This window comes from Arhodomonas sp. AD133, from assembly GCF_051195215.1.
GTDB lineage: Bacteria > Pseudomonadota > Gammaproteobacteria > Nitrococcales > Nitrococcaceae > Arhodomonas.
Genome location: NZ_JBNAZM010000029.1, coordinates 1 through 56,992, shown reverse-complemented (window position 1 = coordinate 56,992; position 56,992 = coordinate 1). Strand labels below are relative to the sequence as shown.

Sequence of the window (56,992 nt, the reverse complement as noted above, 5' to 3'; positions counted from 1 at the left end):
GGCACGGCCGGTCCCCTGCTCGCCTTCGCCGGCCATACCGACGTGGTCCCCAGCGGTCCGGAGACCGAATGGCGCACACCACCGTTCGAGCCCTCGGTACACGAGGGGCTGCTGTACGGGCGCGGCGCGGCCGACATGAAAGGCAGCGTCGCGGCATTCGTCACAGCGCTCGAGCGATTCCTCGCCTACCACCCCGAGCATACGGGCAGCGTCGCACTGCTGATCACCAGTGACGAGGAAGGCCCGGCGGTCAACGGCACGCGTCGGGTCATGGAGGCGCTCGCGGAACGGGGCGAGACCATCGAACACTGCCTGGTCGGCGAGCCCAGCTCCGAAGCACTGGTGGCGGACACCATCAAGATCGGCCGCCGCGGCAGTTTCCACGGGCACCTCACGGTGCGCGGCATTCAGGGTCACGTGGCTTACCCGCACCGCGCCCGTAACCCGGTGCACGAATTCGGCCCGGCGCTGGCCGAGCTGGCGGCCACCGAATGGGACCGGGGCAACGGCAGCTTCCCGGCAACCACATTCCAGATCTCCAACCTGCAGGCGGGCACGGGCGCGAGCAACGTCATCCCCGGCAACCTGCACGTGGACTTCAACTTCCGGTTCTCCACCGAAGTCACCGAGGACGACCTGCGTGCGCGCACGGAAGCCATCCTCTCCCGCCATGGCCTCGACTACGAGATCGAATGGGAGCTCTCCGCTCGTCCGTTTCTCACCGACCGCGGTCCGCTGCTGGAAGCGACCCGGCACGCGATCGAAGCGGTGACCGGACGCGCCACGACCCCCTCGACCGCCGGCGGCACATCCGACGGACGCTTCATCGCCCCCACCGGTGCCCAGGTCGTCGAGCTCGGTCCACTGAACCGCAGCATCCACCAGATCGACGAACACGTCGCCGTCAGCGACCTGGAGACGTTGTCGGCGATCTACGAGGGCATCCTGCAGCGCCTCCTGACGGAGGCGAGTTAAAGGTTTGAGGCGAGTTAAAAGTTTCAAGTATCAAGTGAAAAGTAGCGCGCGGCATCAGCCGTGCCGCTACCGGCCACGTATTGGCACTCGTCGCGTCGCATTAGTCGTCGCGAAATGCGGTGACAACCCGAGACGCAGCAAGCAATGGCATCGCGGTGGAAACGCGAAACTTTCAACTTGATACTTGAAACTTTCAACGCTCTCTAAAGTGCCTCGACGCGCTCGGCGATCCGACCCGTCGCCACCAGCTCTCGGAACTCGTCGGCAAGGCGTTCGCTTTCCGCCGCGACCTGGAGCCAATAGCGCTCGCGTTCGTCATCGGACATGGCGAGGAAGTCCTCCCGGTCCGGCACCTTGCCGTGGGGCAAGCGCGCCAGGTGGGTCTCGCTCGGTGCGAGCACGACGGTCCACGAGGCGCGCGCGAGGCGGTTGCGCCGCCACCGCAGTGGCTTGTCGAACCAGCCGGGCACCAGGTGCGGATAGAAATGCGGCTGCAGCGTTAGTCCGGCCCCGGGATCATAGCCACCATCGAAGTGATAGTCCGTGAGCCCGCCGTCGTAATAGACCCCCGGCCCCGCGCCGGGAACGTCGATCACAGGCTCCATCACCCCCGGGATCGAGCCGGTGGCCAGGAGCGCCGCGGAGAAGTTGTCGGCATCGAGCGCTACCCGTCGGGTAGGCAGCCCGTCCACGAAATGCACGGTCTCGCCGCTCCCGCCGCTGTGGAAAAGGATCCGCTCGACGAACAGTCCGAGACTGCGGCGATGAACCAGATTACCCAGGGCCGCAGCCCCGAGACGCATCATGTGTCGCCGCGGCGAGCCATCAACGCTGCCGCGCAGGCGCACAGTCACCAAGTTGAGGCGGAAACGCGGATGTGCAAGCGCCTGCGCCGCACCATCGCGTGCGAACACGGCCTCCAGTGTCTGCCAGGCCATGCCGGTGACATAGGCGGGCGATGGGCGCGCGGGATAACGCTGGGTGCGGTAGGCATGTTCGAACCGGGCGAACGCCGCGCGGGCATCGGGCAACGCGGCACACGCGAGCCGCCACGATCCCGACGAGGAGCCCAGCAGGTTCACGGCCCGTGAGCCCTGCGCCAGGAATTCTCCGAAAACGACGCGGTCCAGCTCGTAGACGCCGAGCCATTTCGGCCCCCCTGAGGCAGCGGTCACAGCCGCCACGTCGGCGTTGTCCAGCCCCCGCTCACGCAGGTGCCGCCGCGCGGCGTCGCCAGCGAGTACACGCAGGGCGGGGTCACTCATCGGCTGCGCCCGGGCGCCGGTGATGAGGCTTGAGGCGAATGTAGATCGTACGCTCGACCGCCGCCACCACTTCGCCCTCGTTGTCCCGGATCGCGACGGTAAAATCCTCGAGCAGCTTCTCCCCACTCTCCGCGGCCGCGCGGATACGCGCCAGGCGTTCCGGATCCAGCTCGAACCGAGCCGTCACCGTCCCCCGCCCCGGTCGGCGGTATTCGATGCGCGCACTGTGATCCCAGACCCAGTAGCGTTTGCCCAGCGCGTGCAGCAACATGAGCATGTAGAACGGGTCGGTCATCGCGAAAAGGCTGCCGCCGAACTGCGTTCCCACGTAGTTGCTGGTCCAGCGACGATGGTGCAACGCCACCACCGCACGCTGCCAATCGGGGGAGATCTCCTTTACCCGCACGCCGGCACCGAGAAACGGCGGCCAGATATTCATGAGGCGCGCCAACCATTTCGCAGAGACCCGCATACCCGTCACCGGTAGTCCGAAAACGCAAGAGCCTACCCGCTCCCGTCCGGCATCGGAAGCGGCCGGAACCATACGATTGCGCGACGGGACAGTGTCAGCGTGGTCTGTGTCCTGTACCGGACACTAGACGAATCGCTCCCACAACAGCTTCGTCAACATGCCGACACATACCAGCACTACCAATGGGCGAATCAGGGCGACACCCCCGCGTATTGCCATATTCGCCCCCAGTGTGGCGCCTGCGAGCTGGCCGACGATCATTACCGCACCAACGGTCCAGAGCATGTGGCCGCCGGCGGTGAACAGTGCCAGCGAGGCGATGTTACTGGTGACATTGAGCACCTTCGTGAGCGCGACGGCACGGCGCGCACTGGCCCCAAGCAACGCCACCGCCGAGGCCGTGAAGAATGAGCCGGTACCGGGCCCGAAGAAGCCGTCATAGAACCCGATCGCGGGGGCCGCGGTGAGCCCGTAGCCCCAGCGACCCAACCGCGGCTCGGCCTCGAGGTCGCCGAGGCGTGGGGAGAGCAGGAAATACAGCACCATCGCCGCCAGCAGGAACGGCAGAAGCGTCTCCACCACCGCCGTATCCACGACCTGCACCAGCGCTGTGCCCGCCGCGGCGCCGATGAACGATGCGGCAATCAACCCCCGCGCCCAGTGCAGATCCACCCAGCCACGGCGCACATAGTGCACCGTAGCGGTGAACGCTCCGGCGGTTCCCTGGAGCTTGTTGGTCGCCAGCGCCGGCAACGGCGGAACGCCGGCGAGCAGCAATGCCGGCAGGGCGATCAACCCGCCTCCACCGGCAATGGAATCCAGCCAGCCGGCGGCGAATCCCACCGCGGCAAGGAACACGTAGACCTCCGGAGCAACGGTCCAGTCCACCGTCGCGACTCCTCATGCGTATCGTGGAAAGGGCCCGGACAGTGCCGGCGTCACGCCTTCGGCGAGTCTTCCTCAAAACGGCCGGCGGTGCGGTTTTTCCGCACGCTCTCCGCCGGAAAGACACGCCCGTTCATGGCAACGTAGACCCCCGGCGCCAGCAGCTGGACCGCGGCCAACGCAAAGCCCAGATTGAACGGCGCGTCGGTCTCCTGCATGCGTGCCGGCAGCATGGCCCCGACGAGCACGATGGTGTGGGTCTCCAGGTCGGCCAGCGCACGCGCCGTCTCCGGCATCGTATCGGTGCCGTGCGTGATGACCACCTGGGATGCCCCCGAAGCCTCGATTCGCTCACGCAAAGCGGCACGGTCGACGTCGGTGAGCTCGAGGCTGTCTTTCGCGAGCACCGCTTCGACGCGGTAGTCCAGATCCACCCTGGCCTGCTCGAGAATACGCGGCGCCTGCGCCTGCCCCACGGTGAACTCACTGAGTGCGTCGAAGTAGACCTTGTCGAACGTACCGCCGGTGGTCAGCACGAGCACCGGCGATGCATGTAGCGAATCGCTCATGCCTGACGGGCCCCCGCGGTGGCGATACTCACCCCGAGCGCCACAAGCACACCACCCATGACACGCTCGAACCAATGACCGAGACGGGCGAAGCCGCGGCGCACACGCTCGTGACCGAAAACCGCCGCAACCAGCGAAAACCACGCTGCGGTAGCCACCGCCATGTAAACGCCATAGCCGATCTGGAGCGCCATGGGGGTTTGCGCGCTGATCACCACCGAGAACAGCGAGAGGAAGAACAGCGTCGCTTTGGGATTGAGTCCGTTGGTCAGGAAACCGGTCACGAAAGCCCGCCGGGCGGAAGGCATTTCCACCGGCGCATCGCCGGGCCCGGTCGCGACCGTTTCGTTGGGACGCGCGCGCATGGCCTTTATCCCGAGCCAGACGAGATACGCAGCCCCGGCGAACTTCATGATCGTGAACGCGAGAATCGACTGGGAGACGATCAGGCCAATGCCGAGCAGCGAGTACGCCACGTGCACCAGAATCCCCGCGCCCACGCCAAGGCTGGTAAGCGCGCCCACGCGGCGGCCGTGGCCGACGCTCTCGCGTACGACCACGGCGAAGTCGGGCCCGGGACTCGCCACGGCGAGCAAGTGCACCGTGGCGACGGCGGTGAATTCGAGGAGGTATTCCGTAGCCATCGAAACAATTCCACGTAAAAGTATCAGGCTACACCAGCCTCGCCGGGCCCGCCAACGACCCTTCAGGCCGCCGCGAGGCGGGCGATCGCCCGATCCAGCCGGGTAATGCCCTCCTCCAGATCCGCTTCGGGAATGATCAGCGACGGTGCCAGACGCACCACGTCCGGTCCGGCCACCAGGCTGAGCAGCCCCTCGTCCAGTCCCGCCCGCAAGATATCCCGGGCCTTCCCCCGCCAGCTCTCGGCGAGCACACCCCCGAGGAGCAGGCCGCGCCCGCGCACCATCTCGAAGCAACCGTACCGCTCGCCGAGCTCGGCGAGTGCGGCCTGAAGGCGTTCCGAGCGCTGCCTGACGCCGGCGAGCACCGCCGGGTCGCTGACGATATCCAGCACCTCCGCGGCAACCGCACAGGCGAGCGGATTGCCCCCATAGGTGCTGCCATGGGTGCCCGGCTGAAAGGTCTCGGCGATGGACGCGCGGGTGAGCATCGCGGAAACCGGAATACCCCCGCCCAGCGCTTTCGCCGTGGTAAGCACGTCCGGCGCCACACCGAGGCCCATGTAGGCGTACAGATCGCCGGTACGCCCGACACCGGTCTGCACCTCATCGAAGACCAGCAGTGCCCCGCGCTCGTCGCACAGGCGGCGCGCAGCAGCGACGAATTCCGGATCCGCCGGCACGATACCGCCCTCGCCCTGAATGGGCTCGAGCACGACCGCACAGGTACGTTCGGAAACCGCCGCCTCCAGAGCCTCTATATCGTTGAACGGCAGATGACGCACATCGCCGGGCACCGGCCCGAAGCCCTCGCGATATTTGGCCTGACCGCCGGCGGTGACGGTGAACAGGGTGCGGCCATGGAATGCCTGCTCGAACGCGATGATCTCGGTGCGCTCGGTTTCGCCGCGATTGAAAGCATGGCGGCGAACCAGCTTGAGGGCCGCCTCGTTGGCTTCGGCACCGGAATTGGCGAAGAACACGCGCTCGGCGAAGGTGAGCTCGGTAAGCCGGCGCGCCAGCTTCAGCGCCGGCTCGGTGGCGAGAACGTTGGCCACGTGCCAGATCTTGTTGGCCTGCTCGGTCAGGGCGTTGACGAGACGCGGATGCGCATGGCCAAGGCAGGTCACCGCGATGCCGCCGGCCAGATCGATGTACTCGCGTCCCTGCTGGTCCCACACACGCGAGCCTTCGCCGCGTACCGGGATCACCCCCGGCGGGTTGTAGTTGGGGACCATCACCTGATCGTATAGCTCGCGGGTCAATTCGGAGGTTGCCATGTCACTCCTCGGGTCGGTGGGTAGAGACTCTCGCACGGTGCAACGCACCGCATGCGCTTGCGAACGGCCGGCGAACGCCACACCAGTTGTCCAGAGCACGAACGCTGCCGCGCCCGGGCGTCGCCGTCAACTCGACTGAAACATCCCGGTCTCGCCGATAGGCCAGCGTTCCCCCCGGTCCGCCACGTCGCTGGGCACGGCACGAATCGTGTCGCCGTCGTTGACTGCCAGCGCGTGCAAGACCGACGGCGCCACCACGGCATCACCGCCACGGTGCTCCACGTGGGCGAGCGCGCTTCGGAAATCGCGCCAACCCGGCGCCGCGACGACGCACAGCGGCGCCTCCGGCCCCGGCTCGCCGGCAACCGCCCGGAAGCAGCGGCTGGCACGCACGGCGCTGATCTCGGCGACCCTCGCCTCCAGGGTGGGTCCGGCGTCGAAAATATCCACGTACCCCTCGTAGTGGAAGCCCTCGGCCTGCAGCAGGCGCAGCGCCGCGCGGGTATCCTCGTGGACCTCGCCGATGACGGCCTGGGCCTCCGGCGCCAGCAGAGGCACATATATGGGGTTGTGCGGCATGAGCTCGGCGATGAACGTTTTGCCCCGGGTACCGCTGAGGTAGTCGGCCCGATAGAAGGGCATATCGAAGAACTGCCGGCCCAATGCGTCCCAGAACGGTGACGTACCCTGGGCGTCGCTGACGCCGCGCATCTCGGCGATGACTTTCTCGGGGAACCGGTCCATATGCTCGGCGAGAAACAGGAAACGGCACTTCGACAACAACCGCCCCATGCCACCACGCCGGTAATCCGCATGCAGGAACAGAGAGCCCACCTCTGCGCAGCCGGTGTAGTCGTTGGTCAGATACAGGGTGGGCACGACGCGGTGGACACCGAGCTCGCGCGAGGCGTGCACGACGGTGCCCACGCGGTAGCTGTAGAACGGCTCGTCGAGCCCGACCCCGGCTTTCACGCCGGTGGTGCCCACCACCGCGCCGGTTTCGGTGTCCTCGAGCACGAAGAAGAAGAACTCCTCACCGCCGCCGTTCGACCACTCCCCCGGGCCGGCGGCGAAGCTACGCCCGGACAGGGAGACCTTGCGCGCCAGCGAGTCGTGGTCACGAGGCAGCGAGGTCATGCCGATTCCAACCCCGTCGACCAACTCGACGACAGCGTCCAGATCGTCTTCCCGCACGGGTCTCACCACCAGCATCGTCAGCCCTCCTCAGTCCCTGTCTCACGGACATTCGGCCAATCGATATCGCCCCTCGCCAGCCCGAGCAGCAATGTCGCCACCAGCGCCGCCCTCCGCCCCAGCGAGGGAATCTCCATGTACTCGTCCGCGCTGTGAATCCCGCCGCCGACCACCCCCAGGGTGTCGACGTTGGGCAGACCGGCGGCGGCCAGATTGTTGCCGTCGCAGCAGCCCCCCGTGGCCTGCCAGCTCACCTCCTCGCCGACGGCTTCGCCACAACGGCGCACCGCCTCGAACAATGTCTCGAGAGCCGGGGTCATCGGCTTGGGCGGGCGGGAGAAACCGCCGTGAAGGGTGACGACATAGCCCGGCGGGGCATCCACCTCGCGCCGCGCCGCCTCGATCTCGCGCGCGACCCAATCACCGTCGGCGGTGCTGGTCACACGGACGTTGAGACGAACCACGGCGCGGTCGGGCACCACGTTGGTCGGTCCGCCACCACGCACGAAAGCCGGGTTGACGGTGACACCGTCGCGAACGCCATTGAGCGCGTCGATGCGTGCGATGAAACGCGCCGCCGCGACCACGGCGTTGCGCCCCAGGTGATGCTCCCGGCCGGCATGCGCGGCGCGCCCGTGAAACACCGCGGTCCAGTTACCGCTACCCCGGCGTGCCCCGGCGAGGGTGCCATCCGGCAACGACGGCTCGAACACCAGCCCCAGATCATGCCGCCGCGCGGCCTCGTCGAGCGCAGGCGCCGATCCCGGCGAGCCGATTTCCTCGTCCGGATTGAGGAGCACCTCCCAGCCGATGCGGCCGGCGAGCTCGCTCTCTTCCAGGGCACGCAGGGCATCACGCATGACGACCAGCCCGCCCTTGAGGTCCGCGACACCGGGACCACGCAGACGCTCGCCCTCGCGCCACACCTGCTGAAACGGATGGTCGGCGGGAAAGACGGTATCCGTGTGACCCACGAGCAATACGGAGGGCGCGCCGGGCACGTGCCGCCGCAGCCTTACCAGTGGCCCGAGGGGCTCGGCGACGGCCTCACCGTCATCGTCCACGCGCTCCCACTGCGGCAGTGTCTCGCGGGTACACTCGGCGCCGAGACCAGTGAACAGCGCGGCGGCCGCGTCGCTCATGGCTGTCACGCCGGCGATGTTGCGACTGCCGGAGTTGATACCGGCCAGTGTCTCGAGATCCGAGAGGCTCTGGTGCGCTCGCTCATCGATCGCTTCCCTTGCGGCCGCGTAGACAGGTTCCTTCACGTTATCTTCTCCGCGTTCGAGCACGTTTCGCCCAGCATAGGCGGCAACGGACATGATTTCCGGCTGAATCAACGCGTGCGGTAGAATTATTCTCTACAGACAACGGATTGTTCCCGATCATCTATGGCAGACTCCAAACGCCAGCCCACGCGGCTGGACCGAACCGATCGCCGTATCCTGCGTATCCTCCAGGAGGAGGGCCGTGTCGCGAATGTGGAACTGGCCCGACGGGTACACCTCACACCGACGCCGTGCCTGGAGCGCGTCCGGCGCCTCGAACGCGATGGCTACATCGAGGGCTACAATGCCCGGCTCAACGCCGCGAAGCTCGGAATCGGGCTCACGGTGTTCATTCAGCTAAGGCTGGACCAGACGAGTCTGGACATATTCGAGCGCTTCCACGACGCGGTCATGGCGATGGACGAAATCGTGGAGTGCCACATGGTGCCCGGCGAGTTCGATTACCTGCTCAAGATCCGGGTATCGGACGTGGGCGGCTACCGCTGGTTCATGGCCGAACGGCTCCCGCTGCTACCGGGTGTGATTCAGACCTACAGCCATGTAGTCATGGAAGAGGTCAAGGTCTCACCCGGCTTCCCGGTGCCGGGCACCTACTGATCCGATCACGGGTAATCGACACAAAAAACCCCGGCCAGGGGGCTAATCCGGCCGGGGTCCTCAGGGAGGCGACGTTCGTCGAACGTCAGTTTTCTCCGAGTACCGCAGCGTGCTTGACTTCCGCGCCGCGGCCCTCTTCTTCCCGGAGATGGTTGTCGAGCAGGAATTCCCATCCGTGCGGGGCAATGTGCGGATAGGCAGTGGCCCGCTCGTCACGAGCGCGACTATCGGCGAGGTAGTAACCGCGACGTGGGGCAGGTTCGTGAGGGTCGTCTTGCATCACTTTGTTGCTCCTCCAGAAATTTGAGCATTCAGAAACCTTTGTTGTAGTCAAGCGTAACAACTCGGGAAGACGTTGTGCGCCTAAGTTCTTGTCTCTTCTGGACTATGACTTGTGCCATACAGTCACAAAAAGCGCTTGCGAGCGCGCCATCACGGCAACGCTGCGATCCACGGCACATAGGAATGTCACGGAATAACGCTTGAAGGCGGGGGTTCGTTAGTGGCTGGCGCCCTTACATACCGCGTGGGCCGACGCGATCGGCGGCGCATTGATGCGCCGCCGCTCTCGTGTCCCGTATCGGCATGTCCGATGCAGGACACCCGGGCATCAGGAGGCGAGCCCTAGCACGTGGGTCATGTCGTAGAGCCCGGCAGGCCGCTGCGCCACCCATGCCGCCGCCCGCACCGCACCGCTGGCAAAGGTCATCCGGCTGGAGGCACGGTGGGTGATCTCGATACGCTCACCGAGGCCGGCGAACATCACGGTATGCTCGCCCACGATATCGCCGCCCCGGATGGTCTCGAAGCCGATAGTGCGGCGATCGCGCTCACCGGTATGCCCTTCGCGGCCATAGACCGCGCACTCGTCGAGATCCCGCTCCAGTGCCCCTGCGAGCACCTTGCCCATCTGCATCGCGGTGCCCGAGGGCGCATCCACCTTGTGCCGGTGATGCGCCTCGATGACCTCAACGTCGAAATCGTCACCAAGGGCCCGCGCCGCCAGCTCGATGAGGCGAAGGGAGAGATTGACACCAGCGCTGTAGTTGGGCGCGAACACCACCGGGATCTGCCTGGCGGCATCCTCGATGCGCTGACGCTGCTCCGGGCTATGCCCGGTGGTACCGATGACGATGGCCCGCCCGGCCTCACGGCAGACTTTCAGGTTCTCCTCGGTGGCGTCCGGCAGGGTGAAGTCGATGAGCACATCGAAATCCGCCGCTGCGGCCGCGAGGTCCGCGGTCAACGCGACCCCCATGCGCCCACCACCGACGAGCTCGCCGACGTCGGAGCCGATCAGGCTGCTGCCGGGGCGATCGACCGCCGCGGCAAGCTCGGTGGCCTCGTTGTTCAACGTCGCCTGGACGAGATTGCCTCCCATGCGGCCGGCGGCCCCGACGATTCCGATACGGGTCATGGTCGCTGTCCTCTCGTGGGGTGTCAGAAGCGCATGTTCTCGAAGAAAGACTTCACCGAATCCACCCAGGAGCTACCCCGCGGATTGTGCTTTTCGCCACCGCGCTCCAGGGTATCGGCGAGCTCCTCGAGCAACTCCTTCTGCCGGCTGGTGAGGTTCACCGGCGTCTCCACCGTCACCCGGCAGAGCAGATCCCCGGGGGGACCGCCACGCACCGGTTTCACACCCTTGCCGCGGACCCGGAAGATCTTGCCCGATTGCGTGCCCGCCGGAACCCGCAGATTCACGCGCCCGTCCAGCGTCGGCACTTCGAGCTCGCCGCCCAGCGCGGCCGTGGGCATGGCCACCGGGATCTCGCAGCGCAGATCCGAGCCGTCGCGCTTGAAGATCGGGTGCGGCTTGACCGCCACCTGCACGTAGAGGTCGCCGGGCGGGCCGCCGTGCTCACCGGGCTCGCCCTCGCCATTGAGGCGGATACGGTCACCGGTGTCGACACCGGCGGGAATCTTCACCGACAGGGTCTTGGACTGCTGGACCTTGCCGTTGCCGCCGCAATCACCGCAGGGATTGGTGACGATGGTGCCGGCGCCACGACAGCGCGGACACGTCTGCTGAATCGAGAAGAAGCCCTGCTGCACGCGCACGTCCCCGTGCCCGTGACAGGTGGGGCAGGTTTCCGGGCTGCTGCCCTTGGCCGCACCACTGCCGCTGCACGTCTCGCAGTCGACCAGGGTGGGCACTTCGATATCGGTCTCGGTGCCGAAGACCGCGTCCTCCAGGGACAACTCCAGAGTGTAGCGCAGATCGGCGCCACGATAGACCCGACCGCCACCGGGGCCGCCACCGCCGAAGATGTCCCCGAATACGTCGGAGAAAATGTCCGAGAAGCTTGCGCCGCCGCCCCCGAACCCGGCGCCTGCCCCCATGCCCGCGTTCGGATCGACGCCGGCGTGGCCGAACTGATCGTATGCGGCGCGCTTCTGGGAGTCGCCGAGGATCTCGTAGGCCTCCTTGACCTCCTTGAAGCGTTGCTCCGCGTCCTCGTCACCCGGATTGCGGTCCGGATGATACTTCATCGCCATACGGCGATAGCTTTTCTTGATATCGCTGTCCGAGGCGTTTCGGGATACGCCGAGAACTTCGTAGTAGTCGCGTTTCGCCATGGTTCCGCTCGGGCGCTGTAGTGCCTGTGTCACATCGGGGCGAAGGCGTCTGCCGGCTCAACCGCAACCACCCCGTCCGTGCAACGAAAAGGCGCAGGATGCCATACATCCTGCGCCCGCCGATCCGGTTCAAACGGGGGCAGACCGGCCCCCGAAGCCGTCATTTGCGGTCGTTGTCCTTGACCTCCTCGAACTCGGCGTCGACCACGTCGTCCTGCTCGGAGCCGCTCTTCGCGCCGCTGGCGGACTCGTCGCCGGCGGCCTCGCCCTGCTGCTCGCTTTGCTGATAGAGCTTCTCGGCGAGCTTACCGGACTTCTCGGACAACGTCTGGGTCTTGGCCTCGATCGCCTCCTTGTCGTTGTCCTTCATGACCTCTTCGAGCTCGGAGATGGCGCTCTCGACGTCCTGCTTCTCCTCGTCGGAGACGTTATCGCCGAGGTCCTTGATGGACTTGCGGGCGGCGTGAATGAGGTTGTCCGCCTGGTTACGCGCCTCCACCAGCTCCCGCGCCTTCTTGTCTTCCTCGGCGTGGGCCTCGGCGTCCTGGACCATGCGCTCGATCTCGTCCTCGTTAAGGCCGCTGGAGGCCTTGATGACGATGGACTGCTCCTTGCCGGTGCCCTTGTCCTTCGCCGAGACGTGCAGGATACCGTTGGCGTCGATGTCGAAGGTCACCTCGATCTGCGGCACGCCGCGGGGCGCCGGCGGGATGTCCTGCAGATCGAACTTGCCGAGGGACTTGTTGTCCTTCGCCATCTCGCGCTCACCCTGGAGCACGTGCACGGTCACCGCGTTCTGGTTGTCCTCGGCGGTGGAGAACACCTGATTCGCCTTGGTCGGGATCGTGGTGTTCTTCTCGATGAGCTTGGTCATCACGCCACCGAGGGTCTCGATGCCGAGCGACAGCGGCGTGACGTCGAGCAGCAGCACGTCCTTGACGTCGCCGCCGAGCACGCCGCCCTGGATCGCGGCACCGATGGCCACGGCTTCGTCGGGGTTGACGTCCTTGCGCGCATCCTTGCCAAAGAAGTTCTTAACCGCCTCCTGCACCTTCGGCATGCGCGTCTGGCCGCCCACCAGGATCACGTCGTCCACCTCGGAGGCAGACAGCCCGGCATCCTTCAGCGCGAGCTTGCACGGCTCGATGGTCCGCTCGACGATGTCCTCCACCAGCGACTCGAGCTTGGCGCGGGTGAGCTTGAGATTAAGGTGCTTCGGCCCGCTCTGGTCCGCCGTGATGTACGGCAGGTTGATCTCGGTCTGCTGGCTCGCCGACAGCTCGATCTTGGCCTTCTCGGCCGCCTCCTTGAGGCGCTGCATCGCCAGGCGGTCGCCGCCGAGGTCGATGCCCTGATCCTTTTTGAACTCGGCGATGAGGTAGTCGATGATCGCGCGGTCGAAATCCTCGCCGCCGAGGAAGGTATCACCGGTGGTGGAGAGCACCTCGAACTGATGCTCGCCCTCCACTTCCGCGATCTCGATGATGGAAATGTCGAACGTGCCGCCGCCGAGGTCGTAGACCGCGATCTTGCGATCGCCGCCCTTCTTGTCCATGCCGTAAGCGAGCGAAGCCGCGGTGGGCTCGTTGATGATGCGCTTGACCTCGAGCCCGGCGATCTTGCCCGCGTCCTTGGTGGCCTGGCGCTGGGAGTCGTTGAAGTACGCCGGCACGGTGATCACCGCCTCGGTGACCTCTTCGCCCAGGTAGTCCTCGGCGGTCTTCTTCATCTTCTGCAGAGTGCGCGCGGAAATCTCCGGCGGCGCCATCTTCTTGCCGCGCACATCGACCCAGGCGTCGCCGTTGTCCGCCTTGACGATGCTGTAGGGCATCTCGCGAACGTCGCGCTGCACGACGTCTTCCTCGAAGCGCCGGCCGATCAGGCGCTTGACCGCGAAAACGGTATTCTCCGGGTTGGTCACCGCCTGACGCTTCGCGGCGGCACCGGTGAGAACCTCGCCGTCCTCGGAGAACGCCACCACGGACGGGGTGGTACGCTCGCCCTCGGCGTTCTCGATAACCCGGGCCTTACCGCCCTCCATCACGGCAACGCACGAGTTGGTCGTGCCCAAGTCGATGCCGATGATCTTACCCATAACTGATGAACTCCCTTCTGATCCCGTGTCTCCCGCCCGGCGGGAGCGATGCATTACTAGTCTGTGACCTGAGGTAGGGGCGCGCAGCCGTGTTTCAAGCCTGCTCGTCCACCTGACCGCCCTGAGAATCGCCCTCCGCGGCGCGCGCGACGATGACCATCGCCGGCCGCAACAGACGCTCACCGAGCACGTAGCCCTTCTGCACGACGTGAATCACCGTGTTGGGCTCGTGCTCGGCGGACTCCTGCGCCGCCATCGCCTCGTGGCGATCCGGATCGAACTTCTCACCCTGCGGATTGATCTCCTGGATGTCGAACTTCTCCATCGCCTGCACGAGCATGCGCAGCGTGAGCTCGGAACCCTCGCGGAGCTTGGCGACGTCCGCGCCCTCTTCGTGCGCCGCGGACACGCCCATTTCGAGGCTGTCCCGCACGCCGAGCAGCTCCGAAGCGAGCTTCTCCAGGCCGTAGCGCCGCGCCTGCTCCACGTCACGCTCGCTGCGCCGACGCACGTTCTCGAGCTCGGCGCGGGCGCGCAGGAACTGGTTCCAGTTCTCTTCCGCCTTCGCCTGCGCCTCGTCGAGCTTGGCCTGCAGCGCCTCGTACTCCTCGGCGGGCACGGCTTCGCGTTCGCCCACGGGCGTCTGCTGCTCCTCGCCTTCGCCATCGGCTGGCGTCTGCGACTCGTTGCGTTGTTCGTCAGTCATCGAAGTCTCCGTAAAAGCGAACACACTTCGCTGGACAAATGCCCGTTGCCACCGCGGCTGTGCGGTGCCTCGTCAGCCGGCGAGATTGGGGTCACTGGCCCGGATTCAAGGCATGCCCGAGCAGCCTTGCCGTCACATCGACGATCGGTATCACGCGATCGTAATCCATCCGTGTGGGACCGATCACTCCGAGAACCCCCAACACCTCGCCGTCAGCGCGATAGCTGGAGGTCACGAGGCTCACGCCGTCGAAGATCTCGTAACCCGACTCCTCGCCGATGAATATCTGCACGCCGTCGGCCGACAGGCAGCGGTCGAGCAGATGGAGGATGTCGCGCTTGCGGCTGAACGCGTCGAACAGCTCCTTGAGCTTGTCCACGTTCGAGAGCTCGGAGAACGTCATGAGATTGGTTTCACCGGCCATGACGTAATCCTCGTCCGCCTCGCTATGCTCGGCGAACACGCGTTTGGCCACATCGATCGCCGTCTGCATGAGGCTGTTCATGTGCTCCCGGTCCGCCTGCATCTGTGCGAGCAGCAGGTGGCGCACCGACGCCATGTCACGACCGGCGAACTCCGAGTTGAGGTAGTTGGACAACTGCTGGAGCTCGCTGGCGCTGAAGTCCCGGTCCGTCTCGATCACGCGGTTCTGCACTTCGTGATCGTTGAGCACGAGGATCGCGAGGATCCGCCGCTCGGACAACCGCAGGAACTCGAGCTGGCGCAGCGCGCCGTAATTGCGCCGCGGCAGCGTCACCACCCCGGTCAGCCGTGTCAGCCCGGACAGCAGGCTGGAAGCGGAATCGACCAGCGAGCCGGCATCGCCGTCACCTTCGAGACGGATGCGCAAGCGGTCGATGTCGTGATCCCCCAGGGGCTGGACAGTGAGCAGCGAATCCACGAAGAAGCGGTAGCCGAGATCGGTGGGCACCCGCCCCGCCGAGGTATGCGGCGAGCACACGAGACCGGCGTCCTCGAGATCGGACATGACGTTGCGTACGGTCGCGGGGCTGAGATCGAGCCCCGACTCGCGCGTGAGTACACGCGACCCGACGGGCTGCCCGTCGCGTATGTACCGCTGCACCAGCGTCTTGAGCAGACGCTGTGCGCGCTCGTTGAGAACCGTATCACCGGTCTTGATGTCGGCCATGGATGCGTGCCGAGGTGTGCTCCTCGTCTCTGTGGGCCAGGTGTTGGCACTCTCCGCCCGAGAGTGCCAATCGAACGCTACCAACGGCCGCACGGCCTGTCAACGCGCGCCCTGCGGGGCCTCACGCCGATTGGCCCGAGCCCGCGAAAATGCTACGTTCGCGCCAACGTACGCGACGGGACGCTCATGCACGTACTGCAGACCATCGGCATCACCGGCAAGCCCGACGACCCCGGCGTGGCCGAAACAATCGTTCGCATCAAGGACCACCTGCGCGCCGCGGGCCGAGAGGTCCTCGTCGATGCCGAAACCGTGCCCGAGCAGGCGAGCGGGCACTGCGAGCGTGTGCCCGCCCGGGAGCTGGCCGGGCGCGTCGATCTGCTGATCGCCGTCGGCGGCGACGGCACGCTGCTGACCGCCGCGCGCACGCTCGCCGACGTCGAGGTCCCGATTCTCGGGGTCAACCGCGGACGACTGGGTTTTCTCGTCGACGTCTCCCCCGGCGACCTCCACGAGATCGACACGGTCCTCTCCGGCCACTACATCAGCGATAACCGGATGCTGCTCGCCGCGGAGCTGCGTGACGAGAGCGACCACGTGATCGAAAGCGGCATTGCGCTCAACGACGTGGTGCTGCACAAGTGGCACACCGCGCGGATGATCGAGTTCGAGGCATCGATCGACGGCCAGCTGTGCAATCACTACCGCTCCGACGGACTGATCGTCTCCACGCCCACCGGATCGACGGCCTACGCCATGAGTGGCGGCGGCCCCATCGTCCACCCGGACGTGGATGCGATCACGCTCGTGCCCATCTGCCCGCATACGCTGTCCAACCGCCCACTGGTGATCAACGCGGGCTCCACCGTGGAAATCCGCATGCCGGGCGAGGAAATGGCGCAGATCCGGGTGAGCTGTGACAGCCAGCAGAACCTGGAACCCGTGCCCGGTGCGCGCATCGTCATCCGTCGCCACGCGCGCCCGATCCACCTGGTCCACCCCCCGCAATACCGCTATTTCGACATTCTGCGAGCGAAGCTGCGCTGGGGTGACGGGCACCCGGTGTGACTGGCGGAGCGCCCCAACTCATGTACCCTTGACGCCATCGGCCCGATGCGGCCGCAGCGGGACAGGCGACAGGGGCAAGCATGCTACGCCACATCCACATTCGTGACTTCGCCATCGTCGATCACGTCGAGATCGATTTCGACGCTGGCATGACTGCACTGACCGGCGAGACCGGCGCCGGCAAGTCCATCCTTCTGGATGCGCTGGGCCTGTGCCTGGGCGACCGCGCCGAGGCCGGGCTCATTCCCGAGCACGCCGACCGTGCCGAGATCAACGTGGCCTTCGACGTCACCGGCAATGCGGCAGCACGGGCCTATCTCGCCGAACAGGAAATGGACACCGACGGCGAGTGCCTGTTGCGCCGTGTGCTCCACCGCAGCGGCCGCTCCCAGGCCTGGCTCAACGGCCGCCCGGTCCCTCTGCAGATTCTCGACGCGCTCGGCCGCCACCTGGTAGACATCCACGGGCAACACGCCCATCAGTCCCTCATGCGCACGGAAGCCCAGCGCGAAACCCTGGATGATTTCGGGAACGTGCACCAGGCGCGGGCGGAAGTCGCCGAGCTGCATCGCGAATGGCAGGCGTTGCGCGCGGAGAAACGCCGCCTCGAAGGCGGCGACCAGTCCTACGGCGACCGCCTCGACCTGCTGCGGTTTCAGGTCGAGGAGCTGTCCGCCGTGGAGATGAGCGCCGAGGATATTGAAGCGCTGGACGCGGAGCAGCGCCGCCTCGCCTCGGCCGGCACGACCATCGAGACCTGTCAGTCCCTGCTCACCGCGCTCTATGACGACGACCAGGCGGTACAGACGAGCCTGAGCGCGGGCGTGCGCGAGCTCGATCCGCTCACCGACATCGACGAGAGCCTGCGCGGTGCCCACGAGCTGCTCGCCGGTGCCCTCGCTCAACTCGAGGAAGGCTGCCAGGAGCTTCGCCACTTCGTCGACGCCATGGAGCTGGACCCGGAGCGGCTGCAATGGGTCGAAGAGCGCATCGCCACGCTCAACGACCTGGCCCGCAAGCACCGCATCCGGCCGGTGGAGCTACCCGAGCGACTCGCCGAGCTCCGCGAGGAGCTGGAAACGCTGGAGAACGCCGAGGCGCGGCTGCAGAGCCTCGACACCGAGCTCGCCGATTGCGAGCACCGCTACCGCGAAGCCGCGGGGTCGCTTCACACGGCACGGGCCACGGCAGCGGACGAGCTCGCGAAGCGCGTGAACGGCCTGATCGTCGAGCTCGGCATGGAAAACGCGTCGCTACACATCAACGTCGCCCACGATGCGCACGCGCGCCCGACGCCCCACGGCCTCGACGAGGTGAGCTTCCAGGTGAGGACGAACCCGGACCAACCCTACGGCCCCTTGCATCGGGTGGCCTCGGGCGGCGAGCTCTCCCGCATCGGCCTGGCGCTCGCCGTCTCCACCGCGGACGTCAGCCGCATCCCCACGCTGGTTTTCGACGAGGCCGACACGGGCATCGGCGGTGCGGTGGCAGAGGTGGTCGGCCGCAAGCTGCGTGAGCTCGGCGGCAGCGCGCAGGTCCTGTGCATCACCCACCTGCCCCAGGTGGCCGCCCAGGGGCACCACCAGCTACGCGTACGCAAGGCCACCGACGATGGCCGCACGCGCACCCGCATCGAACGTCTCGATGAACGCGAACGCACCCAGGAAATCGCCCGCATGCTGGGGGGCGTGGAGATCACGGACAATACGCTCAACCACGCCCAGGAGATGCTGGCCCGCGCAACCGGCTGATGCCCCGACGCGCGGGGAGGCGGCAGGCTGCACGCCTCCCCGCCTCGCGACACCCGTTTACTGCTTCTGGCAGTCGCGGCAGCGGCCGTAGAGGATCAGCGAGTGGTCGGTGAGGTCGAAGTCGTGGTCCTCGGCGACTTTGCTTTGACGCCGCTCGATGGTCTCGTCCATGAACTCCTGGATCCGGCCACACTCCACGCAGACCATGTGGTCGTGGTGGCCGCCCTCATTGAGCTCGAAGACCGCCTGGTTGCCCTCGAAGTTGTGCCGGTCGACGATGCCGGCCGCCTCGAACTGGGTCAGCACGCGGTAGACGGTGGCCAGGCCGATATCCTCGCCCGCGGACATGAGATGACGGTAAACGTCCTCCGCGGAGAGATGCTCGTCGCGATTGCTCTCGAGAATCTCGAGGATCTTCACTCGTGGCAGCGTGACCTTCAGGCCGGCCTTACGCAGGTCTTTGGATTCCAAAACCCCTCCCGGAGCGGTCCGTGTCAATGTCGCCGTAGCTGCGTTATGATGCGCCACCACTGCTTACTGAGAAAAGGAAGCAATTGGTGCGCCTCGTCACGGCATTATACATCAGCGCCCTCCTGCTCGGCGGGTGCAGCATCAACCGCGTACCCTTCGTCTACGACCCGGATCTGCAGCAGGGCACGCTCATCGAGCAGGCGGACGTCGCCCAGCTGGAACCGGGCATGTCCCGCGACCAGGTACGCTTCCTGCTGGGCACGCCGACGGTGGACGATCCATTCCACGCCCAGCGCTGGGACTACGTCTACTATTTCGTCCCGGGGGACGACCTGGGCGGCGAACCCGCTCACCGGCAGCTTACCGTCTTCTTCGACGGCGACGAGCTCGTGGGCGCCGAAGGCAGCTTCATCGAGCCCGGCAACCCGCTCCACGGCCGCCGCGCCGCCGGCAATGGCTAGCGCTGCCCGGCAGCACGCCGGCGCCGCATCTCCTTGGGATCCACCTTCAACGGCCGGTAGATCTCGACACGGTCGCCGTCGGCAAGCTCGTCGGCGAGCGTGACCACCCGCGCGAAAACCCCGACGGACTGCCGGCCGAGGTCGATATCGGGGAAACGCTCGAGCAGGCCCGAGGCGCGGATGGCCGCCTCGACGGTGGCCGGCGCCGGCAGAGTGACCGTCACCAGGGCCTGCTCGTCGGGTAACGCATAGACCACCTCCACGCGAACACTCGCCGCCGATTCAGCCATATACCACCCTGGCCCGCTGCACGAACGAATCCACCAGTGTGTTCGCCACCTGGGTGAACACCCGCCCGAACGCCATGCCCAGTAACCGCGACGCGAATTCGAACTCCAGGTCCAGCGAGACCTTGCAGGCCTGCTGCTCCAGCGCCTGGAAACGCCAGTAGCCGTGCAGGTGCCGGAACGGCCCCTCGACGAGGCGTATCTCGATCATCTTGCCGTGCTGCAGGCGATTCTGGGTGGTGAAGGACTTCTCGAATCCACCCTTGGCGAACACCAGCGTCGCGCGCACGGCATCATCGTCGCGCTGCAGCTCCCGGCTCGACTTCACCCACGGCAGAAACTCCTGATAGGAGTCCACGTCGTCCACGAGGCGGAACATCGCTTCCGCCGAGTACGGCACCACTGCCGAACGCGATACGCTCGTCATACACCCTTCCAGTCGTTCACGCGAGAACTCCGGCCACTTCGAGCCCGATCAGAACCAACGCCACGGGCGCGGCAAACCTTACCAGAAAGCGCCAGACCCGGCCGAGCGCGGGCGGCAGCAGAGCGAGGCGCACCGTCTCCGCGGACAGCACCCAACCGGCGAAAAACGCCACGCCCAGACCCACCGCCGGCAGCAGCACCATGCCGAGCAAACGGTTGACGGCATCGAACAGCCCCACGGTCTCGCCGAGCAGAGGCACCCGCCAGTGCTCCAGCAGGCCGAAGGAGAGCAATGGCAGCAGACCCAGCAACCAGGCGACCACGCCCACCGTGGATGCGGCCCCCGCGCGGTCGATGCGCGGATGCGCGGCGAGCCAGGCAACCGCCGGCTCCATGAGTGCGTATACGGACGTCCACGCGGCAAGCGTCAATGCCGCGAAGAACAGCACGCCCAGATAGTGCCCGCCCTGCACCGCGCCGAACGCCACGGGCAGGCTCTGAAACGCGAGCCCGGCCCCGCTCGCCGGCGTCATGCCGCCCGTGAACACCGCCGGAAAAACCGCGAGCCCGGCGAGCACGGCAAACACCGTATCCGTAGTCACCGTCCACAGCGCCGGCGCGACCACGCCCCCGCGCCGATACGAGCCGAACGCCAGCATCACGCCGGTGCCGAGACTCAGGGTGAAAAACGCATGACCCAGCGCCGCGAGCACTGCCTCCGAGGAAACCGCGCTCGCCTGCGGAACGAACAGGAATGCCACGGCGGCCGTGAATCCGGGCACGCGCCACTGCGTGATCACGAGCACGGCCAGTAGAACGCCGAGCATGGGAACAAACCAGCGTGCCGCCACTTCGATACCGTGGCGCAGGTCCCGGCCCGTAACGAGTATCGCCGCGCCGAGGAACAGCGTGTACCAACCGAGCAGTGCTTCGCCGTCGGCCACCAGCGCCTGGAAAAGCCGGCCCGCGCCGAGGCTGTCCAGCCCATCGAACGCACCGCTCGCGGCGCGGAACACGTAGGCAAGCGCCCAGCCGCCGACGATGCCGTACAGCGATACCAGCACCACGCCGACCACGGTGGCGAGGGCACCGAGCATCCCCCATGCCGGGCTATGCCCCTCACGCACCGCCACGCGCGCCAGCCCCCGCACGGGGTCGACGCCCGCACAGCGGCCTATCAGCAGCTCCGCAATCAGCAGGGGCAGCCCCAAGCCGAGCAGGCACAGCACGTACAGGCCGACAAAGGCACTGCCCCCGTACTCCCCCACAAGCCAGGGGAACCGCCAGATGTTACCCAGCCCCACCGTCGCCCCCACCAACAGCAGCGTGAAGCCGCGCGCGGAGGGCACCGTCGTGGGCGCACTTCGGCCTGCGAACAACAAGGGAGACTCCCGACCCCGAACTGCGCGCCATTGTCGGCACTCCTCGCCGAACCGGCAAGCCGGCGTTGGCGCGACGCCCGCCGATCATTAGAATAGCCGCCGTGAGTAAGAAAGCCGGAAAGCAGAAAGCCAAGGGTGACGGTGGCGCCACCATCACCGTCAATCGCAAGGCCCGCCACGAGTACTTCATCGAGGACCGCCTGGAAGCCGGCCTCGCGCTGGAGGGCTGGGAGGTCAAGAGCCTGCGTGACGGGCGCGCGAACCTCACTGAGGGGTACGTGCTGCTCAAGGACGGCGAGGCCTGGCTCATCGGTGCGAACTTCCCACCGCTGCCTACGGCTTCGACGCACATCCACCCGGATCCGACACGCACGCGCAAGCTCCTGCTCCACCGCCGCGAGATTGACCGCCTCATCGGCGCCAGCGAGCAGAAGGGCTACACCGTGGTGCCCCTGGACCTGCACTGGAAGCGCGGGGTGGCGAAGCTCAGCATCGGGCTTGCCAAGGGCAAGAAACAGCACGACAAGCGCGCGGACAAGAAGGAACGGGACTGGCAGCGCGACCGTGCCCGGATTCTCAAGCGCAAGGCCTGAGGCCGCGACCATGGCCCCGGGCGGCGCCCGAATCAGCGCTCGTCAGGAACTCCGGGATGCCGTAGACTGTCACATGAATTGAACACTGGGGGCGACATGGCTTCGACGCAGGTCGCGAAACCTCAGGTGCATGCCGAGGACGTCACTCAACCTCGTAAAACATGTGGCAAAAAAGATAGTTGCCAACGACGACAACTACGCCCTCGCGGCCTAAATAGCCGTGAGCGGTCGGCATCCGGTCTCCCGTGGCCGATGTTCGACCGGCATATTACACGGGATAGCCTGACGGACCGCCCGGATCCGTCACGCGAAACCTTAACGGGCTCGCTGCCTGCACGCCCTGTCCGTCGGGTGGCAGGCGGCTAAAAACAATAGACGGATCTAAGCATGTAGACCCTGAGGCGGAGGTCCTGCGGACGCGGGTTCGATTCCCGCCGCCTCCACCAAACACTGCAGGGCGGATACCGCCTGGCTCGCAAAACCCCGCTCCACGCGCTGGAAGCGGGGTTTTTTGTGGCCGCCATCATGCCGGAAGCACGGCGGGACGAACGGTTCCTCACCCACGAGCGTTGCCGACTATCTTGAAGATCACGGTCCGTTCAGTGAGGAGACACGTCATGAGCAGAATCGTCCTCGCATGCGCTTGCGCGACCGCCGTGTCCTGGGGAGTGGCCAGCGCCGAAACCATTATTGTCGATCCATCCGCCTTTGCCGATGGCGCCGATATCAGCAACGCCGTGGATCACGTCACTCTGTCCACAGCGCAGGGCTCGATGGTCATCGAATTCCTCGACGTCATCGAACCCCTAGAGCTGACCTCCGATCTGACAACACCGGTTTTCGCCGTCGGCGGTGTCTTCGCCCACTCCGCTGGCGATATCTGGTCCGCGGGGCAATGCTGCGGTGGTGATCAGGTGCTGCGTGCCGACTTCGAACGCCCGACCTTCTCCGTGGCAGTCCACTTTCTGCCCAATGACACCGATACCGGCGTCCTGCAGATCTACGACGGTCGGGGTCGTCTGCTGGCCGAGCAGCTCGCGCGTGACAATGTCCCGTTCACGATTTCGGTGGATACACCCAATAAACCGATCGCCTACGCGCTGGCAACCTACGGAGACACCGGCCGCATCGCCACGCTGTCATTCGATATGCCACCGAGGCCCGGAGTGGAGTGATTCCCACGGCCCCCTTGGACCACCTCCCAAGCAGTCACAACCCGCGCCCTGGAGCATCCGCTCCGGGGCCTTCGGACAGTATTGCCCTGCCACGGCTTGCTTCCTAGGCTTGCAGTGAAGGGCTTGCTGGCCACACAGGACAGGACCCGTATCCATGGCGACGGCGGGGCTTGCGGGCATCCGGATAGGCACGGCCGGCTGGCGGCTGGCGAAAGGAATACAGGACCGGTTTCCCGGCCCGGGCACACACTTGCAGCGTTACGCGGCCCGACTCACCGCCGTCGAGATCAACAGCAGTTTCTACCGGTCACACCGCCGCAGCACCTACGAACGATGGGCACGCGAGGCGGGCGACGACTTCCGCTTCGCGGTGAAGATGCCCCGGTGGCTGACCCACCGGCAACGCCTGCGGGACACGGACGGTCTGGATACGTTCCTGGGCGAAGTGGCGGGCCTCGGGGCTCGCCAGGGGCCGATACTGATTCAGCTACCGCCGAGCCTGCCGCTGGAGGCGGAGACGGTGGAACGCTTCCTGGGCGCCGTGCGTCGGCGCTACCATGGCGCCTTGGTCTGCGAGCCACGCCACCCGAGCTGGTTTTGTGAGACCGGCGAGCGGATCCTGCGTCGCCACCAGGTGGCACGTGCCGCAGTGGACCCGCCGGTGACCGCCACGGCCGGCGAGCCGGGGGGTTGGCCGGCCCCCGTCTATTACCGATTGCACGGCTCGCCGGAACGCTTCCGCTCGTCGTACAGCGACGAGTATCTCGCCTCTCTCTCCGAACACCTGGGGACAGCGGAAACGTCCTGCCGATGGTGCATCTTCAACAATACGGGATCCGAGGCGGGCATCGACAACGGCCTCACGCTCCAGGCACTGGTAAGGAAATCCGACGATGCGCCGATATATGAGTCATGACCCATAGTCCGGATAAGCAGGACGAGGGACACAGCTTCCCCTGGCAAATGCACCAACGTATCATTCGCTGTGTCATGGTTCACATTTTCGGGCACGGGGCAAATTCGCATTGAGTAGCATTGCGCTGGATGTCAGTCGGGTGGCGGTACTCTCGCCCGGCGGCGGGAACGTCGGGCACGGCACATCCGTGCGCACGGCGACCACCGCCGAGGAGCTCGCGGGTTTCGCCGACCGGATCGTCGCAGTGGGCATCGACGGCGACGACGACTATGTGAATGACCAGGCCTACCGCCTGCGCCAGCAACCGGAGACGACCCTGCTTCCGGCTTTTCGCATCGGAACGTGGGACGATGACGCCTATTCCGCCACGCTACTGGACGGCGCGGTACGTGCCGTCAGCGAGTTGCCGGGACGGGCGGAACAGATAGTGGCAAGCGACGGCCCGCCGCCGGAAGCGGACGCGAGCCGGGAACAGGTCCTGCTGCGGCTGCTCGCGGAACGGGACGGGATGACGATACGCCCCTGGCGGGACTGGCGGGCAGCAACCATCTACCGCTACCCGCTACTGGAGGCACTGCTCGGCGACGATGGCGAAAGCACCGACTGGCTGCGCTTCTTCTCGGGGCGCGAGTGGATCGCGCCCGCTCGCCTGGTCGACCGCCTGCGTCTTTGCTCGAGCTGCAGAACGGCGCACCTGATCTTCGTCGACCGCTGCCCGGACTGCACCGCCATCGACATCGAACGCACCAAGACCATCCATTGCTTCGGCTGCGGGCACGTGGCTCCGCAGAGTCGGTTCGAATCCGGCAATCTGCTGGTTTGCCCGAACTGCTCCACCCGACTGCGCCATATCGGCAGCGATTACGACCGCCCGCTGGAGAGCTACCACTGCCACGGCTGCCACCGGCTGTTCGTGGAACCGGAAGTCGTCGCCCGCTGCGCCGCCTGTGCCGAGATCACGGCACCGGAGGATCTCGTCGTCCACCCCGTGCACGACTATGCCGTCACGGCGAGGGGCCGTCTCGCCGCCCGACACGGCTCCATGGGTGAGCTCGCCTCGATACTCGACGAAATCAATTACCTCACCCCGGACGCGTTCGTCGAGCTGTTGCGCTGGCAGTTCAGTGTCATACGCCGCTACGAGGACGCGCGCGCGAGCCTTGCCGTCATCCGGCTGTCGAATCTGATCGAAACGGTGGAGTCCCTCGGCCGCAGCCGTACGGCGATTCTTCTGCAGGGCTTTGCCGAGCAGCTCCAGGCGCTCGTGCGGGACAGCGACCTGTGCACCCGCACCGACGAGAACCTGTTCTGGGTGTTCCTGCCGCAAACGCAATCGGAAGGCGGCCACGGCTTCCTCAAACGGGTACACGAGCTCGCCCGGGCAACCGAACAGCCGGAGGGCGTCGCACTGGAGTGCGTTAGCGCCGCGCGTGAGCTTACCGCCGGACTGGTCGAGCACACGGACGCCCAGACCCTCATGAACGAACTTGCCGCGGAGGTCGGCGCGTGAGCCCGCTGGAGGCGTTTTTCGTCGATACGGCGGTGCAGGTGCATTTCATCGTCATGGGCTCCGGGAGCGCAGCCACGTTCGTGCAGCGCTTCATTCCGTTTCTGCTGTTCCTGGAGCTTCCGCTGTACATCCTGATCATCGCCGGTATTTTCCGCTACCCGCTGCGGCCCCGCCCGATCACGGCCACAACCCTGGGGTACCGGCCCACGGTTACTTGCATCATCACCTGCTACAGCGAAGGCGACCGCGTTATCGGCACGGTGCGCACCCTGCTGGAACAGCTCTACGCCGGGCACGTGGAAATACTGCCTGTCATCGACGGCGCCGATCGCAACCGCGATACCCTGGACGCAGCCCACCGCGCCGCCCGCCTGGCGGGCGATTACGAGCGGCGGGAAGTGCGCGTCATCCCGAAGTCTCCCCGCGGCGGACGTGTATCGGCACTCAACACGGGGCTGCAGCATGCGCGCGGGGACATCGTGCTCGCTGCCGACGCGGATACCTCGTTCGACAACGACATGCTCGACCGCGCCGTCTCCCACTTTGCCGACGGCAGCGTCGTCGCGGTCTCCGCAACACTACGGGTACGCAACCGCACCGCCGCCTGGGTGACGCGCTTCCAGGCCCTGGAATACCTGCTGTCCATGCAGAGCACGCGCACCGGGCTGGCAGCCTTCAACGCCATCAACAACATCTCCGGGGCGTTCGGGCTGTTCCGCCGCGACTTTCTCCAACGCATCGGCGGCTGGCACACAGGGACCGCCGAGGACCTGGATCTCACGCTGCGGATCCAGCAGTACATCCGGCGCGTGCCCGGGCTGCGCATCGCCTACGAACCCTATGCCATCGGCCTGACCGACGCCCCCGAATCCTTCGGCGAGCTGCTGCGCCAGCGCCTGCGCTGGGAAGGCGACCTCTACTACACCTACGTGCGCCGCCACAGCCGTGGCCTCACGCCGGCCATGCGCGGCTGGCGCAACCTGATCCTCACACTGTGGTACGGATTGCTCTTCCAGCTTGTCATGCCGTTCATGATCGTCGGCTACACCGGCTACCTGTTCATGGCCTTCCCGGCGCACCAGATAGCGGCGTCGCTGTTCGTCGTCTACGTCGTCTACGTCGTGATCACCCTGATACTCTACAGCGTGGTCATCGGCTGGCTGTCCGAGCGCCCCGGCGAGGATCTGCGGCTGGTGCCGCTGCTGCCGTTCTACCCGGCCTACGCCTTCGTGATGCGGATCTGGTCGGCGGTGGCCATCCTCGCCGAAATCGTCGCCAAGACCCACGAAACAACAAGCATGGCCCCGTGGTGGGTCGTGCGCCGACGCCGGGACAATCCCTGATGCTGGCAACTTTCCCCCGTTGGCTCGGCGCGACGGCGGCACTGCTGTGCATGAGTGCCGCGAGCGCCGAGGAAATCACGCTTTCGAGTCTGGAGCAGACCCTCCGGAGCACACCGGCCAGTCAGGCCGCTGCCGCTCGGGAAGATGCGCGCCACGCCAACTGGCAGGCCGAGCAGGCACGCAGTGGTTGGCGCGTGGAGCTGGGTGCTGACGCGAATTATCAACGCGAGGTCGTCGACCGGGACCGCACCCGGAACTACGCGGGAAGCAACGCCTACGCGCGGCTCACGCGACCGTTGCTCGGCACCTCCGAGCGCCAGTATCGCAGCACGATCGAAGCCCGCGGTGACTATCGCGCCGCGCGCCTGCAAGGCCACGTCGAGCGTGCCGAAACACGCGCGCAGCTGGCCGCCGCGTATGTGGACTACCTCGTGATCGATCACCGCCGGCGACTGGCCAATGCCTATCTCGACCGCGCCATTGCCCTGGAGGCCCGGCTGGGACAACGCCACCGTGCGAACCGGCTTGCCGCGAGTGATCTCCACCGGCTCACCGGCACGGTCACCGAGGCCCGCACCGTCACGGACAACGCCGGCAGGCGGCAACGCCATGCCCGTGCCCGCCTCGAGACCGTCGTGGGGCGGAATCTTCCGGCGTTCGCCCCCGCCTGGCCGGGCCTCCACCACCGATGCACGGCGGATGAACCGCCGTCGCCGGCCAGCGTCCGTGCAGCGGCCACCGAGCTGACGGCAGCCCGGGAACGCGCCGCGCACACGGACTTCGCGGGCCTCGACGCGAACGTCTCCCTGGGCTACTCCCCTGTGTTCGAAGAAGGCGGCGACCGCGGCTACCAGTGGTTCGCCGGCGTCAGCGTATCCGTACCGCTTGCACTGCCCGATTATCGCGGCGCGGTACGCCAGCGCCTGCGCGCCGAAGCCCGCCAGGCTCGCCACGAGCTCGCGGCCACCCGTGCACGTCAGCGTGCACGCCGGTTGCGCCTGATGACCGCACTCGACGACGCCGCCGCCGATGCCCGACAAGCCAGAGCCCGTCTCGCAATCGCCCGCACCCTTCTGCGCGAGAGCGAGCGTCGGCGCAGCACACGGACCGATACCGACGCGGCCGGCCCCCTGCGCGCCTACAACGAGTGGTGGCGCGCCAGCGACACGCTGGTCGCCGCCCGCGCCGCGTACTGGCGTATCGCACTGGACATGGCAAGCCGCGATCAGCTCACGTGCGAGCTGCTCGCCAACGCCCCGGAAGAGCCGCCGATGGTCCCCGTCACCGCGAATCAAGGCAAATCACCGCCCCCCAAGGGGCCCCCGATGGGGTTCTACCACTGGCGTGGTGAGCGGTTTCTCAACCGTGCACCGGCGGCCTGGAACGAACTGGAGAAAACCGGCGCGCGGCGCGTGCTGGTCTCTTTCCGCGGCGAGACACTGCGTGACCTGGTTGCCGATCCGGCGCCGCTGCGCCGGGTGATCGAGGCCGCTCATGCCCGTGACATGTCGATCCAGTGGTTGCTGGGCGATCCCCACTGGGCACTCGACGAGCATCGCGGCGACCTCGTGAATTGGCTCTCGGCGCTCGCGCACCTGGGCTGGGACGGCATCCATCTGGACATCGAGATCGACCACCTTCCCGACGTGCAGCAGCGGCGCCAGGCGCTGCTCGCCGGCTATCTGGAGACGCTGAAGCGCGCCGCGAACGTCTCACCCGTGCCGGTACGCGTGAGCATTCACCCACGGTATATCGAGCGGGACTTCGGCTATGCCTGCCTGCCCTGCCGCATTGCCGCCACGGGCATCGCCGGTGTCGCCGTGATGGACTACCGCCGCCCCCGTTCCGGGGTGGCCGAACGATTCACCGCCATGGTGGAGCGTCTCCCCGACCTGCCGGTGACCCTGGCAGTGAGCGTCGAACCCCACCTCCACCCCGATGCGAGCTGGCGTGCCGACGACCCGGCAACCGCGCGGGCGAACCTCACCCGGCTCGCACGGCGGCTCGGTGACCGGGTTGGACCGCGGTTCGGGGGGCTTCTCATTCAGGATTGGCGCAACTGGCAGTCCCAGCAGCGATGAAAGTGCAATTCGATCCCAAGAGAAGCCAGAACGCCGCGCGCGACCAGGGGCTGCTCGTCAACTACGGCCCGTCCCGGCGGGCACCGCCACGCCTGCGCTGGCTCGTGACGGCACTGATACTGCTCAGCCCGATCTTCTACTTCGGCTACCGGGCCATCGACAGCGCAGTGACCGTCGACGCCCCCGCAAGCGTTCAGCTTCCCATGACGCGCATCAACGCCGTGGCCAGCGGCATCGTCCAGCGCGTGAACGTGCAACCCGGTGATTACGTAAGGCCTGGAAAACGGCTCGTCACGCTTTCGGACCCGGCCCTCGCGGAGCGCCTCGGCGCGCTCGAGGCCGAGATCGACGCCCTGAGCGAGCAACCCATCGAGACCCGAAACGTCGACAGCATCCTCGAAAGCCTGTCCCGGGAGCTCGAGATCACGCAGCAGCTCGTCACCGTGCGCGAGCGGGAATACCAGCAATTGGTCAAGCTCGCCGAGCGCGGCGGCGCCGTGGCAAGCGAGCGCCAGGCCGCGCGCGCCGCGTTGCAACAGGCACGCCACCAGAGGCAGCAGGTGCGTACCCGCATGGCCGAGACGCGGCGGGCGAACGCCACCGACGGCGCGAACTCCGAACGCTACACCCGCCTGCGCATACTGCGCGCACGCCGGGACGCCCTGATTGCGCAACGCAAGCTGCTCACCGTCACGGCACCGCGCCCGGGCTACGTGGTCGCCGTGGATGCCAACGAGGGCGAGCGTATCGGGCCCGGGGCCTCGCTGGTCACGATGACCTCCGCCGGACGCAGCCACGTACTCGCCTACCTCTCCCCCGAGCAGACGCGTTTCGCCCGCGCCGGTGCGGCGGCGACACTGGTCTTCGCGGACGGAACGAAGCTGAAAGCACGCATCGTGCAGGGACCGCACCGTGCCGCAGCGGTACCCGGTGCCCTGTCGGCGAATCTCACGCGCAACCCGCCCCGGCTCGTGGTCCGGCTCGAACCCCTCGCGCCCCTGCCGCCCGGGCTGAGAGTGAACGATCTGCCCGTTACCGTACGTTTCGCCAGGGGCCCGGACGCTGTCGGCCTGGGCTGGCTGACCGGCGATTCGAACAGCGCCGGCTGACGCCTCCGGCGCAGGACGTGCGCCGGGCATTCCCACCACACGGTACAGGCCGACCGCAGCGTCAGCGCTGCAACGCCTCGAGCACCATGGTGTAAGTGCGCTCGCGGTCTTCCCAGACCATGCGTACGGGAATGCCATCCAGATGGGGCGCCACGTAGAGCTGCAACGCGAAGCGCCCATCCAGCGCCGTGCGGTCTATGTGTCGCGCGCGGAAGGTGCGATCGAGTGCTTCCACCCGTGTCTCGCCACGATCGATCACACGGAAATCCCGGTAGGTGCCCTTTTCGTCCACTAGCCCATAGCGCTCGGCAAGCGCTTCGTGGCGGGCATCATGAATCAGCTTGAGGGTCAGGGAAGCTGGATCGTGAGCGGACGACGGCACATCCAGCACCCGGACGGTGCCGTTGCGGGTCAGCTCGACCTCATCGGCGAAATGCAGGCGGCTGCGCCGCCGCTCGGAGCCCCGCCTGTCCACGCGCCAATAGTTCCGCGGCTCGGGCCCGTCATCGGTCCACCGCCCCTTGCTTACCTGGGTGAGCGAGCGGTCGGCGAACAGGGAAGCGACCCCGTTGGTACTCACGCGGCTCTCGTAGCGGTAGCTGTCTTCCGTCGGCGCACTCACGGCAATATGGACCTCCCCCACACCAAATCCACCGCGGCTGAGCGTATAGCGAGCCTCGAAAGCCGGGGGCGCCGCTGACAGCGGCACTGCAGCGATCAGCGCGAGCACCGCCGTGACGAGCACCCGCGCGACGGACAGCGTGTACGGCAAACCGGACTCCAGAATCCCGATGTGCCCTCGCACCGTACCCCGTGCCGGTTACCGCCTCGTGACGCTGCCGTCCCGATTACAGGCCGTCCGCCGCCACCGCGCCCGTGCCGTCGTCCGCTGCCTGAGTCGATTTCATGCCACAACGCGCCATGGCCGCGGCAACCGGGTCCAGGGCGGCCTGATCCGACTCCGCGACGAACGCCACGCGATCCACGCCGGTGTTACCGGTATCCGGCTGATGAGCATACACCACCAGCTCGTAGGCACCCGGCTCGGTGACCTCCACCCGGGTACCGAAGCGGCTCGGCTCACCCGCATAGCTCAACGGTTGCTCGCGCAGGCGCTCGCCATCCCGGTAAACCAGCACCGCAAGGTGGAAATCATCGGCATCCCAACGACCACCCGGCTCGATGGGGCAACCGCACATCATGGTGATCGAAGCGCGCACATCGACACCGGCGGGCTCGTCGTTGAGGGTGAGCGCCGTCGGTGCACTGTCGATCGCAACCGCCAGGCCGGGAATCTCGATCACCCAGCCGTCGCCGCCAGTGAGGTGATGACCGGGGACGATCCATTGCGTGGCCGTGGCACGGTTGGCCGCCTGCTCCTCGCCCATGGGGCCAATCGCAGTCACCTCCACCAGCCGCGGCCGCTGAAGGTCCAGACTCGTACTGAAGCGCGCGGTCTCTTCGGTCGCGATCCGGCCATCACGCCCTGACGCCGCCCCCATGATGCGCTCAATGTCACCGGGCGAGCCTTCCGTCATGCCCCTGGCCAGGAGCTCGCCGGTGCGTGCGTCCCGCAGCGTGACCTCGGCCCCCCCGGCCGGCGCGCCGAGAAATCCGCCGCCGCGGCTGAGTACCCGAACAGTGACCTCCGTGGGCTGCGCGGCGGCGATTCCGACGACACTCGCCACAAGCAATGCGACGAAGAAAACCACGTATTTTCGCGTTGCTGTCATGGGAGGGCCCTCCGTGTAAACGTACCGCGCCGGATCGGTGCCCGCACGCCTCATCGCCCGGCGACAGATCCGGTTCACAGCGTCATTTCAGAAAGATAGCAGCCAACGAACATAATTCGCCTACCGAAGCGACCTACGGCCGGGGATTGAAGAATCGCCTCGGGCACATGTAAAGCGGCTATTACATTTCACGACAACGCGAACAATGCGACGAACAGGGATCATTGTCCCTCTGATACCAATCCGATCACGGTTGATGTCCCGTGTCAGAGCAATTGCGCGGTCCGGCTCTGAGGCGCGGGAGGAAGGCGTGGCAAAGCCCACGTCGAGTACTACTAACCTTGCAGGCGGCACGAGCACGCCCTCTAGGCTCGCTGAAACGGAGAATAGAATGTGATCGGTTTCGCGAACGGCATGCCGGAAAACCAAAAATCAATCACACAAGCACAAGACAACGCCCGCTTCGGTCCGGATGCATATCATTAACAACGAACCGGGTGCACGGCTTACATAAAATTGTATTGAATTCTTGACAGAAAACCGTCAAAAAAATTTACACGCACCTTTTAACGGTTCCACCTTGACGCTTCAATCACGGTCAACTAGGTATTTTCACGTATACTGCATGACAGATCGCACTCCTGCATTTGTGAATCCGCACTCACCCCGACAGGACGTCAACGACCGAATAGCGGACGGCGATTCGCGAAATGCGCCTGCAATCATCGCAACGCTGATCGCGATTCGAACGCGTCGACCGTCCGCCGGAGGGTAGACAGCCATGCGCACCTTCCTCTCCCGAGCCGCCGCGCTCACCGCGACGTCCCTGCTCATCGGGGCCGGCCCGGCTCTTGCCTACGAGAGCACGGAAGTCAGCGACGGAGGCAACATCAGCGGCCGCATCACCTTCTCGGGCACCGTGCCCACGAAAATGATCGTTCCCGATAATCGCGATGTCTGCGGCGGCCCCCGGGAAGACCCGCAAATCGCCGTCAGCGACGACGGCGAGGTACTCGATGCCGTGGTCTACATCAGCGATATCCAGCAGGGCAAACCGTGGCCGGAGATGACTGAGCCACCGCGGCTCGACAACCGCGACTGTCACTTCGTACCCAAGATGGTGGCGATGCAGCCGGGGCCACTGGTGATCGTCAATTCCGACCCTCTGCTCCACAACACCCACATCTTCTACGGTCGCCGCACCGCCGTGAACCTGGCGCTGCCGAAGCAGGGCCTGGAAATCGAGCGTGAGTTCGAGCGCCCCGGCATCCTGCGCATCACCTGCGACGAACACGGCCACATGCACGCTGCAGGCTACGTCGCCGCCAACCCGTACTACGACACGACCCAGGATGACGGTGCCTTCGAAATCACCGACATCCCGCCCGGCGAATACACGCTGATCGTCTACCAGCGCACCACCGGCGCGAAAGAGCAAACGATCACGGTGGAAGCGGGCCAGACCGCCACGCTCGACGTCGATCTCGCCCAGTAGCCGTCACGAGCTGCCCACACCGAGGAGCTGGGTGGGAGGAGGAGGCAACGCCATGAACAAGCTAGAGCAGGTACGGCGCGAGATGGAGCGCAAGCTCTGCGGTCCCGGCCGCGTCCCGGCGCCGGGGTTCAGCATCAAGCGGCGCACATTCCTGCAGCGGTCGGTGGTCACCGGCGCCGTGGTGGCAGGGGCAAGCGCGGGGTGGCTGCCGCTGATCAACGTACTCGACGTCGCGATGGCCGCCAACGCCGAGACATTCCGCTTCGCCTGGATTTCGGATACCCACCTCTACCCCGAAGAGGTGAACGAGCGCTTCGTCGAGAAAACCATCCGGGCGGTGGAAGACGTCAACGCCATGGACCCGGCACCGGATTTCGTGTTCTTCGGCGGCGATCTCGCCCAGCTCGGCGACCCGGTGGAGCTACGGCTGGGCAACGAGATCCTCAAGGATCTCAACGTTGACATGCACCTGATTCCGGGCGAGCACGACTGGTACCTGGACATGGGCGAGGTCTGGATGGAGCTCTTCGGCGAGCCCAACTGGACCTTCGACCACAAGGGCGTGCGTTTCGTCGGTCTGGACACCGTCAGCCGCGCGCCGGACTACTGGTCGGCCACCAACATGACCCCCGAGGAACGCATGGGCCACATGGCCGTGCTCGACGGCACTGTCGCCGGCCCCTGGGCCGGGCTGGGCCCGTCGCAGCTGAAGTGGCTCCAGGACGTGCTGGCCGACTGGCCCAAGGATCAACCCGTCGTGCTCGTCAGCCACAACCCGCTGTACGAGTACTACCCGCCGTGGAACTTCTGGGTACGGGACTGGCGCGAGGTCCACGAGATCGTCGCACCCTTCGAGAACGTCACCAACCTTCACGGCCACACCCATCAACCGCTGTACAACGAAATCGGCAACATGCGCTCCATCGGCATGCTGGCCACGGCCTGGCCCTGGCCCTACGCCCCCGAGGGGGTTCCGGAGCTCACCCAGGCCATGACACGAGTAGACCCCGGCAACCATTTCGACGGCGTGGGCTGGGATGAGCTGACCTTCACGGCCGAAGCACGCGTGGACAACCGTTACGTGATCTGGCCACGGGATCCGGACCAGGTGTTCGCCACCGCCAAGCACGACTCCGGTACCGGCGACAACGCCACCCAGATGGTGCACTCGCGCATCGCCGATCGGATGTGGCCCTACCGAGTCGACCGGTAGCGCGCGCCCACCGGGATACGCCGGGGCGGTGAACGTCGCCCCGGTGCACGCCGGCCGCAAGGCCGTGAGGAGGAGACGTCATGAAAACCCGCAAGCGCATCGTGACCCTCACGCTGGCGGTCTTGACCGCGGCGGCGGGCCTCGCCTTGCTCGGCCCCGGCAGCCAGTGGGCGGCCGCCCACACCGAGCCCCATACCGCCGAAGAGCTCAAGATCTTCCGGCAGGTGTTCATGGAGTACGTGGTACTCGGCGACAAGCTCTTCCACGGCGATCCCGCCGCCCAGGAGGAGCTCGACGTCACGCTCTCGGAGACCGGTATGGCGTGCGCCATGTGCCACCCCTCCAACGTCGACGTACACCCCAACGAGTTCCCGAAATACCAGGAACAGATGCAGGAATTCGCCACGCTGCGCGACATGATCAACTGGTGCATCGAGAACCCGAACCAGGGCATCACCGTGCCCCACGACAGCAGGGCGATGCGGGCGCTGGAGGCGTACATCTACTGGTCCAGCCGCGGTTCGCCGCTGGCCCCCGGCGTGCACTGACGCCACCGGCGGGAACCGGCGCCTGCCAGCGACCGTAACCGCCCCGCCGACACGACAGGCCAGGGCCGCGGCCGTGGGCCGCGGTCGCCGGGGCGGTACGCGCGCCACGGCCAACGACGACATGACCGGCCGCTGCGGCTGCAACAGGAGGGGGCGCGACGATGGCGAGCACGACGATGCGGGAACCCGCCGGTGCGGAGTCGTTCCCCGAAAACCTCGATACGCTGGTCGATCACGCGCTGGTCAAGACCTGGCTCTACTGGGGCATGTTCTGGATGATGCTCGCGCCGTCCATCGGCGTCACCATCTCCAGCCTGTTCAACTACCCCGACTACCTGGGCACCGCCGTCGAGCTCACCTTCGGACGGCTGCGGCCGATTCACGTCAACGGCGTGATCTTTGCCACCTTCACGACGTTGTTCGTGGGACTGTGCCATTACATCGTCCCGCGACTCTGCGGCGTGCGCGTGCCGGGTGCCGCCGCCGGTCACGCCCTGGCCTGGCTCTACAACCTGGCGATCGCCGTGGGCATGGTCTCCATGGCGCTCGGCTGGAACCAGGGACTGGAGGCCGCGGAGTTCCCGCTACTGGTGGATGTGGTCGTGTTCATCACCATCGCGGTGACCACGGGGCAGTTCATTCTCGCCGCCGCCCGACGGCTGGAGCCCCAGCTCTACGTGAGCATGTGGTATCTGCTCGCCGCCTTCGTGTGGACCACACTGAACTTCATCCTCGGCTTCTTCGTCATCCCCTACACCATCCACGGCATCAACAGCGCCGCTTTCCACGGCCTGTACCTGCATTACGTGGTGGGCTTGTGGCTGACGCCGGCCGGCTACGTGCTGATCTACTATTTCCTGCCGGCGAGCGTCCAGAACCCCATCTACAGCCACAAGCTCTCACTCATCGGCTTCTGGTCGCTGGCGCTGTTCTATCCGTTCGTGGGGATTCATCACTACCTCTACAGCCCCATCGCCGACTGGGCGGAGACGCTGGCGATCATCACCTCGATGCTGCTGATCATCCCGGTGTGGACGGTGCTGCAGAACTTCTTCGGCACCATGATCGGGCGCTGGCAGAATTTCGGCTACAACCTGCCGGCGAAATTCCTGATCATGGGCTCGCTGATGTACCTGGCGGGCTGTTTCCAGGGCTCCACCGAGGCACTGCGTTCGATACAGCAGCCCACGCATTTCACCGATTTCGTGATCTCCCACTCTCACCTGACGGTGTTCGGCACCTTCGTGGTCTGGGCGATCGCCGGGCTGATCTACGTCTTCCCGCGCCTCTACGGCACCGAGCTGTGGTCGTTCAAGCTCGGTAACTGGTCGTTCTGGCTGATCACCTTCGGCATCACGCTAATGGGGCTGACCCTCACGGCGCAGGGACTCCAGCAGGGCTTCATGTGGATGGCGGGCACCGAGTGGTTGGACTCCATCAACGCCATCCGCGCCTACTGGCTGGTGCGCACCTTCTCCGGCATTGCCATGGACACCGGCATGACCCTGCTGGTCTACAACCTGCTGCGCACCGCCCTCGCCGCCCATGCCGCGCCCGCGACCCGGTCCGCCACCGCCTGAGGAGTCACCGCCATGATGAACGTCCGCATGGTCTCGCTTCTCGCCGGTGTCGGCTTCCTGGGACTCGCCGCCATCACCCAGGGCCTGCTGCCCATGGCCGAGCCCCAGTCGCGTACCGACAAGGTCACCCGCGTTATCCGCACGGACCTGGGTGAGCTCAAGTGGACCGAATACATCGCCACCGACTACCGTGACGTCGAAGCCCGGGGCCGAAACATCTACCTGCGCGAAGGATGCTGGTACTGCCATTCCCAGTTCGTGCGCCCGACCACCGGCGAGACACGCCGCTGGGGCCCGGTGAGCCAGGCCGGGGAGTACGCCTACGACCTGCCGCACCTGTTCTCGACCCGGCGCATCGGCCCGGACCTCACACGGGTGGGGCTGAAATACAGCGACGAATGGCACTATGCGCACTTCTGGAACCCGCGCATGGTGGTGCCCGATTCCATCATGCCCCGCTACGCCGACCTCTTCGAGGCGCCCGAGCAGCGCTTCGCGATCGTCGAGGACGACGCCGGCAACCGTACCATCGAACGCACACCGGTCACCGAAACGTTCTTCGCCTTCGACCGGGCGGACGACGAAGCCGCCCACGCGCTGCTGACCCCCAACGCCGAGGGCCTGCTGTTCATCCCCGAGCGCGGACGCTACCCGGTGATATTCACGCCCAACGACGAGTACACCGGCGACGACGTACGCCTGGTGGTGAACACCGGGGAAATGCGCGCGCTGGTCGCCTACCTGCAGAAGCTCGGCATGAACCGCGGCAAATGGCGCGACGAATTCGCGCCGCAGCTCATGGAGGCCTCCGGATCGTTGTTCCCCAGGTCCCAGGAGTGGATCGACTATGGCCGCGAGGTCTACGAGCGCCGCTGCGTCGGCTGCCACGGTGTCGAGGGCGACGGTAACGGACCGGCGGCGACATTCATGTACCGCTTCCGCCCGCGCAACTTCCACCTGGCGCTGTTCAAGTTCACCAAGACACCCTCGGGCTCGCTACCCACCGACGGCGATCTGCTGCGCACCATCACCCGCGGCGTACGCGGCACCGCCATGCCCACGTGGCATAACCTGCCCCTGAAGGACCGCATGGCCGTGATCCAGTACATCAAGTTCGAGCTCGCCATCGACCGCAGCCAGCCCGGTTTCCCCTACGCCTGGTTCGAGGAAGAGGAACCCGACGCACCCATTCACATCGGCGAACCGCCGCAGCCGACCCCGGAACTGCTCACCCGCGGCGAGGCGGTCTGGCAGGAGGCGAAGTGCTGGGAGTGCCACGGCGATACTGGCCAGGGCGACGGCCCGAAGGCCAACGAGCTCGAGACCGACTTCGGCTTTCCCATCCGTCCGGCGGATCTCACCACGGGTCAATTCAAATCAGGCCCCGAGCCCGATGACATCTTCCGCACCATGAGCACCGGCCTGATGGGCACCCCCATGCCTTCCTACCGGGACTCGTTCTCCGAAGAGGACCGCTGGGCGCTGTCGTACTACGTGCTCGCTTTGTCCGCGTTCAAGGACCCGGTCACCGGCGAGCCGCTGCCAATCTCGGAAATCGACCGCGCCGCGCTCAATGACCCTGGCCTCGACGCCCCCGATACCCATCGGGCGTACGCGTTGCAGGTACCGCTGCACGACGTGCCCGCCTCTGCGGCGGGCGCACACTACGCGGGCGAAGCCTGGGCACAGCGTCACGGCATGGACTTCGCGGACTCGCAGCCGCTCCGCCAGGAGGACTGACCGATGATCGACCTGACACTGGTCCAATTCCTCGTCGCACTGTTCATGGGTCTCGCCGCCGTGAGCGTGTTCGTCTGGGCAGTGCTGTCGGGCATGTTCAAGGACGTCGAGGACATCAAGTACCGGGCCTACCGAGCGGAGGTGAACGATGACCACCGACAACGGCAAGACGACCCAGACGAGTGAACCCCGCTCACCGGGGAACCCCCGCGGCAAACGCCGCGAGGACGCAATCGAAGAGTACGGCGGCGGCGCCATCAAGGCTCGTCACGGTCGGGTGAACTGGTGGCTGCTTGCCGTCTATGTGGTGCTGATCGTCTGGGGGGTCTATTACGCACTGAAATACTGGGGCGGTCTCGGCCCCGGTCTGGACTACTGACGCCCGTCGCGGAGGGCCGCATCATGGCGCTGGTGATCCGATTGATGATGGTGCTCGTCGTGCTCAACCTGGCGTTCCTCGGCGCCGAGCTCGTGCTCAACGTGTTCGGGCAGGTACTGCCGGCCCTGGACCTGTCCTGACCATTGGGACCGACCGGAATGAGGAGCGTCACGATGACCACGATGGAAAGCATCGCCCTCGGCATCTTCATAATCGCCACGGTCGGCTTCGCGATCTGGGTGGCGTGGCTGGCCTTCAGGGACTGAGCCACCGCGGGATGCCAGACCGTGGAGTATCTGCTGATCGCCGTCGCCGGTTTCGCCGGCAGCTTCCACTGCATCGGCATGTGCGGTGGCATCGCCTGCGCCCTCGGCGGCGCGCCACGCGGCGGGAAGGCGGGAACCATCGTCCGCCACCTGCTCTACAACAGCGGGCGCGTGACGACCTACGTCTTCCTCGGCGCCCTGGCCGGCACACTCGGCATGGCCCTCATCCAGGGCAGTGCCGCGCAACCGCTGGTAGTCGGCCAGCGTGCCCTGTCCATCGCCGCCGGCGGCCTCATGCTGGTGATGGGCGCACAACTGTTCGGCTACTTCCGCCCCCTTCACGCCAGTACCCTCGGCGTGGGGGCCACCGGGCTCGTGGCCGGCCTGCGGCGGCTGCTCGCCGCACCGGGACCGGGCGCACCGCTGGCGCTCGGGGTCGCCAACGGTTTCCTGCCGTGCCCGCTGGTCTACGCCTTCCTCGCCAAAGCCGCGGCCACCGCCGCGGTCGGGCCGGCAGCGCTGACAATGCTTAGTTTCGGACTCGGCACCTTCCCGGCCATGCTGCTCACCGGCGGCATCGGCCGTATGCTCGCCCCGGCATGGCGGCGCCGCGGTGTCCGGGCCGCTGGCACATTCCTGTTGGCGCTCGGGGCGATTACCATCGCCCGCGGTCTGCTGCCGCTCACCGGGGGTGGTGTCCATTGAGCATGGCCGCGGAACCCCTGTGCGCCCACTGCCGCCTTCCCCTCGGCGCCCACCCGAGGCGGCAGCGCCTGCACGGCGAGTCACGAACGTTCTGCTGCTACGGCTGCGTCCTGGCCTTCCAGGTCAGTCAGGGCGTTCACGAGGAGTCCGACGCGGCCTGGCTGCTGATCCGGCTCGGCGTCGGCGCTTTCCTCGCCATGAACATCATGCTCTTCAGTCTGCTGCTGTATTCCGGCAGCCTCGGTGCCGGCGACGAAACGCTACGACAGACAATGCACATCGTGCTGCTGGCACTTTCCACCCCGGCGCTGATCATTCTGGGTGGCCCGTTTCTCCGCCATGCGCTCGACGCCGCCAGCCACGGCCAGGCAACCATCGACACGCTCATCTGTCTGGGCGCGGGCACCGCCTACGGCTATTCGGTCTGGATGACCGCCACTGGTGGCGATCATGTCTACTTCGACACCGCCACCATGGTGGTGGTGCTTTTCACCCTGGGCCGTTACCTGGAAGCGGCCGGCCGCGCCCGGGCCATGCGCGATCTCGAGCCCTTGCTGGCCCCCGAGCGCCAGCGTGCCCGACTGCTCGACGCCGACGGCACGCGCGAGGTGGCGGTGACCGCCCTCGCCCGCGGCGACCGCGTGCAGGTGCGCCCCGGCGAGCGCATACCGGTGGACGGACGCGTGGTGGCGGGCGTCTCCGGCGTGGACGAATCCCTGCTGAGCGGGGAGCCGCGGCCGGTTATCCGGCGCGCGGGCATGCCCGTGCTCGCCGGCAGCATCAACACCACCGGCGAGCTCACCATCGAGACCGTCGCCGCCGGGTCGGCGACGCGCTGGGCCGAGCTCGGCCGCAACGTGGCCACCTCCCTGCGTGAGCGCAGCCCGATCCAGCGGCTCGCCGATCGCGCCGCCGCCGCGTTCGTCTACGTCGTGGCCGCCCTGGCGGCGGCAACCGCCTCGGTGTGGGCCCTGCAAGGCGCCCCGGAACAGGCACTGATGAGCGCTCTCGCCGTCCTCGTCGTGGCCTGCCCGTGTGCCCTCGGGCTCGCCGCTCCGCTGGCCACGTCCCTGGGGCTCGGCGTTGCTCTGCGCCAGGGGTGCCTGGTGCGAAGCGGCGCGGCCCTGGAAACCCTGGCCGGGGTACGCACACTGCTGCTGGACAAGACCGGCACCGTCACCGAAGGCCGGCCGCGCCTGCACCGCTACGGCACCTTCGCGGGTGGCGACGAAACGACCCTCCTGGACAACGCCGCCGCCCTGCAGCATGGCTCCGAGCACCCCCTCGCGCGGGCGTTGTGTGCCGCCGTCTCCACGCCGACCTCACCCGCCGTCAGGGAGGTGCGGGCCGAGCCCGGTCGCGGCGTATGCGGGCGAGGGAAAGACGGTCGCATCGCCATCGGCACCCGTGCGTACCTCGCGAGCCTCGGCTGGCACGTCGCGGACGAACAGGTCGCCCGCGCGGAGACAATGGCCGGCGACGCGGCGGCCGTATCGTATGTCGCCTGGGGGGCCGACGTCCGGGGATGGCTGACCTTCGAGGACACGCTGCGACCCGACGCCGGCGAGGCCGTTCGGACGCTGCACGCCCAGGGCATCCATACCGAGCTCGTAAGCGGAGACCGCGAATCCGCGGTCGCCGCCGTCGCCCACGCACTCGGCGCGAGCGGCTGGCAAAGCACATGCAGCCCGGAAGCCAAGGTCGCCGCCCTCGCGGCTCGGCAACGCCAGACCCGCCGTCCAGTGGCCGCCATCGGCGACGGCCTCAACGACGCCCCGGTACTGGCGGCGGCGGAGGTGGGTATCGCCGTGGGCAGCGCCACGGATCTCGCCCGCGAGGCCGCAGAGATTACCCTCCCCCCCGATGGCCTCGCCCGCCTGCCGGATCTCGTCCGCCTGGCGCGCCGGGTGCGCCGAATCATCGCCGGCAACCTGGCCTGGGCATTCGGCTACAATGCAGTGGCTCTGGCACTGGCCGCCGCGGGCCTGCTGCAACCAGTGCTCGCCGCTGCCCTGATGGCCGGATCGAGCGTGCTCGTGATCCTGAACTCCCTGCGGCTGGCACAGCATCCCGCGGCGGCCGACGGACCGCCCCACCCCGATGCCGCCGCCGGCCCGGAATCCCGGCGCATGCCCGGCACAGCCCGTCGGTCCGGCGACACAGCCCCTCGACAGAAGCCACTAAATACCTGATCATACGCGCCCATTTCGCCACCGAATCGAGGCGCCGCCCGACGTGATCGACAAGCTCCGCAACATCGCCATCATCGCCCACGTAGACCACGGCAAGACCACCCTCGTGGACAAGCTCCTGCAACAGTCCGGGACGCTACAGACTCGTGGCGACGCGCCGGAGCGGGTCATGGACTCCAACGACCTGGAACGCGAGCGCGGGATTACCATCCTCTCGAAGAACACCGCCATCCAGTGGGGCGACTACCGCATCAACATCGTGGACACCCCCGGCCACGCCGACTTCGGCGGCGAGGTCGAGCGCGTGCTCTCCATGGTGGACTCGGTGCTGCTGCTGGTGGATGCCGTCGACGGCCCCATGCCGCAAACCCGGTTCGTTACCCAGAAGGCGCTCGCCCAGGGCTTCCAGCCCATCGTGGTGATCAACAAGATCGACCGCCCCGGCGCGCGCCCCGACTGGGTGCTCGACCAGACCTTCGACCTGTTCGACAACCTGGGCGCGAGCGACGAGCAGCTGGACTTCCCGGTGGTCTACGCCTCCGCGCTCAACGGCTACGCGAGCGCCGACGCCGATGACCGCGACGGCGACATGACGCCGCTGTTCGAGCTCATCCGCGATCACGTGAAAAGCCCGGAAGTGGACCCCGACGGCCCATTCCAGATGCAGGTGAGCTCGCTGGACTACAACAGCTACGTGGGCGTCATCGGCATCGGCCGGGTGAAGCGCGGGCGGGTGCGGACCAACAGCCAGCTCACCATCGTCGACCGCCACGGCAACCGCCGCAACGTGCGGCTGCTGCAGGTGCTCGGCTTCCTGGGGCTGGAGCGCGTCGAAGTGGAGGAGGCCCAGGCCGGGGACATCATCGCCTTCACCGGCATCGAGGGCATCCACATCTCCGACACCCTCTGTGACCCGAAGGCGGTGGAGGCGCTGCCCGCGCTCACCGTCGACGAGCCCACCGTGTCCATGACCTTCCAGGTCAACACCTCGCCGTTTGCCGGCCGCGAAGGCAAGTACGTCACCTCGCGCCAGCTCCGCGAACGCCTCGACCGGGAGCTCCAGCACAACGTCGCCCTGCGCGTGGAAGAGACCGACGACCCCGAACGCCTGCGGGTCTCCGGGCGCGGCGAACTGCATCTCGCCGTGCTCATCGAGAACATGCGCCGCGAGGGCTACGAGCTCGGCGTCTCCCGCCCCGAGGTCATCGTGCGCGAGGTGGACGGGCAGAAGCAGGAGCCCTACGAGCAGCTCACCGTCGACGTGGAAGAGGATTACCAGGGCGCGGTGATGCAGAAGCTCGGTGAGCGCGGCGGCGAGCTCACCAACATGATGCCCGACGGCAAGGGCCGCGTGCGCATGGACTACATCATCCCCGCACGTGGGCTGATCGGCTTCCGCACGGAGTTCCTCACCGCCACCTCCGGCACCGGGCTCATGTACCACGTCTTCGACCACTACGGTCCGGTCAAGGCAGGGGAATACGGCCAGCGTATCAACGGCGCCATGATCGCCAACGCCCCCGGCAAGGCCCTCGCCTATGCGCTGTTCAACCTCCAGGACCGCGGGCAGATGCTCGTGGACCCGGGTGACGAGGTCTACGAGGGCATGGTCGTCGGCATCCACAACCGGGACAACGACCTGGTCGTCAACCCGATGAAGGCCAAGCAGCTCACCAACGTACGCGCCGCGGGATCGGACGAGAACATCATTCTCACCCCCCCGATCCGCTACACCCTGGAGCAGGCACTGGAGTTCATCGACGACGACGAGCTCGTCGAGGTCACCCCCGCGGCGATCCGCCTGCGCAAGAAGCTCCTCAAGGAGCACGAGCGCAAGAAGGCCACACGCAAGGCCGGATAGACCGGAAAGCGGCACGGCGCCGGTCGGGATGTCGGCTGCCAAGAGCAGCCGACCTACGCGACTTCCAGCTAGCGGCGTCCGCGGTAGGTCGGCGAGCGCGGAGCGCTGGCCGACGGGCCGGGCGTCGGGATGTCGGCTGCCGAGTGCAGCCGACTTACGCGACTTCCAGCTCGCGACGTCGCCGTAGGGCGGCGAGCGCAAAGCGCTGGCCGACGGGCCGGGCGTCGGGATGTCGGCTGCCGAGTGCAGCCGACCTACGCGACTTCCAGCTAGCGGCGTCCGCGGTAGGTCGGCGAGCGCGGAGCGCTGGCCGACGGGCCGGGCGTCGGGATGTCGGCTGCCGAGTGCAGCCGACTTACGCGACTTCCAGCTCGCGGCGTCGCCGTAGGGCGGCGAGCGCGGAGCGCTGGCCGACGGGCCGGGCATCGAGACGTCGGCTGCCGAGTGCAGCCGACCTACGCGACTTCCAGCTAGCGGCGTCCGCGGTAGGTCGGCGAGCGCGGAGCGCTGGCCGACGGGCCGGGCGTCGGGACGTCGGCTGCCGAGTGCAGCCGACCTACGCGACTTCCAGCTGGCCGCGTCCGCGGTAGGTCGGCGAGCGCGGAGCGCTGGCCGACTGGGCGGCCGAAGAGATGGCGGCTGCCGAATGCACTCGACCTACCTGATTTTCACCCTGCCCGCTTGCGGTTCAACACCGCGTCTCTTTTCCGCCAGTCCGGCAGTGCCGCATCCATGAGCGCGTAGAAACGCGGCGAGTGGTTGAATTCGAGCAGGTGGCAGAGCTCGTGGACGACCACCAGATCGATGAGCTCGATCGAATGCTGGATGAGGTGGACGTTGAGCGTCACCTCGCCGCGGGTGGAGCAGCTTCCCCACCGCCGGCGCATCCGCCGCAACCGTAGCGCAGGGCGGCCGATGCCCCAGCCGGCGAGCCGGTCGCACCACAGAGCGAGTCGCTCGGCGAAGACCCGTTCCGCCTGCTGGCGATAGAAACGCTGGAGCCCGCGCTCGAGACGTCGCTCGTCGAGCGCCGGCACGAAGAGCCACAGCGCGCCATTGCGGATGACGGCATCGTAACGGGCCGCCCGCACCGGCCGCAGGGGATACTCACTGCCCAGCAGCGCCTGGGGCGCCCCGGCCTCCAGACGCCGGAGCGGCGGCAGGGTTTCGAGCCTTTTCGCCACCCAGTCGACGCGGCTGTCGAGAAAACGCCGCACCACACCATTCGGACACCCGCGTGGCAGACGCACCTCGATGGACGGTCCCGGATACAGGTGCAGGGCGATGGATCGGCGCCGCTGCACGCGATAGCGCACCGGGATCTCCACGCCCTCCACGGTCAACGAGCCGGCGAGGTCGCGGCGTTCGCTCATACCACCAACGGCGGCTCCTGCATCCCCGCGAGCTGTTCACGCAGCGACAGCAGGTGCTCCTCCCAGTAGCGGTCGCTGCCGAACCAGGGAAACGAGTGCGGGAAAGCGGGATCATCCCACCGGCGGGCGAGCCAGCCCGCGTAGTGCATGATCCGCAGGCTTCGCAGCGCCTCGATGAGATGCAACTCGCGGCGGTCGAAATCGTGGAAATCCTCGTAGCCGGCCAGCACGTCGGAGAGCTGCAGGCTCATCTCCTCGCGCGGGCCGGAGAGGAGCATCCACAGATCCTGCACGGCAACGCCGGTGCAGCAATCGTCCAGGTCCACGAAATGCGGCCCGTCGTCGGTCCACAGCACGTTGCCCGGGTGGCAATCGCCGTGCAGGGAGATTCGGTTCACGTCGCCGACCCGCTCGAAAGCCGCGTCGATCCCTTCCAGGACCTCCGCGGAGACGCTCTCATAAGCCTCCCGCAGGTACTCGGGGATCCAGTCGCCCTCGATCAGATCGTTGCGCGCCCGGGTGGCCATGCCGCGATCCAGTGGCGGCCGGTGGCGGAACGGCCAGGCCTCGCCCAGGGCATGGATGCGCCCGATGAAACGCCCGAGCCACTCGCGCACCTCCGGCTGATCGAGCTCCGGTGCGCGACCGCCGCGGCTCGGATAGACGGCGAAACGAAAGCCCGCGTGCTCGTGCAGCATGCGACCGTCCATCGCCAGGGGCGCGACCACCGGAATCTCACGGGCCTCGAGCTCCACCGAGAACTCGTGCTCCTCGATGATGGCCTCGTCGCTCCAGCGCTCCGGGCGGTAGAACTTCGCCACCACCGGCCGCGAGTCCTCCACGCCCACCTGGTAGACCCGGTTCTCGTAACTGTTGAGCGGCAGCAACCGGCCGTCCACTTCGAAGCCCACCGCTTCGAGCGCATCGAGCACGACGCTCGGCCCCAGCAGAGTGAATGGATGCTGCGCGATGTCCTGGTCCATAGCCTGTCTCTGTCGACGCGACCCGGCAGTATGCCCGCGCTCGTGGCCGGCGGGAAAGCGCTACAGCGTGCGTGACCGCCGCCGGCCACGGCGCGTTACAATACCGCCATGCTAGTCAATCTGCGCGATGCCACGCTCACACTCGGCCCACGCACCCTGCTCGACAGCGCCCGCTTCACGCTGGAAGCCGGCGAGCGGGTCGCGCTCATCGGCCGCAACGGCACCGGCAAGAGCACCCTCCTACGGCTGCTCGCCGGTGAGATCCAACCGGACCACGGCGATGTGGAGACCCGCCGCGGCCTGCGCGTCGCCGCCCTCGGCCAGGAAGTGCCGGCGGGCATCCACGGCGCCGTCTTCGATGTGGTCGCCGGCGGGCTCGGCGAGATCGCCGTGCTCATGCGCCGACACCACGAGGCCGCCGCGGCCATGGCGGCCGGCGACGAGGCCGCCGGCGCCCGGCTGGAGCGCCTGCACGACGAGCTCGAAGCCCACGGCGCCTGGCAGACCACCTATCGCGTCGAGACGGTCATCGAGCGCCTGGCGCTGCCGGCGGACGCGGATTTCGACGCGCTCTCCGGCGGTGTGCGCCGCCGCACGCTGCTGGCCCGGGCCCTGGTCTCCGCCCCGGACGTTCTGCTCCTCGACGAGCCCACCAACCACCTGGATCTGGAGACCATCGACTGGCTCGAAGAGTTTCTCACCGGCCTCGACTGCGCCCAGGTCCTGGTGAGCCACGACCGCCGCTTCCTGGAGCGGGTGGCCACGCGCATCGTGGAGCTCGACCGCGGATGGCTCACGAGCTGGCCGGGCGACTACGCCGAGTACGAACGGCGCAAGGCCGAAGCCCTCGCCGCGGAAGACAAGGCCAACGCCGAGTTCGACCGCAAGCTCGCGCAGGAGGAGCGCTGGATCCGCCAGGGCATCAAGGCCCGGCGCACCCGCAACCAGGGCCGTGTCCGCGCCCTCCAGGCGATGCGCCGTGAACGCGCCGAGCGCCGCGAGCGCGGCGGCAAGGCGAAGGTCGTCATCCAGGAGGCGGAGCGATCCGGCAAGCTGGTGGCGGAAGCCGAGCGCGTGAGCTTCGCCCACGGGGACACCCCCGTGGTCCGGGATTTCTCCACCACGCTGCTGCGCGGTGACCGCGTCGGCCTCGTCGGCCCCAACGGCATCGGCAAGACCACATTGCTGCGTCTGCTTCTCGGCAAGCTGCCGCCGGATACCGGCCATGTGCGCCACGGCACGCGGTTGCAGGTGGCCTACTTCGACCAGCACCGCGCCACCCTCGACGAAGACGCCACGGTCATCGACAACATCGCCGGCGGCCGCGAGAGCATTACCATCAACGGGGCCAGCCGCCACGTCATCAGCTACCTCTCGGACTTCCTGTTCACCGGCGAGCGCGCCCGCACCCCGGTGAAAGCCCTCTCCGGCGGCGAGCGCAGCCGGGTCATGCTGGCGCGGCTGTTCGCCGAGCCCGCCAACGTCCTGGTCATGGACGAACCCACCAACGACCTGGACATCGAGACCCTGGAGCTGCTGGAAGAGCGCATCGCCGAGTTCCAGGGAACGGTGCTGCTCGTCAGCCATGACCGCCGGTTTCTCGACAACACGGTCACCAGCCTGCTGGTGTTCGAGGGCGACGGGCGCATCAGCGAGCACGTCGGCGGCTACAGCGACTGGGAGGCGAGCACGGCCCGCCGCAACGCCGCCCCGCCGCAGGACAAGCCGGGCGGCAAGGCGCCCGCCGGCAACGAGCAGGAACCGGCGCGCGAACGCCGTCAACGCAAGCTCAGCTACAAGGACCAGCGCGAGCTGGATGCCCTGCCCCAACGCATCGAGACACTGGAGGCCGAGCTGGAGGCGACCCAGGCGGCACTCGCGGACCCGGCGCTCTATGCCGACGGCGACCAGGGCGATCGCATCGCCACGCTCCAGGCGGAGCTGGCCGAGCGCGAGCAGGCGCTGACCGCGGCGTACGAACGCTGGGAGACCCTGGAAGCGGAGCGCGAGGCCCTGGCCGGCTCCGGTTGATCCCCTCCGGCTCCGCGCCCGCGTACCGCGGGCGGGACGCCGCTTTGTGACCCGTACGCTTCCGGCCGCCACCGCAGGGTGTTAGGGTCCGATGCGTCTGTCCACGAGGGGGCCGGCTACGGCAGCATGCGCCGGGCCGGAATGGGCGCATGCGCGAACGCTTTCTCATCACTGTTACGGACTACCGCGGCAGCCGCCACTATTCGGTCGGCCGGATCGCCCGCCGCATTGGCGCCGCCGGTCTGATAACGCTGCTGCTCATCGTTGCCGGCGGCGCCGGCGTGATCGCCTGGCTCGACCACCAGATCAGCGCCCTGGAGACGCGACGCGAGGCGCTCGCCGCCGATCACCGCGCCCTCGTCGACGAACGCGCCAGACTCCAGGCAGCCATCGAGGCCAAGAATCAGGAGCTTTCGCGCACCAGCGAAAAGGTCGAGCACCTGGGTGACGAGCTCGGCGAGCTGGAGGTCATGATCGGGGTCCGCGAGGCCACCGCGCAGATCAACGACCTCCACCAGCGGATGAACATCGCGCGGCAGACCGCCGGCGAGAAGCTCCTCATGCTTCAGCGCGTGCCAAGCGGCTGGCCCGTGAACGGCCACGAGGTCACCAGCGATTTCGGCTGGCGCACCCACCCCATCAAGGGCACCCGCTCCCACCACAACGGCGTGGACCTCCGCGGCGAGCGCGGTGCACCGGTGCGCGCCACCGCCGACGGGGTGGTGGAATACGCCGCCTTCCACTCGAGCAGCGGCCTGGGCAAGCTCGTCATCCTGCGCCACGACTTCGGCTTCCGCACCTACTTCGGCCACATGAGCGAGATCGCCGTGCAACCGGGCGAGTTCGTCGCCGCCGGCGATGTCGTCGGCCGCGTGGGCTCCACGGGGCTTTCCAGCGGCCCGCACCTGCACTACGAGGTGCGCCACATCTACCGCAAGCTCGATCCCACCCCGTTTCTCGAGTGGAGCCTCGAACGTTACGACAGCCTTTTCACCAGGGAGGACGACATCCAATGGGAGTCTTTGGCAAGCACCGTGAGGCGGCAGATACACCGCGTGGCGGGACTACAATCGTCGCAGACGGCAGCCGCATCCACGGAGAACTGACCCTCGCCGGCAAACTCCACATCGACGGCTACGTGGACGGCCGCATCGACTGCCAGGGCGACGTCTCCCTGGGGCGAAGCGGCCGCTTCGAGGGGGAAATCCACGCCGAGCGCCTGCTCGTGAGCGGGCTACTGCGCGGGCAGGTGCACTGCAAGGCGCTGGAGATCGTCAGCGACGGCGTCGTCGAAGGCGAGGTGGTCACCGACGAGTTCGTGATCGAGTCGGGAGGACGCTTCGTCGGCCAGAGCCACCGGCGCGAGCAGACGGACGCGCAAGTGCCCGAATCCTCCCTGCCGCAGGTGGACCTGGAAGAGGCGCTGCCGGAGCTCTCCGCCGAGGACTCCGATCAGCTCACCACCTCCGGGTGACAACCCGCCGGCCAGGACTGCCAGACCGGGGTGAGCGACGATGGCAGCGGGCGCAGGCGCCCGAGATCGTTCCAGCGCCGCTCGGGGTCGTGAAAATCCGAGCCCACCGAGGCGAGCAGCCCGTACTGCTCGGCACGGGTCCGTGCCGCGTCCACGTCGCCGGGGCCGCCACCGCCGGTGATGACCTCGATCGCCTCGCCGCCGGCGCCATGGAACGCCTCGCACGCACGGCGCAGGAGCGTGCGCGTAAAACCGTACTTGGTCGGGTGGGCGAGCACCGCCTGACCGCCGGCCGCACGGATCGCGGCCACGCCCTCCTCCAGGGATACCCAACGGCACGCCACGTGGGCGCGCTGACCACGGCGCAGGTAACGGCGGAAGGCCGCCTGTAGCGAGTCCACCACGCCACAGGCAACCAGGTGGCGGGCGAAATGCACGCGGCCGATGGCGCCCTCCCCGGCCTCACGGCGCGCCCCTTCCAGCGGTGCCTCCACACCCGCGCGCCGCAGCTTCGCCGCGATGCGCTCCGCGCGATCCTCCCGCGCGGCGAGCTGACGCGCCAGCACCTCGCGCAGCACGTCGGCCTCGGGGTCCACGCGCAGCCCCACGATGTGCAGGGTGTGCCCGCCCCAGCGCACGGACAGCTCCAGCCCGTCGACGAGGACGATGCCATGGGCTCGTGCCGCCGCGCGCGCGCTCGCCAGCCCGGCGACGGTATCGTGGTCGGTGAGCGCCAGCACGCGCACGCCGTTGCCGGCGGCCCGCTCGACCACCGCCGCCGGTGCGAGGGCACCGTCCGAGGCCGTGCTGTGGCAGTGCAGATCCACCACCGAGGCTTGCGTCATCGACTGTCTCCGCATTTGTGACGTAACGCATGATACTGCACAACGCTCATCGGAAAACGGTGGCACCGACTGTTCATTTGTCTAGGGTGGAAGATGGACATTCTAAAAACCGCGGCAAGCGCGCCGGGCGCACGCGGGTCCAACGATGGGCCCGAAGTCAGCCGAGCAGTCCGGACACCGCGATGGCCTCCACCGCGGCCCGGTGCTTGTGCGTGCGTCGCGGCGAGAAGAATGTCCCGCTGGCTATCACCGGAGTAGGAAGGAGATACAGCATGGCGATCAAGAGTTGGGATCCCCGCAAGCTGCAGGATCATGACGTGCGCGGCAGCTGGTTCGAGAGCATCGTCGTCGACGCCTGGGACGAGGCGCACGAGTACAACGCTGCCCCAACCGAGCGTCAGCGTGCCGACGGGCGGGAGCAAGTACCGCCGGACTACAAGGACAATGACGCGGCCACCCATCACCCGTTCGCCAACCTGCGGGACCAACTCACCCATCACTGACCCGCTCCGCCCGTCCCGGCCCATGCCGGGGCGGGCTTGAACTCCCCTGCCATCATCCCCACCGCAACAGTGTTGCGGTTGCCTTGGCTTCGTCCGGCTGACTAGACTGCCCGGGCGCTGCTCGCCAGCGCGTCCTGTTGCCGGGTCGTATCCGCAAGAATCACCGACCGACTTCCGTGCCACGCTACGGCCGCACCGGGAGTCGTTCTCAGCCATAACGCACAGGAGTTGCGAGATGAAGATTGAACTGCCCGAACTGCCCTACGCGATGAACGCCCTGGAGCCGTACATCTCCCAGGAGACCCTGGAGTACCACTACGGCAAGCACCACAAGGCCTACGTCGACAAGACCAACGCTCTCATCGAGGGCACCGAGTTCGAGCAGATGCCGCTCGAGGAGATCGTCAAGAAGGCCTCCGGGGGGCTGTTCAACCAGGCCGCGCAGATCTGGAACCACACCTTCTACTGGAACAGCATGAGCCCCAACGGCGGCGGCGAGCCCACCGGCCCCATCGCCGAGGCGATCAACGCCGCGTTCGGCTCATTCGAGAACTTCAAGAAGGAGTTCAACGACAAGACCGCCGCGAACTTCGGCTCCGGCTGGGGCTGGCTGGTGAAGACCGCCGACGGCAAGGTGGAGATCCGCGAGACCGACGACGCGGATACCCCCCTCACCGATGAGAGCGTGACCCCGCTGCTGACCTGCGACATCTGGGAGCACGCCTACTACATCGACTACCGCAACGCCCGGCCCAAGTACCTCGAGGCCTGGTGGAACCTGATCAACTGGGAGTTCGTGAACAACAACTTCCAGGGCTAACGCCCACCGATCAGGCGGTTGCCGCCCTCGCGGCGGCTCCCTATAATCGGCAAAGGCAGCCGTCAGTGGCTGCCTTTTTTATTTTGGGCCACCGCCGGTGGCGAACGCCGGCCAAAGAGGAACAACCAGCATGCAGCCGCGGCATTTTCTGACCCTGGACGACTGCACGCCCGAGGAGATCCTGACGCTCATTCGCCGTGCCACCGAGCTCAAGCATCTGCGCGAGCGCGGCGAGGATCACGAACCCCTGCACGGCAAGGTGCTGGGCATGATCTTCGAGAAATCCTCCACCCGCACCCGTGTGTCGTTCGAGGCCGGCATGGCACAACTCGGCGGCAGCTCGCTGTTCCTCTCCCCGCGGGACACCCAGCTCGGCCGAGGCGAGCCGGTGGAAGACACCGCCCGGGTGATCTCCAGCATGCTCGACGTCATCATGGTCCGCACCGCCGGCCACGACGTCGTCGAGCGCTTCGCGAACCACTCCCGGGTACCGGTGATCAACGGCCTCACCGACGACGCTCACCCCTGCCAGCTCCTCGCGGACCTGCAGACCTTCACCGAGCACCGCGGCGACATCGCCGGACGCACGGTGGCCTGGCTCGGCGACAGCAACAACATGTGCCGCTCCTACATCCGCGCCGCGCACCTGCTCGACTTCAAGCTGCGCATCGGCTGCCCGGGCGAGTACGCGCCCAAGCCCGAGCTCGTCGACGGCGAGCGCATCGTGTTCACCACCGACCCGGCCGCCGCGGTGGACGGCGCCGACGTGGTGGTCACCGACGTGTGGGCAAGCATGGGGTTCGAGAGCGAAGAAAAAGAACGCATGGCCGCGTTCCAGCCGTACCAGGTCAACGCCGAGCTCATGCAGCACGCCGCCGACGACGCCATATTCATGCACTGCCTACCCGCCCACCGCGGCGAGGAAGTCACCACCGACGTCCTCGAAGGCCCCCAGAGCGTCGTCTGGGACGAAGCCGAAAACCGCCTGCACGCCCAGAAAGCGTTGCTGGAATTCCTGCTGCTCACCCCCTGAGAAGCGCCAGCCAGTGCGGCACCTACCGGCAATGTCGGGCACCGCCGACGGCGGTCCCCGACCTACACGCGCCGGTACGCGATGACAAAAGCACCGCCCTCACCGCAGGCCGTCTTTTCCCGACAGTCGACAACAAGGCCCGACCATAGACCCGTAGGTCGGCTGCTCTCGGCAGCCGACAACAAACGCCGACTTACTAGCCCTTTCCAAAGTATTGCCAGACCTCAATAGCCGTGTGCGCCCTTGCGGCAAGACGACGATATCGGCTGAAGCGCCGCGTTATGACGCGCCTCCTAGCAGCACACCCAAAAACAGACTGACGAAAAGAACTGTATAAAAAACAACGAAAACCAGCATCCCATTCCCCAAGTTTTCTAACGCCCCATCATCAAGCGCCCTCCACTCCCTCTTAAACAAGAATTTAATAAAGGACAAGTTGTTTGATATGGAGTTATTCATTATCAGGGTTGGCTTCCCCATGGCCTCATACTTCTCCGGATGCCTTGTTCGAAGAATACCGAACATTCGATGACAGAGATAAAACCAAAAGAACACTGAGCACATCAATACACCGAACAGGACTGGAACAATTTCATTCATTTTCTTGCCCTTTCAGAATAACGCGATGTTAAACGGAGCGCTCGTTCACGAGCCTGCCCCCATCTGTCCTCGATCAAGTCTCGCTCCGCATCTGCCAGGCCCGCCACAGCAGCAATCCGCCCCACACCATTGCCAGAACCATGATCAGGCGGCCACCGTTGAGTGTGATGGCCGCGAAAGTGCGGTCCCAGGCGAGCAACCCGGTCTCGCCCAGCAGATACTCCCAGTCATGAAAACCGTAGGGAGAAGAGTGACCATAGTTGCCACCAAGCAGTAGCAACTGACCCGCACGGGCGTCGGCCATATAAGGCGCGATATCCAGGCAATTCTGCCCGACCCAGCCGAGGCAGAGACTGGCGCCGAAGGTATCACCGCGTTGATACAGGAGCGCGCCCCCCGCGATGATGGGCATCAACAGTTGGCCGAGCGTGCCCCCAAGCGACCCAATAAAATCACCGAACACGCCGAAGATGACATGACCGGCTTCATGAAAAAGGAGGTTGGCCCCTGACAGCAACCCACCGGCGCGCGCGAGCTCATCCAGGTCAAGCACCATCCAACTCATTGCGTAAACGACGAATACGCCCCAGAGAACCAGCAGAGGCCACCAGTACTGCAATAAATCATCCCCCGGACGAAACAGCGCCGCCTTCCAGGTGCCGCACGATTGATCCTCATCGAGCTCGTCAACTTCAAACGCCTTCAGCCTTTCCAGGTATATTTCATACTTGTGGAACACGATGCCACAATGGCCACACACCGTGTCGCCGGCACCCGCTGTTTGGCCGCATTTGGGACATTCCATGACCGAAATCCAATACCCCTATTTAAGAGGGAATTTTCTCTCGAGGTGCCGATGATCGTTGACCGGCAGCTTTCAACTCCCTAACTGTCAGCGTTAAGCCGGAAACTCCCGTTTAGAAACCTCATTCCTGTAGCACTCAATCATATCTAAAAACTGTTTTTTCTGTTTTTCTTCGCCAAACGCACCCTTCGGTATATGGACGCACCTTAGACTCAGTTTTCAAGCGCAACTCCCATCGGCATCTGAGAGTGAACGGCGAGCAGATACGTAATAGCAAGCAAGGCAAATATCGCCGTTGTTGCAACATTTCTGGCAAGCCTAGCGGCCGAACCACTGCCCCTATGTTCTGAATACTTCAATATCGATCGCAAAAGTGCTCGTTCAACATTCCTTTTCATACTCTACCTGTCGATCGCATAGACCCATCAACGCCAGCTACCAACGACCTCAGCTGGCCGCCTGATGGCAACGCCCGCCTCCACCCGGGAGTGCGCAGAGGCACGATGGCGATCATGGCAAACGAGGTCGCCCCCGCATCGGGCAACGCCGGTAACAAAGCCGCCTCCTTGAAGCCGTTGGCAGCGATTGGCCCCGGTGCGCGGATTCCATGAAGGCCAGGAGAGCAGAGCTCCACCAACAGGCCGGATATACGACCGCAACCGATACTCTATTGCCATCGATCAGCACACCCGTCTCTGCCTACTTGCGGGAGGAGTCTATATAGGTTTTGTTATAAATCCGTTACTTATCTATTAGCCGATAATCAAGATACTCAGGCCCCTCACACCAAATATTGATGTACCCATTTTTAACGCGTGGCCCTGTCTCAGAAAGCAAAAAAACCATCTTGGGTTTGTTATCAGCTATTTTTTCCAAAGCGCTCAAGTTGAAACGTCCAAAACCAGATGATCCTAACGCATCTATTGGCATATAGGTTGTTGGCCGCCTGGTAGTTTCACCTAGCGTTAGGTTTTGCTCAAATACAATAGAGTAGCCATTCTCTTTTTTGTTGAACCAAGCCTTTCCCCAATAAACTCGGAAATCATCTTCTAGCTCACCCACATCTTGCCCGTTAACTTCATAAAATAAATCATTTATATCGATCACACCCGTTTGCGGTAGCTGCACAATTATTGACTCTTTGTTTAAGTAAGAATCAATTAATGATGATAGTGTTTTTGTGGGTTGAGTTTTACGCCTTCCCGACTCAGTACCACTTTTCTGCCTTGCCCTACCTTTTACACCATCTTTTCCAATGGCGGCGCCAGAACCTTCTGGCCGCCTTGTGCTTGGAGGCTGCAGATTTAGGCGAAAGGCATCATCCAAATACTCATCACTGTCGCTATAGATATCCGAACTCGTTCTTGAGCCATTTTTTTGATATTTGATGTCTCTAGCCAGATCACAACGAGGACCATGCTCACCTACAACTTTGTAATAAGGGTCTCTCTTCCTTTTATTTTTTGGACGATCCAGATTAGCGCAAGTGACAGGGGCGTCGCATTTGTCACCGGGGCACTGAAAGTTAAACTTTGATTTTATACTTCCTTTTTCAAAATGCCGATCTGCCTCTTGGGCAGTAATGCATAACTCGATATCTTCTGCGAATGCCTTTTCCAATTTCACGCGACTGCTCCCAATGTTCTTCGTGCTAAAAGGTATTATGCGGACGATATCCGTGTTTAGACGCGGACGTCGTCCGAAAAATACGTCTCTCCTGACTATCAAGACCTAACTAACACCCACCTCGCACACACGTCACGTGTAAGGTGGTTGGGTAGCTCAAGTATTCCCGGCGGAGTACTACCGCTACGGCCGTTCGCGAGCGCGACCCTCCCTATTAGTTCCACTAACTTTTGCACAATTCTGAATTCGAAGTCGAGGGCCACGCCAACCTTCCACCGAAACGGCTGAACGTCATATGACATTTCGCTCTGACGAATGATCCGATTCGGATTGAGGTATGAATATTCGAACGAGCGTCGCGGTCTCGCCGTTGTCGCCACGGATCGTCAGATGGGGCGCGCGGCGGCCCGGCCGCGCTGTAAGCACGTAGTCGTTGGCCGGGTCCACCGGCGCTGGCGGGTCCGTGCCATCGGGCACGAGTGCGCCGGCGTCGTAGACGAGCCCGAGGTCCAGACCGAGACTACTGCCGCCGCGGCGCGACGCGGCGATCTCCCTACGTGTCAACCTGCTTGCCGACAGTAACCTGCGAGAAACGTGTATAACGTAGGGCACTGTAGAGGAGCAGCCGATGATGGACGAGAGTAACGAAGTGCCGACCGATCCGAGCCTGGAGCGACGCACGCGTCGGAGATTCTCCGGGGCGGACAAGCAGCGCCTGATCGCGGAGTTCGACGGCCTTGGGCGCGGCGAGAAGGGTCCTTGGCTGCGGCGCAATGGCCTGTATGCCTCGCAACTGGCCAACTGGCCAACTGGCAAACTGGCGCAAGACCCTGGCCGAGGCCGGCACGACAGGATTGGAACCGGGCCAAGGGGGCCGGAAACCGAAGGACGCCCGTGAGCGGCGCATCGAGGAGCT

General features: G+C 66.1%; 54 protein-coding genes and 1 other RNA gene (1 of these 55 cut by a window edge). 30 read left to right on the top strand and 25 right to left on the bottom strand.

The features are described 5' to 3' along the window. Positions 1-975, top strand: the 3' portion of a protein-coding gene (gene dapE, locus ACPEES_RS15365) for a succinyl-diaminopimelate desuccinylase (RefSeq protein WP_435104416.1). 162 nt of this gene lie to the left of the window's left edge; 975 of the gene's 1,137 nt are visible here — the last part of the coding sequence; the start codon falls outside the window, past its left edge; the stop codon is at positions 973-975. A gap of 203 nt (positions 976-1,178) precedes the next feature. Here dapE and ACPEES_RS15360 read toward each other — a convergent pair whose 3' ends face one another. The 8 genes from ACPEES_RS15360 to ACPEES_RS15325 all read right to left on the bottom strand — a co-directional run bounded on the left by ACPEES_RS15360 (position 1,179) and on the right by ACPEES_RS15325 (position 8,549). Then, complete coding sequence (locus ACPEES_RS15360) at positions 1,179-2,240, bottom strand: patatin-like phospholipase family protein (RefSeq protein WP_435104415.1); 1,062 nt, start codon at positions 2,238-2,240, stop codon at positions 1,179-1,181. Then, on the bottom strand, positions 2,233-2,679 hold the full coding sequence (locus ACPEES_RS15355) for a DUF4442 domain-containing protein (RefSeq protein WP_435104414.1): 447 nt from the start codon (positions 2,677-2,679) through the stop codon (positions 2,233-2,235). Before ACPEES_RS15355 ends, ACPEES_RS15360 begins: the two co-directional genes overlap by 8 nt. Positions 2,680-2,835: 156 nt before the next feature. Beyond that, complete coding sequence (locus ACPEES_RS15350) at positions 2,836-3,600, bottom strand: TSUP family transporter (RefSeq protein WP_435104413.1); 765 nt, start codon at positions 3,598-3,600, stop codon at positions 2,836-2,838. 50 nt (positions 3,601-3,650) lie between these two features. Then, positions 3,651-4,166: an asparaginase domain-containing protein gene (locus ACPEES_RS15345; RefSeq protein WP_435104412.1), complete on the bottom strand. Its 516-nt coding sequence runs from the start codon at positions 4,164-4,166 to the stop codon at positions 3,651-3,653. Further along, the gene (locus ACPEES_RS15340; protein WP_435104411.1) at positions 4,163-4,810 is read right to left on the bottom strand and encodes a LysE family translocator; all 648 of its coding nucleotides are present in this window, start codon (positions 4,808-4,810) and stop codon (positions 4,163-4,165) included. The genes ACPEES_RS15345 and ACPEES_RS15340 overlap by 4 nt, the downstream gene beginning before the upstream one ends. A gap of 62 nt (positions 4,811-4,872) precedes the next feature. After that, complete coding sequence (locus ACPEES_RS15335; RefSeq protein ID WP_435104410.1) at positions 4,873-6,087, bottom strand: acetylornithine/succinyldiaminopimelate transaminase; 1,215 nt, start codon at positions 6,085-6,087, stop codon at positions 4,873-4,875. 126 nt (positions 6,088-6,213) lie between these two features. Further along, positions 6,214-7,299 (bottom strand): arginine N-succinyltransferase, encoded by a 1,086-nt coding sequence (gene astA / locus ACPEES_RS15330; RefSeq protein ID WP_435104409.1) that lies wholly within the window; start codon positions 7,297-7,299, stop codon positions 6,214-6,216. A gap of 2 nt (positions 7,300-7,301) precedes the next feature. Next, positions 7,302-8,549 (bottom strand): hydrolase, encoded by a 1,248-nt coding sequence (locus ACPEES_RS15325; RefSeq protein ID WP_435104408.1) that lies wholly within the window; start codon positions 8,547-8,549, stop codon positions 7,302-7,304. 123 nt (positions 8,550-8,672) lie between these two features. Between ACPEES_RS15325 and ACPEES_RS15320 the strand changes: the two genes are divergently transcribed. After that, the gene (locus tag ACPEES_RS15320; RefSeq protein ID WP_435104407.1) at positions 8,673-9,167 is read left to right on the top strand and encodes a winged helix-turn-helix transcriptional regulator; all 495 of its coding nucleotides are present in this window, start codon (positions 8,673-8,675) and stop codon (positions 9,165-9,167) included. A gap of 85 nt (positions 9,168-9,252) precedes the next feature. On the opposite strand, the gene ACPEES_RS15315 is transcribed toward ACPEES_RS15320, so the two are convergent. The 6 genes from ACPEES_RS15315 to hrcA all read right to left on the bottom strand — a co-directional run bounded on the left by ACPEES_RS15315 (position 9,253) and on the right by hrcA (position 15,698). Then, on the bottom strand, positions 9,253-9,447 hold the full coding sequence (locus ACPEES_RS15315) for a hypothetical protein (protein WP_435104406.1): 195 nt from the start codon (positions 9,445-9,447) through the stop codon (positions 9,253-9,255). 330 nt (positions 9,448-9,777) lie between these two features. Beyond that, complete coding sequence (dapB, locus tag ACPEES_RS15310; protein WP_435104405.1) at positions 9,778-10,584, bottom strand: 4-hydroxy-tetrahydrodipicolinate reductase; 807 nt, start codon at positions 10,582-10,584, stop codon at positions 9,778-9,780. Between the two features lie 23 nt (positions 10,585-10,607). Beyond that, positions 10,608-11,747 carry a molecular chaperone DnaJ gene (gene dnaJ, locus ACPEES_RS15305; protein WP_435104404.1) on the bottom strand — a complete coding sequence of 380 codons (1,140 nt, stop codon included), beginning with the start codon at positions 11,745-11,747 and terminating at the stop codon, positions 10,608-10,610. 160 nt (positions 11,748-11,907) lie between these two features. Next, positions 11,908-13,842, bottom strand: coding sequence for a molecular chaperone DnaK (gene dnaK / locus ACPEES_RS15300; protein WP_435104403.1), 1,935 nt, complete (start codon positions 13,840-13,842; stop codon positions 11,908-11,910). 94 nt (positions 13,843-13,936) lie between these two features. Further along, on the bottom strand, positions 13,937-14,548 hold the full coding sequence (gene grpE / locus ACPEES_RS15295; protein WP_435104402.1) for a nucleotide exchange factor GrpE: 612 nt from the start codon (positions 14,546-14,548) through the stop codon (positions 13,937-13,939). Between the two features lie 91 nt (positions 14,549-14,639). Next, a complete protein-coding gene (hrcA, locus tag ACPEES_RS15290) occupies positions 14,640-15,698 on the bottom strand; it encodes a heat-inducible transcriptional repressor HrcA (protein WP_435104401.1) in 1,059 nt (352 codons plus the stop codon). A 186-nt stretch (positions 15,699-15,884) separates the two neighbouring features. Between hrcA and ACPEES_RS15285 the strand changes: the two genes are divergently transcribed. Together ACPEES_RS15285 and recN are read left to right on the top strand one after the other, a co-directional pair. Further along, complete coding sequence (locus tag ACPEES_RS15285; protein ID WP_435104400.1) at positions 15,885-16,766, top strand: NAD(+) kinase; 882 nt, start codon at positions 15,885-15,887, stop codon at positions 16,764-16,766. An 80-nt stretch (positions 16,767-16,846) separates the two neighbouring features. Then, on the top strand, positions 16,847-18,517 hold the full coding sequence (gene recN / locus ACPEES_RS15280) for a DNA repair protein RecN (RefSeq protein ID WP_435104399.1): 1,671 nt from the start codon (positions 16,847-16,849) through the stop codon (positions 18,515-18,517). 57 nt (positions 18,518-18,574) lie between these two features. Here recN and fur read toward each other — a convergent pair whose 3' ends face one another. Next, positions 18,575-18,988: a ferric iron uptake transcriptional regulator gene (gene fur / locus ACPEES_RS15275; protein WP_435104398.1), complete on the bottom strand. Its 414-nt coding sequence runs from the start codon at positions 18,986-18,988 to the stop codon at positions 18,575-18,577. Between the two features lie 86 nt (positions 18,989-19,074). On the opposite strand from fur, the gene ACPEES_RS15270 reads away from it, so the two are divergent. Further along, a complete protein-coding gene (locus tag ACPEES_RS15270) occupies positions 19,075-19,449 on the top strand; it encodes an outer membrane protein assembly factor BamE (RefSeq protein WP_435104397.1) in 375 nt (124 codons plus the stop codon). Here ACPEES_RS15270 and ACPEES_RS15265 read toward each other — a convergent pair. The 3 genes from ACPEES_RS15265 to ACPEES_RS15255 are packed head-to-tail and all read right to left on the bottom strand — an operon-like array spanning position 19,446 to position 21,544. Then, positions 19,446-19,739 carry an RnfH family protein gene (locus tag ACPEES_RS15265; RefSeq protein WP_435104396.1) on the bottom strand — a complete coding sequence of 98 codons (294 nt, stop codon included), beginning with the start codon at positions 19,737-19,739 and terminating at the stop codon, positions 19,446-19,448. The two genes, ACPEES_RS15270 and ACPEES_RS15265, sit on opposite strands and share 4 nt — an antisense overlap. After that, positions 19,732-20,163, bottom strand: a complete 432-nt coding sequence (locus ACPEES_RS15260; protein WP_435104395.1) for a type II toxin-antitoxin system RatA family toxin — start codon at positions 20,161-20,163, stop codon at positions 19,732-19,734. Before ACPEES_RS15260 ends, ACPEES_RS15265 begins: the two co-directional genes overlap by 8 nt. A gap of 16 nt (positions 20,164-20,179) precedes the next feature. Continuing rightward, positions 20,180-21,544 (bottom strand): sodium-dependent transporter, encoded by a 1,365-nt coding sequence (locus ACPEES_RS15255; RefSeq protein ID WP_435104394.1) that lies wholly within the window; start codon positions 21,542-21,544, stop codon positions 20,180-20,182. 101 nt (positions 21,545-21,645) lie between these two features. Here ACPEES_RS15255 and smpB point away from each other — a divergent pair, with 101 nt between their 5' ends. The 8 genes from smpB (at position 21,646) to ACPEES_RS15215 (ending at position 30,271) form a co-directional block, all read left to right on the top strand. Continuing rightward, a complete protein-coding gene (gene smpB / locus ACPEES_RS15250; protein ID WP_435104393.1) occupies positions 21,646-22,137 on the top strand; it encodes an SsrA-binding protein SmpB in 492 nt (163 codons plus the stop codon). Positions 22,138-22,224: 87 nt separating this feature from the next. Next, positions 22,225-22,583: a transfer-messenger RNA gene (gene ssrA, locus ACPEES_RS15245) on the top strand. Positions 22,584-22,754: 171 nt separating this feature from the next. Beyond that, positions 22,755-23,312, top strand: a complete 558-nt coding sequence (locus tag ACPEES_RS15240) for a hypothetical protein (protein WP_435104392.1) — start codon at positions 22,755-22,757, stop codon at positions 23,310-23,312. Between the two features lie 154 nt (positions 23,313-23,466). Next, entirely contained in the window at positions 23,467-24,228 is a 762-nt protein-coding gene (locus tag ACPEES_RS15235; RefSeq protein ID WP_435104391.1) for a DUF72 domain-containing protein, read from the top strand. A 109-nt stretch (positions 24,229-24,337) separates the two neighbouring features. Continuing rightward, complete coding sequence (locus ACPEES_RS15230) at positions 24,338-25,738, top strand: diguanylate cyclase domain-containing protein (RefSeq protein ID WP_435104390.1); 1,401 nt, start codon at positions 24,338-24,340, stop codon at positions 25,736-25,738. Further along, positions 25,735-27,081 carry a glycosyltransferase family 2 protein gene (locus tag ACPEES_RS15225; RefSeq protein WP_435104389.1) on the top strand — a complete coding sequence of 449 codons (1,347 nt, stop codon included), beginning with the start codon at positions 25,735-25,737 and terminating at the stop codon, positions 27,079-27,081. The genes ACPEES_RS15230 and ACPEES_RS15225 overlap by 4 nt, the downstream gene beginning before the upstream one ends. Beyond that, entirely contained in the window at positions 27,081-29,162 is a 2,082-nt protein-coding gene (locus tag ACPEES_RS15220) for a TolC family protein (protein WP_435104388.1), read from the top strand. Before ACPEES_RS15225 ends, ACPEES_RS15220 begins: the two co-directional genes overlap by 1 nt. Next, on the top strand, positions 29,159-30,271 hold the full coding sequence (locus ACPEES_RS15215) for an HlyD family secretion protein (RefSeq protein WP_435104386.1): 1,113 nt from the start codon (positions 29,159-29,161) through the stop codon (positions 30,269-30,271). The genes ACPEES_RS15220 and ACPEES_RS15215 overlap by 4 nt, the downstream gene beginning before the upstream one ends. A gap of 61 nt (positions 30,272-30,332) precedes the next feature. Here the strand turns inward: ACPEES_RS15215 and ACPEES_RS15210 are convergent, their stop codons facing one another. After that, complete coding sequence (locus ACPEES_RS15210; RefSeq protein WP_435104385.1) at positions 30,333-31,076, bottom strand: DUF3108 domain-containing protein; 744 nt, start codon at positions 31,074-31,076, stop codon at positions 30,333-30,335. Between the two features lie 43 nt (positions 31,077-31,119). Continuing rightward, entirely contained in the window at positions 31,120-32,004 is an 885-nt protein-coding gene (locus ACPEES_RS15205; protein WP_435104383.1) for a hypothetical protein, read from the bottom strand. Positions 32,005-32,785: 781 nt separating this feature from the next. On the opposite strand from ACPEES_RS15205, the gene ACPEES_RS15200 reads away from it, so the two are divergent. The 10 genes from ACPEES_RS15200 to typA all read left to right on the top strand — a co-directional run bounded on the left by ACPEES_RS15200 (position 32,786) and on the right by typA (position 43,983). Next, positions 32,786-33,499 carry a carboxypeptidase regulatory-like domain-containing protein gene (locus tag ACPEES_RS15200; RefSeq protein ID WP_435104382.1) on the top strand — a complete coding sequence of 238 codons (714 nt, stop codon included), beginning with the start codon at positions 32,786-32,788 and terminating at the stop codon, positions 33,497-33,499. A gap of 52 nt (positions 33,500-33,551) precedes the next feature. Beyond that, on the top strand, positions 33,552-34,712 hold the full coding sequence (locus tag ACPEES_RS15195; RefSeq protein ID WP_435104381.1) for a metallophosphoesterase family protein: 1,161 nt from the start codon (positions 33,552-33,554) through the stop codon (positions 34,710-34,712). 80 nt (positions 34,713-34,792) lie between these two features. Continuing rightward, on the top strand, positions 34,793-35,260 hold the full coding sequence (locus tag ACPEES_RS15190) for a c-type cytochrome (protein ID WP_435104380.1): 468 nt from the start codon (positions 34,793-34,795) through the stop codon (positions 35,258-35,260). A 161-nt stretch (positions 35,261-35,421) separates the two neighbouring features. Then, positions 35,422-36,840 (top strand): cbb3-type cytochrome c oxidase subunit I, encoded by a 1,419-nt coding sequence (locus ACPEES_RS15185; RefSeq protein WP_435104379.1) that lies wholly within the window; start codon positions 35,422-35,424, stop codon positions 36,838-36,840. A 12-nt stretch (positions 36,841-36,852) separates the two neighbouring features. Then, complete coding sequence (locus ACPEES_RS15180) at positions 36,853-38,580, top strand: cbb3-type cytochrome c oxidase subunit II (protein WP_435104378.1); 1,728 nt, start codon at positions 36,853-36,855, stop codon at positions 38,578-38,580. Positions 38,581-38,583: 3 nt separating this feature from the next. Then, positions 38,584-38,766, top strand: coding sequence for a cbb3-type cytochrome oxidase assembly protein CcoS (gene ccoS, locus ACPEES_RS15175; protein WP_435104377.1), 183 nt, complete (start codon positions 38,584-38,586; stop codon positions 38,764-38,766). Beyond that, positions 38,729-38,959, top strand: a complete 231-nt coding sequence (locus tag ACPEES_RS15170; RefSeq protein ID WP_435104376.1) for a hypothetical protein — start codon at positions 38,729-38,731, stop codon at positions 38,957-38,959. Before ccoS ends, ACPEES_RS15170 begins: the two co-directional genes overlap by 38 nt. A 287-nt stretch (positions 38,960-39,246) precedes the next feature. Further along, positions 39,247-39,930, top strand: coding sequence for a sulfite exporter TauE/SafE family protein (locus ACPEES_RS15165; RefSeq protein ID WP_435104375.1), 684 nt, complete (start codon positions 39,247-39,249; stop codon positions 39,928-39,930). 2 nt (positions 39,931-39,932) lie between these two features. Then, positions 39,933-42,122 carry a heavy metal translocating P-type ATPase gene (locus tag ACPEES_RS15160; protein ID WP_435104374.1) on the top strand — a complete coding sequence of 730 codons (2,190 nt, stop codon included), beginning with the start codon at positions 39,933-39,935 and terminating at the stop codon, positions 42,120-42,122. 43 nt (positions 42,123-42,165) lie between these two features. Beyond that, the gene (gene typA, locus ACPEES_RS15155; RefSeq protein WP_435104373.1) at positions 42,166-43,983 is read left to right on the top strand and encodes a translational GTPase TypA; all 1,818 of its coding nucleotides are present in this window, start codon (positions 42,166-42,168) and stop codon (positions 43,981-43,983) included. 668 nt (positions 43,984-44,651) lie between these two features. Here the strand turns inward: typA and ACPEES_RS15150 are convergent. Both ACPEES_RS15150 and ACPEES_RS15145 read right to left on the bottom strand, forming a co-directional pair. After that, positions 44,652-45,356, bottom strand: coding sequence for a M48 family metallopeptidase (locus ACPEES_RS15150; RefSeq protein WP_435104372.1), 705 nt, complete (start codon positions 45,354-45,356; stop codon positions 44,652-44,654). Then, positions 45,353-46,339, bottom strand: a complete 987-nt coding sequence (locus ACPEES_RS15145; RefSeq protein WP_435104371.1) for a serine/threonine protein kinase — start codon at positions 46,337-46,339, stop codon at positions 45,353-45,355. The genes ACPEES_RS15150 and ACPEES_RS15145 overlap by 4 nt, the downstream gene beginning before the upstream one ends. Before the next feature lie 108 nt (positions 46,340-46,447). Between ACPEES_RS15145 and ACPEES_RS15140 the strand changes: the two genes are divergently transcribed. The 3 genes from ACPEES_RS15140 to ACPEES_RS15130 all read left to right on the top strand — a co-directional run bounded on the left by ACPEES_RS15140 (position 46,448) and on the right by ACPEES_RS15130 (position 49,844). After that, on the top strand, positions 46,448-48,370 hold the full coding sequence (locus tag ACPEES_RS15140; protein WP_435104370.1) for an ATP-binding cassette domain-containing protein: 1,923 nt from the start codon (positions 46,448-46,450) through the stop codon (positions 48,368-48,370). 149 nt (positions 48,371-48,519) lie between these two features. Then, positions 48,520-49,476, top strand: a complete 957-nt coding sequence (locus tag ACPEES_RS15135; RefSeq protein WP_435104369.1) for a M23 family metallopeptidase — start codon at positions 48,520-48,522, stop codon at positions 49,474-49,476. After that, positions 49,383-49,844, top strand: a complete 462-nt coding sequence (locus ACPEES_RS15130; RefSeq protein WP_435104368.1) for a bactofilin family protein — start codon at positions 49,383-49,385, stop codon at positions 49,842-49,844. The genes ACPEES_RS15135 and ACPEES_RS15130 overlap by 94 nt, the downstream gene beginning before the upstream one ends. Here the strand turns inward: ACPEES_RS15130 and ACPEES_RS15125 are convergent. Beyond that, on the bottom strand, positions 49,823-50,689 hold the full coding sequence (locus ACPEES_RS15125; protein ID WP_435104367.1) for a PHP domain-containing protein: 867 nt from the start codon (positions 50,687-50,689) through the stop codon (positions 49,823-49,825). The genes ACPEES_RS15130 and ACPEES_RS15125 overlap by 22 nt on opposite strands. Before the next feature lie 272 nt (positions 50,690-50,961). Here ACPEES_RS15125 and ACPEES_RS15120 point away from each other — a divergent pair, with 272 nt between their 5' ends. From ACPEES_RS15120 to argF, 3 genes are all read left to right on the top strand, one after another. Next, positions 50,962-51,192, top strand: coding sequence for a hypothetical protein (locus tag ACPEES_RS15120; RefSeq protein WP_435104366.1), 231 nt, complete (start codon positions 50,962-50,964; stop codon positions 51,190-51,192). A gap of 235 nt (positions 51,193-51,427) precedes the next feature. After that, positions 51,428-52,012: a superoxide dismutase gene (locus tag ACPEES_RS15115; protein ID WP_435104365.1), complete on the top strand. Its 585-nt coding sequence runs from the start codon at positions 51,428-51,430 to the stop codon at positions 52,010-52,012. 130 nt (positions 52,013-52,142) lie between these two features. Beyond that, positions 52,143-53,045 carry an ornithine carbamoyltransferase gene (gene argF, locus ACPEES_RS15110; RefSeq protein ID WP_435104364.1) on the top strand — a complete coding sequence of 301 codons (903 nt, stop codon included), beginning with the start codon at positions 52,143-52,145 and terminating at the stop codon, positions 53,043-53,045. 673 nt (positions 53,046-53,718) lie between these two features. Here the strand turns inward: argF and ACPEES_RS15105 are convergent. Continuing rightward, positions 53,719-54,450, bottom strand: a complete 732-nt coding sequence (locus ACPEES_RS15105) for a zinc ribbon domain-containing protein (protein WP_435104363.1) — start codon at positions 54,448-54,450, stop codon at positions 53,719-53,721. 741 nt (positions 54,451-55,191) lie between these two features. Further along, positions 55,192-56,076 (bottom strand): hypothetical protein, encoded by an 885-nt coding sequence (locus tag ACPEES_RS15100; RefSeq protein ID WP_435104362.1) that lies wholly within the window; start codon positions 56,074-56,076, stop codon positions 55,192-55,194. A gap of 628 nt (positions 56,077-56,704) precedes the next feature. Between ACPEES_RS15100 and ACPEES_RS15095 the strand changes: the two genes are divergently transcribed. Then, a complete protein-coding gene (locus ACPEES_RS15095; RefSeq protein WP_435104360.1) occupies positions 56,705-56,974 on the top strand; it encodes a hypothetical protein in 270 nt (89 codons plus the stop codon). Positions 56,975-56,992 lie beyond the last annotated feature (18 nt).

Bases quoted from the DNA above. Each gene is read 5' to 3' on its own strand.
- astA (WP_435104409.1), bottom strand. From the start codon at position 7,299: ATGCTGGTGGTGAGACCCGTGCGGGAAGACGATCTGGACGCTGTCGTC.
- ACPEES_RS15355 (WP_435104414.1), bottom strand. From the start codon at position 2,679: ATGAATATCTGGCCGCCGTTTCTCGGTGCCGGCGTGCGGGTAAAGGAG.
- ACPEES_RS15240 (WP_435104392.1), top strand. From the start codon at position 22,755: ATGAGCAGAATCGTCCTCGCATGCGCTTGCGCGACCGCCGTGTCCTGG.
- ACPEES_RS15315 (WP_435104406.1), bottom strand. From the start codon at position 9,447: ATGCAAGACGACCCTCACGAACCTGCCCCACGTCGCGGTTACTACCTC.
- ACPEES_RS15135 (WP_435104369.1), top strand. From the start codon at position 48,520: ATGCGCGAACGCTTTCTCATCACTGTTACGGACTACCGCGGCAGCCGC.
- ACPEES_RS15285 (WP_435104400.1), top strand. From the start codon at position 15,885: ATGCACGTACTGCAGACCATCGGCATCACCGGCAAGCCCGACGACCCC.
- ACPEES_RS15115 (WP_435104365.1), top strand. From the start codon at position 51,428: ATGAAGATTGAACTGCCCGAACTGCCCTACGCGATGAACGCCCTGGAG.
- ACPEES_RS15220 (WP_435104388.1), top strand. From the start codon at position 27,081: ATGCTGGCAACTTTCCCCCGTTGGCTCGGCGCGACGGCGGCACTGCTG.
- ccoS (WP_435104377.1), top strand. From the start codon at position 38,584: ATGATCGACCTGACACTGGTCCAATTCCTCGTCGCACTGTTCATGGGT.
- dnaJ (WP_435104404.1), bottom strand. From the start codon at position 11,747: ATGGCGAAACGCGACTACTACGAAGTTCTCGGCGTATCCCGAAACGCC.
- ACPEES_RS15160 (WP_435104374.1), top strand. From the start codon at position 39,933: ATGGCCGCGGAACCCCTGTGCGCCCACTGCCGCCTTCCCCTCGGCGCC.
- ACPEES_RS15235 (WP_435104391.1), top strand. From the start codon at position 23,467: ATGGCGACGGCGGGGCTTGCGGGCATCCGGATAGGCACGGCCGGCTGG.
- dapB (WP_435104405.1), bottom strand. From the start codon at position 10,584: ATGACCCGTATCGGAATCGTCGGGGCCGCCGGCCGCATGGGAGGCAAT.
- ACPEES_RS15265 (WP_435104396.1), bottom strand. From the start codon at position 19,739: ATGGCTGAATCGGCGGCGAGTGTTCGCGTGGAGGTGGTCTATGCGTTA.
- ACPEES_RS15185 (WP_435104379.1), top strand. From the start codon at position 35,422: ATGGCGAGCACGACGATGCGGGAACCCGCCGGTGCGGAGTCGTTCCCC.
- ACPEES_RS15105 (WP_435104363.1), bottom strand. From the start codon at position 54,450: ATGGAATGTCCCAAATGCGGCCAAACAGCGGGTGCCGGCGACACGGTG.
- dnaK (WP_435104403.1), bottom strand. From the start codon at position 13,842: ATGGGTAAGATCATCGGCATCGACTTGGGCACGACCAACTCGTGCGTT.
- hrcA (WP_435104401.1), bottom strand. From the start codon at position 15,698: ATGGCCGACATCAAGACCGGTGATACGGTTCTCAACGAGCGCGCACAG.
- ACPEES_RS15095 (WP_435104360.1), top strand. From the start codon at position 56,705: ATGATGGACGAGAGTAACGAAGTGCCGACCGATCCGAGCCTGGAGCGA.
- recN (WP_435104399.1), top strand. From the start codon at position 16,847: ATGCTACGCCACATCCACATTCGTGACTTCGCCATCGTCGATCACGTC.
- ACPEES_RS15335 (WP_435104410.1), bottom strand. From the start codon at position 6,087: ATGGCAACCTCCGAATTGACCCGCGAGCTATACGATCAGGTGATGGTC.
- ACPEES_RS15145 (WP_435104371.1), bottom strand. From the start codon at position 46,339: ATGGACCAGGACATCGCGCAGCATCCATTCACTCTGCTGGGGCCGAGC.
- ACPEES_RS15125 (WP_435104367.1), bottom strand. From the start codon at position 50,689: ATGACGCAAGCCTCGGTGGTGGATCTGCACTGCCACAGCACGGCCTCG.
- ACPEES_RS15260 (WP_435104395.1), bottom strand. From the start codon at position 20,163: ATGACGAGCGTATCGCGTTCGGCAGTGGTGCCGTACTCGGCGGAAGCG.
- ACPEES_RS15150 (WP_435104372.1), bottom strand. From the start codon at position 45,356: ATGAGCGAACGCCGCGACCTCGCCGGCTCGTTGACCGTGGAGGGCGTG.
- ACPEES_RS15345 (WP_435104412.1), bottom strand. From the start codon at position 4,166: ATGAGCGATTCGCTACATGCATCGCCGGTGCTCGTGCTGACCACCGGC.
- ACPEES_RS15190 (WP_435104380.1), top strand. From the start codon at position 34,793: ATGAAAACCCGCAAGCGCATCGTGACCCTCACGCTGGCGGTCTTGACC.
- ACPEES_RS15170 (WP_435104376.1), top strand. From the start codon at position 38,729: ATGACCACCGACAACGGCAAGACGACCCAGACGAGTGAACCCCGCTCA.
- ACPEES_RS15180 (WP_435104378.1), top strand. From the start codon at position 36,853: ATGATGAACGTCCGCATGGTCTCGCTTCTCGCCGGTGTCGGCTTCCTG.
- ACPEES_RS15200 (WP_435104382.1), top strand. From the start codon at position 32,786: ATGCGCACCTTCCTCTCCCGAGCCGCCGCGCTCACCGCGACGTCCCTG.
- ACPEES_RS15215 (WP_435104386.1), top strand. From the start codon at position 29,159: ATGAAAGTGCAATTCGATCCCAAGAGAAGCCAGAACGCCGCGCGCGAC.
- argF (WP_435104364.1), top strand. From the start codon at position 52,143: ATGCAGCCGCGGCATTTTCTGACCCTGGACGACTGCACGCCCGAGGAG.
- ACPEES_RS15195 (WP_435104381.1), top strand. From the start codon at position 33,552: ATGAACAAGCTAGAGCAGGTACGGCGCGAGATGGAGCGCAAGCTCTGC.
- ACPEES_RS15320 (WP_435104407.1), top strand. From the start codon at position 8,673: ATGGCAGACTCCAAACGCCAGCCCACGCGGCTGGACCGAACCGATCGC.
- grpE (WP_435104402.1), bottom strand. From the start codon at position 14,548: ATGACTGACGAACAACGCAACGAGTCGCAGACGCCAGCCGATGGCGAA.
- ACPEES_RS15120 (WP_435104366.1), top strand. From the start codon at position 50,962: ATGGCGATCAAGAGTTGGGATCCCCGCAAGCTGCAGGATCATGACGTG.
- ACPEES_RS15130 (WP_435104368.1), top strand. From the start codon at position 49,383: ATGGGAGTCTTTGGCAAGCACCGTGAGGCGGCAGATACACCGCGTGGC.
- ACPEES_RS15360 (WP_435104415.1), bottom strand. From the start codon at position 2,240: ATGAGTGACCCCGCCCTGCGTGTACTCGCTGGCGACGCCGCGCGGCGG.
- ACPEES_RS15340 (WP_435104411.1), bottom strand. From the start codon at position 4,810: ATGGCTACGGAATACCTCCTCGAATTCACCGCCGTCGCCACGGTGCAC.
- ACPEES_RS15140 (WP_435104370.1), top strand. From the start codon at position 46,448: ATGCTAGTCAATCTGCGCGATGCCACGCTCACACTCGGCCCACGCACC.
- ACPEES_RS15205 (WP_435104383.1), bottom strand. From the start codon at position 32,004: ATGACAGCAACGCGAAAATACGTGGTTTTCTTCGTCGCATTGCTTGTG.